Annotated in this window: 61 protein-coding genes and 1 other RNA gene (1 of these 62 running past the window's edge); 28 read left to right on the top strand and 34 right to left on the bottom strand. The window is 41.8% G+C overall.

Annotated features, from left to right (window positions below):
* The 3 genes in view from ftsL to mraZ are tightly spaced (at most 29 nt apart) and all read right to left on the bottom strand, a layout consistent with a single transcriptional unit that may run on beyond the window.
* Positions 1-190 carry the 5' portion of a cell division protein FtsL gene (gene ftsL, locus ACMVDV_RS16355; protein WP_304178699.1) on the bottom strand. 137 nt of this gene lie to the left of the window's left edge, so 190 of the gene's 327 nt are visible here — the first part of the coding sequence; its start codon is at positions 188-190; its stop codon lies beyond the left edge, outside the window.
* Positions 187-1,125 (bottom strand): 16S rRNA (cytosine(1402)-N(4))-methyltransferase RsmH, encoded by a 939-nt coding sequence (rsmH, locus tag ACMVDV_RS16350; protein ID WP_416158818.1) that lies wholly within the window; start codon positions 1,123-1,125, stop codon positions 187-189. The genes ftsL and rsmH overlap by 4 nt, the downstream gene beginning before the upstream one ends.
* A gap of 29 nt (positions 1,126-1,154) precedes the next feature.
* On the bottom strand, positions 1,155-1,613 hold the full coding sequence (gene mraZ / locus ACMVDV_RS16345; RefSeq protein WP_304178695.1) for a division/cell wall cluster transcriptional repressor MraZ: 459 nt from the start codon (positions 1,611-1,613) through the stop codon (positions 1,155-1,157).
* A gap of 506 nt (positions 1,614-2,119) precedes the next feature.
* On the opposite strand from mraZ, the gene ACMVDV_RS16340 reads away from it, so the two are divergent.
* The 6 genes from ACMVDV_RS16340 (at position 2,120) to ACMVDV_RS16315 (ending at position 8,211) form a co-directional block, all read left to right on the top strand.
* Entirely contained in the window at positions 2,120-2,464 is a 345-nt protein-coding gene (locus ACMVDV_RS16340) for a DUF883 domain-containing protein (RefSeq protein ID WP_304178693.1), read from the top strand.
* Between the two features lie 6 nt (positions 2,465-2,470).
* On the top strand, positions 2,471-2,926 hold the full coding sequence (locus ACMVDV_RS16335) for a hypothetical protein (RefSeq protein ID WP_416158817.1): 456 nt from the start codon (positions 2,471-2,473) through the stop codon (positions 2,924-2,926).
* Complete coding sequence (locus tag ACMVDV_RS16330) at positions 2,923-3,183, top strand: hypothetical protein (RefSeq protein ID WP_416158816.1); 261 nt, start codon at positions 2,923-2,925, stop codon at positions 3,181-3,183. Before ACMVDV_RS16335 ends, ACMVDV_RS16330 begins: the two co-directional genes overlap by 4 nt.
* Before the next feature lie 138 nt (positions 3,184-3,321).
* Complete coding sequence (locus tag ACMVDV_RS16325; protein WP_416158815.1) at positions 3,322-6,420, top strand: EAL domain-containing protein; 3,099 nt, start codon at positions 3,322-3,324, stop codon at positions 6,418-6,420.
* A 106-nt stretch (positions 6,421-6,526) separates the two neighbouring features.
* Complete coding sequence (locus ACMVDV_RS16320; RefSeq protein ID WP_416158814.1) at positions 6,527-7,195, top strand: YoaK family protein; 669 nt, start codon at positions 6,527-6,529, stop codon at positions 7,193-7,195.
* Between the two features lie 173 nt (positions 7,196-7,368).
* Positions 7,369-8,211 (top strand): hypothetical protein, encoded by an 843-nt coding sequence (locus ACMVDV_RS16315; protein WP_416158813.1) that lies wholly within the window; start codon positions 7,369-7,371, stop codon positions 8,209-8,211.
* A gap of 133 nt (positions 8,212-8,344) precedes the next feature.
* Here the strand turns inward: ACMVDV_RS16315 and ACMVDV_RS16310 are convergent, their stop codons facing one another.
* The 3 genes from ACMVDV_RS16310 to rsmI all read right to left on the bottom strand — a co-directional run bounded on the left by ACMVDV_RS16310 (position 8,345) and on the right by rsmI (position 10,515).
* Positions 8,345-8,707, bottom strand: coding sequence for a hypothetical protein (locus tag ACMVDV_RS16310; protein WP_182719623.1), 363 nt, complete (start codon positions 8,705-8,707; stop codon positions 8,345-8,347).
* Positions 8,708-9,251: 544 nt separating this feature from the next.
* An RNA gene (gene rnpB / locus ACMVDV_RS16305) (RNase P RNA component class A) lies at positions 9,252-9,614 on the bottom strand.
* A 43-nt stretch (positions 9,615-9,657) separates the two neighbouring features.
* Positions 9,658-10,515 (bottom strand): 16S rRNA (cytidine(1402)-2'-O)-methyltransferase, encoded by an 858-nt coding sequence (gene rsmI / locus ACMVDV_RS16300; protein ID WP_304178684.1) that lies wholly within the window; start codon positions 10,513-10,515, stop codon positions 9,658-9,660.
* A 61-nt stretch (positions 10,516-10,576) separates the two neighbouring features.
* Between rsmI and ACMVDV_RS16295 the strand changes: the two genes are divergently transcribed.
* From ACMVDV_RS16295 to dolP, 4 genes are read left to right on the top strand one after another with little or no spacing between them, the layout of a single operon-like run.
* Complete coding sequence (locus ACMVDV_RS16295) at positions 10,577-12,454, top strand: penicillin-binding protein activator (RefSeq protein ID WP_416158812.1); 1,878 nt, start codon at positions 10,577-10,579, stop codon at positions 12,452-12,454.
* Between the two features lie 33 nt (positions 12,455-12,487).
* Positions 12,488-12,859, top strand: a complete 372-nt coding sequence (locus ACMVDV_RS16290; protein WP_304178680.1) for a YraN family protein — start codon at positions 12,488-12,490, stop codon at positions 12,857-12,859.
* A 1-nt stretch (position 12,860) separates the two neighbouring features.
* Positions 12,861-13,448 (top strand): SIS domain-containing protein, encoded by a 588-nt coding sequence (locus ACMVDV_RS16285; protein WP_304178678.1) that lies wholly within the window; start codon positions 12,861-12,863, stop codon positions 13,446-13,448.
* A complete protein-coding gene (gene dolP, locus ACMVDV_RS16280) occupies positions 13,448-14,014 on the top strand; it encodes a division/outer membrane stress-associated lipid-binding lipoprotein (protein ID WP_416158811.1) in 567 nt (188 codons plus the stop codon). The genes ACMVDV_RS16285 and dolP overlap by 1 nt, the downstream gene beginning before the upstream one ends.
* Positions 14,015-14,416: 402 nt before the next feature.
* Here dolP and ACMVDV_RS16275 read toward each other — a convergent pair whose 3' ends face one another.
* The 5 genes from ACMVDV_RS16275 to petA form a co-directional block, all read right to left on the bottom strand.
* Positions 14,417-14,857 (bottom strand): ClpXP protease specificity-enhancing factor, encoded by a 441-nt coding sequence (locus ACMVDV_RS16275; RefSeq protein WP_064667841.1) that lies wholly within the window; start codon positions 14,855-14,857, stop codon positions 14,417-14,419.
* Entirely contained in the window at positions 14,857-15,483 is a 627-nt protein-coding gene (gene sspA, locus ACMVDV_RS16270; RefSeq protein ID WP_064667929.1) for a stringent starvation protein SspA, read from the bottom strand. Before sspA ends, ACMVDV_RS16275 begins: the two co-directional genes overlap by 1 nt.
* A 79-nt stretch (positions 15,484-15,562) precedes the next feature.
* Entirely contained in the window at positions 15,563-16,306 is a 744-nt protein-coding gene (locus tag ACMVDV_RS16265; protein WP_304178670.1) for a cytochrome c1, read from the bottom strand.
* Positions 16,303-17,568 (bottom strand): cytochrome b, encoded by a 1,266-nt coding sequence (locus tag ACMVDV_RS16260; protein WP_416158810.1) that lies wholly within the window; start codon positions 17,566-17,568, stop codon positions 16,303-16,305. Before ACMVDV_RS16260 ends, ACMVDV_RS16265 begins: the two co-directional genes overlap by 4 nt.
* On the bottom strand, positions 17,568-18,158 hold the full coding sequence (gene petA, locus ACMVDV_RS16255) for a ubiquinol-cytochrome c reductase iron-sulfur subunit (protein WP_416158809.1): 591 nt from the start codon (positions 18,156-18,158) through the stop codon (positions 17,568-17,570). Before petA ends, ACMVDV_RS16260 begins: the two co-directional genes overlap by 1 nt.
* A 609-nt stretch (positions 18,159-18,767) precedes the next feature.
* Here petA and ACMVDV_RS16250 point away from each other — a divergent pair.
* A complete protein-coding gene (locus ACMVDV_RS16250; RefSeq protein WP_416159108.1) occupies positions 18,768-18,944 on the top strand; it encodes a pentapeptide repeat-containing protein in 177 nt (58 codons plus the stop codon).
* Positions 18,945-19,003: 59 nt separating this feature from the next.
* Here ACMVDV_RS16250 and rpsI read toward each other — a convergent pair whose 3' ends face one another.
* The 3 genes from rpsI to zapE form a co-directional block, all read right to left on the bottom strand.
* Positions 19,004-19,393, bottom strand: coding sequence for a 30S ribosomal protein S9 (gene rpsI, locus ACMVDV_RS16245; protein WP_016710054.1), 390 nt, complete (start codon positions 19,391-19,393; stop codon positions 19,004-19,006).
* 11 nt (positions 19,394-19,404) lie between these two features.
* Complete coding sequence (gene rplM / locus ACMVDV_RS16240) at positions 19,405-19,833, bottom strand: 50S ribosomal protein L13 (RefSeq protein WP_002957960.1); 429 nt, start codon at positions 19,831-19,833, stop codon at positions 19,405-19,407.
* Positions 19,834-20,223: 390 nt separating this feature from the next.
* The gene (gene zapE / locus ACMVDV_RS16235; RefSeq protein WP_304184376.1) at positions 20,224-21,312 is read right to left on the bottom strand and encodes a cell division protein ZapE; all 1,089 of its coding nucleotides are present in this window, start codon (positions 21,310-21,312) and stop codon (positions 20,224-20,226) included.
* 153 nt (positions 21,313-21,465) lie between these two features.
* Here zapE and ACMVDV_RS16230 point away from each other — a divergent pair, with 153 nt between their 5' ends.
* The 3 genes from ACMVDV_RS16230 (at position 21,466) to ACMVDV_RS16220 (ending at position 24,623) form a co-directional block, all read left to right on the top strand.
* The gene (locus ACMVDV_RS16230; RefSeq protein WP_192542404.1) at positions 21,466-21,909 is read left to right on the top strand and encodes a YhcB family protein; all 444 of its coding nucleotides are present in this window, start codon (positions 21,466-21,468) and stop codon (positions 21,907-21,909) included.
* A gap of 178 nt (positions 21,910-22,087) precedes the next feature.
* Positions 22,088-23,440 carry a Do family serine endopeptidase gene (locus ACMVDV_RS16225; protein WP_416158808.1) on the top strand — a complete coding sequence of 451 codons (1,353 nt, stop codon included), beginning with the start codon at positions 22,088-22,090 and terminating at the stop codon, positions 23,438-23,440.
* 100 nt (positions 23,441-23,540) lie between these two features.
* On the top strand, positions 23,541-24,623 hold the full coding sequence (locus ACMVDV_RS16220; RefSeq protein WP_416158807.1) for a trypsin-like peptidase domain-containing protein: 1,083 nt from the start codon (positions 23,541-23,543) through the stop codon (positions 24,621-24,623).
* 39 nt (positions 24,624-24,662) lie between these two features.
* Here ACMVDV_RS16220 and murA read toward each other — a convergent pair whose 3' ends face one another.
* Genes murA through mlaF form a run of 7 tightly spaced genes read right to left on the bottom strand, consistent with a single transcriptional unit; the run spans position 24,663 to position 29,322 of the window.
* Positions 24,663-25,922 carry a UDP-N-acetylglucosamine 1-carboxyvinyltransferase gene (gene murA / locus ACMVDV_RS16215; protein ID WP_416158806.1) on the bottom strand — a complete coding sequence of 420 codons (1,260 nt, stop codon included), beginning with the start codon at positions 25,920-25,922 and terminating at the stop codon, positions 24,663-24,665.
* Between the two features lie 12 nt (positions 25,923-25,934).
* Positions 25,935-26,192 carry a BolA family protein gene (locus ACMVDV_RS16210; protein ID WP_064667830.1) on the bottom strand — a complete coding sequence of 86 codons (258 nt, stop codon included), beginning with the start codon at positions 26,190-26,192 and terminating at the stop codon, positions 25,935-25,937.
* 5 nt (positions 26,193-26,197) lie between these two features.
* The gene (locus tag ACMVDV_RS16205; protein WP_416158805.1) at positions 26,198-26,491 is read right to left on the bottom strand and encodes an STAS domain-containing protein; all 294 of its coding nucleotides are present in this window, start codon (positions 26,489-26,491) and stop codon (positions 26,198-26,200) included.
* Entirely contained in the window at positions 26,484-27,158 is a 675-nt protein-coding gene (locus ACMVDV_RS16200) for an MlaC/ttg2D family ABC transporter substrate-binding protein (RefSeq protein ID WP_304181737.1), read from the bottom strand. Before ACMVDV_RS16200 ends, ACMVDV_RS16205 begins: the two co-directional genes overlap by 8 nt.
* Positions 27,159-27,164: 6 nt before the next feature.
* Complete coding sequence (gene mlaD, locus ACMVDV_RS16195) at positions 27,165-27,713, bottom strand: outer membrane lipid asymmetry maintenance protein MlaD (RefSeq protein ID WP_304181735.1); 549 nt, start codon at positions 27,711-27,713, stop codon at positions 27,165-27,167.
* Between the two features lie 14 nt (positions 27,714-27,727).
* Complete coding sequence (gene mlaE / locus ACMVDV_RS16190; protein ID WP_416158804.1) at positions 27,728-28,507, bottom strand: lipid asymmetry maintenance ABC transporter permease subunit MlaE; 780 nt, start codon at positions 28,505-28,507, stop codon at positions 27,728-27,730.
* Complete coding sequence (mlaF, locus tag ACMVDV_RS16185; protein ID WP_416159107.1) at positions 28,507-29,322, bottom strand: phospholipid ABC transporter ATP-binding protein MlaF; 816 nt, start codon at positions 29,320-29,322, stop codon at positions 28,507-28,509. Before mlaF ends, mlaE begins: the two co-directional genes overlap by 1 nt.
* Positions 29,323-29,577: 255 nt before the next feature.
* Here mlaF and ACMVDV_RS16180 point away from each other — a divergent pair, with 255 nt between their 5' ends.
* The 12 genes from ACMVDV_RS16180 (at position 29,578) to mgtE (ending at position 39,036) form a co-directional block, all read left to right on the top strand.
* Complete coding sequence (locus ACMVDV_RS16180; protein ID WP_304181730.1) at positions 29,578-30,549, top strand: calcium/sodium antiporter; 972 nt, start codon at positions 29,578-29,580, stop codon at positions 30,547-30,549.
* A 25-nt stretch (positions 30,550-30,574) separates the two neighbouring features.
* Positions 30,575-31,546, top strand: coding sequence for a KpsF/GutQ family sugar-phosphate isomerase (locus tag ACMVDV_RS16175; RefSeq protein ID WP_304181726.1), 972 nt, complete (start codon positions 30,575-30,577; stop codon positions 31,544-31,546).
* The gene (kdsC, locus tag ACMVDV_RS16170; protein ID WP_304181723.1) at positions 31,546-32,097 is read left to right on the top strand and encodes a 3-deoxy-manno-octulosonate-8-phosphatase KdsC; all 552 of its coding nucleotides are present in this window, start codon (positions 31,546-31,548) and stop codon (positions 32,095-32,097) included. The genes ACMVDV_RS16175 and kdsC overlap by 1 nt, the downstream gene beginning before the upstream one ends.
* Positions 32,094-32,648, top strand: a complete 555-nt coding sequence (gene lptC, locus ACMVDV_RS16165; protein WP_304181722.1) for an LPS export ABC transporter periplasmic protein LptC — start codon at positions 32,094-32,096, stop codon at positions 32,646-32,648. Before kdsC ends, lptC begins: the two co-directional genes overlap by 4 nt.
* Positions 32,638-33,171, top strand: a complete 534-nt coding sequence (gene lptA, locus ACMVDV_RS16160; protein ID WP_304181720.1) for a lipopolysaccharide transport periplasmic protein LptA — start codon at positions 32,638-32,640, stop codon at positions 33,169-33,171. Before lptC ends, lptA begins: the two co-directional genes overlap by 11 nt.
* On the top strand, positions 33,168-33,893 hold the full coding sequence (gene lptB, locus ACMVDV_RS16155) for an LPS export ABC transporter ATP-binding protein (RefSeq protein WP_416158803.1): 726 nt from the start codon (positions 33,168-33,170) through the stop codon (positions 33,891-33,893). Before lptA ends, lptB begins: the two co-directional genes overlap by 4 nt.
* 66 nt (positions 33,894-33,959) lie before the next feature.
* Positions 33,960-35,456: an RNA polymerase factor sigma-54 gene (locus tag ACMVDV_RS16150; RefSeq protein ID WP_416158802.1), complete on the top strand. Its 1,497-nt coding sequence runs from the start codon at positions 33,960-33,962 to the stop codon at positions 35,454-35,456.
* Between the two features lie 28 nt (positions 35,457-35,484).
* Entirely contained in the window at positions 35,485-35,772 is a 288-nt protein-coding gene (gene hpf / locus ACMVDV_RS16145) for a ribosome hibernation promoting factor (protein WP_016710074.1), read from the top strand.
* A gap of 4 nt (positions 35,773-35,776) precedes the next feature.
* Entirely contained in the window at positions 35,777-36,229 is a 453-nt protein-coding gene (gene ptsN, locus ACMVDV_RS16140) for a PTS IIA-like nitrogen regulatory protein PtsN (protein ID WP_416158801.1), read from the top strand.
* Positions 36,230-36,412: 183 nt separating this feature from the next.
* Positions 36,413-37,255 (top strand): RNase adapter RapZ, encoded by an 843-nt coding sequence (gene rapZ, locus ACMVDV_RS16135; protein WP_304182741.1) that lies wholly within the window; start codon positions 36,413-36,415, stop codon positions 37,253-37,255.
* 28 nt (positions 37,256-37,283) lie between these two features.
* The gene (locus tag ACMVDV_RS16130) at positions 37,284-37,556 is read left to right on the top strand and encodes an HPr family phosphocarrier protein (RefSeq protein WP_304182742.1); all 273 of its coding nucleotides are present in this window, start codon (positions 37,284-37,286) and stop codon (positions 37,554-37,556) included.
* 121 nt (positions 37,557-37,677) lie between these two features.
* Entirely contained in the window at positions 37,678-39,036 is a 1,359-nt protein-coding gene (mgtE, locus tag ACMVDV_RS16125; protein WP_416158800.1) for a magnesium transporter, read from the top strand.
* A 366-nt stretch (positions 39,037-39,402) separates the two neighbouring features.
* On the opposite strand, the gene ACMVDV_RS16120 is transcribed toward mgtE, so the two are convergent.
* The 3 genes from ACMVDV_RS16120 to ACMVDV_RS16110 form a co-directional block, all read right to left on the bottom strand.
* Positions 39,403-39,537: a hypothetical protein gene (locus ACMVDV_RS16120; RefSeq protein WP_304182745.1), complete on the bottom strand. Its 135-nt coding sequence runs from the start codon at positions 39,535-39,537 to the stop codon at positions 39,403-39,405.
* Between the two features lie 58 nt (positions 39,538-39,595).
* Positions 39,596-39,754 (bottom strand): YqaE/Pmp3 family membrane protein, encoded by a 159-nt coding sequence (locus tag ACMVDV_RS16115; RefSeq protein WP_416158799.1) that lies wholly within the window; start codon positions 39,752-39,754, stop codon positions 39,596-39,598.
* Positions 39,755-39,818: 64 nt separating this feature from the next.
* Positions 39,819-40,382, bottom strand: coding sequence for a BON domain-containing protein (locus ACMVDV_RS16110; protein ID WP_416158798.1), 564 nt, complete (start codon positions 40,380-40,382; stop codon positions 39,819-39,821).
* A 342-nt stretch (positions 40,383-40,724) separates the two neighbouring features.
* On the opposite strand from ACMVDV_RS16110, the gene ACMVDV_RS16105 reads away from it, so the two are divergent.
* Positions 40,725-41,381 (top strand): LiaF domain-containing protein, encoded by a 657-nt coding sequence (locus tag ACMVDV_RS16105; protein ID WP_416158797.1) that lies wholly within the window; start codon positions 40,725-40,727, stop codon positions 41,379-41,381.
* Positions 41,382-41,444: 63 nt separating this feature from the next.
* Here ACMVDV_RS16105 and ACMVDV_RS16100 read toward each other — a convergent pair whose 3' ends face one another.
* Positions 41,445-41,861, bottom strand: coding sequence for a VOC family protein (locus ACMVDV_RS16100; RefSeq protein WP_416158796.1), 417 nt, complete (start codon positions 41,859-41,861; stop codon positions 41,445-41,447).
* Between the two features lie 397 nt (positions 41,862-42,258).
* The gene (gene pmbA, locus ACMVDV_RS16095; protein WP_416158795.1) at positions 42,259-43,608 is read right to left on the bottom strand and encodes a metalloprotease PmbA; all 1,350 of its coding nucleotides are present in this window, start codon (positions 43,606-43,608) and stop codon (positions 42,259-42,261) included.
* Positions 43,609-43,753: 145 nt separating this feature from the next.
* Here pmbA and yjgA point away from each other — a divergent pair, with 145 nt between their 5' ends.
* Positions 43,754-44,281, top strand: a complete 528-nt coding sequence (yjgA, locus tag ACMVDV_RS16090) for a ribosome biogenesis factor YjgA (protein ID WP_304182753.1) — start codon at positions 43,754-43,756, stop codon at positions 44,279-44,281.
* Positions 44,282-44,650: 369 nt separating this feature from the next.
* Here yjgA and ACMVDV_RS16085 read toward each other — a convergent pair whose 3' ends face one another.
* From ACMVDV_RS16085 to ACMVDV_RS16050, 8 genes are all read right to left on the bottom strand, one after another.
* The gene (locus tag ACMVDV_RS16085) at positions 44,651-46,027 is read right to left on the bottom strand and encodes a Gfo/Idh/MocA family protein (protein ID WP_416158794.1); all 1,377 of its coding nucleotides are present in this window, start codon (positions 46,025-46,027) and stop codon (positions 44,651-44,653) included.
* Between the two features lie 345 nt (positions 46,028-46,372).
* Entirely contained in the window at positions 46,373-47,446 is a 1,074-nt protein-coding gene (locus ACMVDV_RS16080) for a phosphotransferase enzyme family protein (RefSeq protein WP_416158793.1), read from the bottom strand.
* 49 nt (positions 47,447-47,495) lie between these two features.
* Complete coding sequence (locus tag ACMVDV_RS16075; RefSeq protein WP_416158792.1) at positions 47,496-48,377, bottom strand: NTP transferase domain-containing protein; 882 nt, start codon at positions 48,375-48,377, stop codon at positions 47,496-47,498.
* Between the two features lie 362 nt (positions 48,378-48,739).
* Complete coding sequence (locus tag ACMVDV_RS16070) at positions 48,740-50,809, bottom strand: M13 family metallopeptidase (protein ID WP_416158791.1); 2,070 nt, start codon at positions 50,807-50,809, stop codon at positions 48,740-48,742.
* A gap of 174 nt (positions 50,810-50,983) precedes the next feature.
* A complete protein-coding gene (locus ACMVDV_RS16065) occupies positions 50,984-52,528 on the bottom strand; it encodes a methyl-accepting chemotaxis protein (protein ID WP_416158790.1) in 1,545 nt (514 codons plus the stop codon).
* 631 nt (positions 52,529-53,159) lie between these two features.
* Positions 53,160-53,555 (bottom strand): 8-oxo-dGTP diphosphatase MutT, encoded by a 396-nt coding sequence (gene mutT / locus ACMVDV_RS16060; RefSeq protein WP_416159106.1) that lies wholly within the window; start codon positions 53,553-53,555, stop codon positions 53,160-53,162.
* Positions 53,556-53,793: 238 nt separating this feature from the next.
* Positions 53,794-56,502, bottom strand: a complete 2,709-nt coding sequence (gene secA, locus ACMVDV_RS16055; RefSeq protein WP_416158789.1) for a preprotein translocase subunit SecA — start codon at positions 56,500-56,502, stop codon at positions 53,794-53,796.
* Between the two features lie 472 nt (positions 56,503-56,974).
* Entirely contained in the window at positions 56,975-57,454 is a 480-nt protein-coding gene (locus ACMVDV_RS16050; protein WP_304182761.1) for a DUF721 domain-containing protein, read from the bottom strand.
* Positions 57,455-57,671: the final 217 nt, after the last annotated feature.

Genomic DNA, 57,671 nt, shown 5'->3' with positions numbered 1-57,671 from the left:
GCTCATCTCGCTGTTGGAGCAACTGATCTTGCTCAATCAGCTCTTGACGAGCAAAGTGGGTAACCTGCACCACACTTAAACTTGACGCAAATATCACAACCAACAAGGCCGAGGTTAGCTTATTTGCTCCTAGGCCTTTGAGTATTTCTACAAATAAATTGGGTTGTCGATGATTCGCTTTTGGCTTCATCCCAATCTCTGCGCCACCCTAAGTACTGAGCTACGTGAACGTGGATTACGCTCAATTTCAGCTTGACTTGGCTTAGTAGCTTTACCCACTGCTTTTAACGTCAGATTTTGATTTATTTGTGCATCAGTTAAAGGCAGACCTCTGGGTAATGCCGCTCCCTTACTCTGTTTTTTAATAAACTGTTTAACAATACGATCTTCAAGTGAGTGAAACGAAATCACCACTAAACGGCCACCGGGCTTTAAAACCGCCAATGCAGCGTGTAATGCGGTTTGGATTTCTTCCAATTCACTGTTGATATAAATACGGATAGCTTGGAAAGTACGCGTCGCAGGATGCTTAAACTTATCCTTTACAGGCACAGCTTCATCAACTAAATCAGCAAGTTGCTTAGTTGTTGTGATCGGAGTGTGGGCGCGAACTTCTAATACCTTATGAGCAATACGACGACCAAATTTTTCTTCACCGTAAGTTTTGATCACGTGAACAATGTCTTCAAGCTCGGCTTCAGCTAACCACTGTGCAGCGCTACGACCACTGGTTGGATCCATGCGCATATCAAGTGGGCCGTCTTTCATAAAACTAAAACCACGTTCAGCATCATCTAATTGCGGGGATGACACACCGATATCTAATAAAATACCATCTACTTTTCCTAACAGATCGTTTTGCTCTGCCACTTCGTATAGATTGGAAAAGCGCGTATGAGCAATGGCAAAACGACTATCATCGGCAAACTTTTCGGCAGACTTGATCGCTTGTGGATCTTGATCAATCGCTTGTAATCGACCATGTTCACCAAGGCGCGCCAAAATTTGCCCAGAATGTCCGCCACGGCCAAATGTACCATCCATGTAAATGCCGTCAGGCTTAATTGCTAGCGCATCGATGGTTTCGTCCATTAGTACGGAAATGTGTTCAAATTGCGCTGTCATTAGCTATTATTTGCCTTTTTATTGTGTGATCAGAGTGAAAAATTATCTAAGTCTGGGGTCGATTCAAACTCACCGAGTCGTTCTATTTCGGTGTCTTGACGCATTTGCTCATGCCAACGCTCTTCATCCCAGATCTCAAATTTATTCATCAAACCAACCAACATGATTTTTTTGCCTAAATCTGCATGAGCCCGTAGCGACGGTGCCAGCAAAATTCGGCCATTTTTATCTAATTGGTACTCAGTTGCGTTACCCAACAACATTCTTTGCATGCGTCGAGCGCGTGGATTCATATTGGAAATTCTAGCGAGACGATCTTCTATGTCTTGCCATTGCGCGAGTGGATACAACCACAAACAAGGCTCGTTCAGTGCAACGGTACAGATCACCGTGCCCTGATCTTCAGACAACAAGGAATCTCGGTACTTAGTCGGTACCGCAAAGCGTCCTTTGTCATCCAAACTGAGCGAACTCGCACCACGGAACATAAAAAGCCTATTCTAAAAGTTGATAATTAATCCGTTTGGATTAATTTGATCCAATTTGATCCACTAAAAACCACTTTTTACCACAGTCCTCCAGTTTAGGGCTTGACAAGCGCTTTTGTCAAGTCGCTAAGATCCTATAATTAACTGTGAAAGCCAGAAAAAATAAGGCCTAGCGCAAAGCTACTGAATTACGTGGGAAAAAGTGGATAACTACAAAAAAAATATTTTATTCTGAGATAAAACAAAATAAACAGACTTAAATGATTAATGAATAATCAATGAACAGTTACAAAATATTAGTAGCGAATTGCTACTGAATAGATCATGTAAAATTTACGCGATCTTTTTGCAATAGTTACTTAAAACGCTGTTATTTCAAACAACAGCATTTAGAAAGCAAAAGTAAGACATTGATTTATAAGGAAGTAAATAGAGCCATAGAAGTGGTACGAAGGCTGCAGCAAGTATTACACAATTTTAGTTTTAATATTTAAGGAACGATTACTATGACTACTTCAACATCGAGTTCTAATTCAGCTGCAAAAACCAGTAAAAAAGTTGATGACATCGCTGCTCACACTGAATCGCCATTAACTGATAAAGCAACTTCAGCGGCGCACTTGGCCGTTGACGCGCTCTCTTCGAAAGCGGCAACAGCAGAGCAAGGCATTCGCCATGGTGCTACCAGCTCAGCGGAAACACTCTCTGAAAAGCAAAAAATAGCGCGTGAGAAATTAACTGAATACAGTGGTAGAACACGCCAGTTAGCATCAGAAAACCCGCTTGCAACAGCAGGTATAGCATTTGCTGCTGGTATGCTGGTTACTGCGTTGCTACGTCGTAGCAAGTAGCTAGCTATGCAACAAAATACTGATCTTAAAGATAAACAACACCAGCATCAGGCCGCTGATCCTGCACCGCAAAGTGCAGATCAGTGGCAAGATCACCTCGCTAAACTAGCTCAATATGGTGAACAGCTTTATCAAGACTATCGTCAACAAGCCGGTATTTGCAAAGAATTAGCCAGTGCTGAATGGCGACTATCAACCCGCTCGTTAGCACTGACAATAATTTTGTTAGTAAGCTTTGCTGGCGGCTTGGTACTTTTATGGGCAGGCTTGCTTGCCACGCTTGGCTTTGCGATTTTTGCTTTTAGTCAATCAATATGGTTCAGTGCCTTATGTTTAATTAGCTTGCAGTTGATCTGTTTATTCTGGCTGTGGAAAAACATTGGTTATATCAGTAGTAAAATTGGCTTTGATAAAACCGCGCACAGCATTAAACAATTACTCAATATTAATAGGAGTGAATGATGCTAATTGATTATTTTATTCAGAAACCAAACCGTAAAGTAAGCCACTTAAGTCAAAAAATCAATAGCATCAATGCCTTAAAACACCAACACCATCAGGCTTTTAATTACCGACTAAAACGCTTTGCAGTATCGAAGGTAGGAATTGCCAGTGCCTTTACGGCAGGCGCAGGCTATCAAGCGCTAAATGGTAATAAGCAAAACTCATCCAGTAAAATAAAGTTAAGTCAATTTAGCTGGTTATTACGTTTGCTATAAAGCTATATAGGTTTGCTCAGCACAAGCGTCCTTTGCTGGGCAATTATTTCGTTCTTTATTAGATAAAATAAATTAACCTTATATTATATATGGTTAATTTTAAATTTATTGGCTACAATTTTATGCCACAAGCCCAGTATGAAGAGTATTGCTATTTTTTCCTCATCGTTACAACACCGACTTTACCGTTTATTTATATTGCTGAGCTTACCTGGCATCTTGGTGATCTTATTTAGCTTGTGGCATGCCAAACAAATGGCGCGCCAAGAAAGTCGGCAGCAGGCTTTTGCGGTTGCCGAACAGCTTGTTGAGCAACAAACTGAGCTACTCAAAAAAATTAAAACATTTACCACTCAACTTGCTGACTTAAAAGATTTTGCCGCACCATTACAAACCGGCTGCCCTTATTACTTAGCTAAAATACAAAAACTTCAACCTGAAATTGCGAATATTGGTATCGTCAATATGCAAGGCGACCCGGTGTGTTTATTAAAAGGACGCAAAGAAAATATTAATATTGCCGATCGTGAATACTTTCAAAATGCTGTGGCGACTAAAAGCTTTGCCATTGGCTATTTTCAAAAAGATCGTAGTATCAACACCCTAAGTTTCAATTTCGCATACCCACTTATCGATCAGCAGCAACAAGTATATGGTGCGGTAGTAACCGCTGTGAGATTAGATTGGTGGAGCCAAATACTTGCCAGCTTCCATTTACCCGAAGATGCTCTTGCCGTTATAACCGACAATAACGGCCGTATTATCGCAAATTACCCTAACAATGCATCGCTGCTTGGCGAAAATATTAATGCCTATGATTTTAGCTCCGAGCTACCTATGCCCAATAGCACAATTGAATTGCAAGGTATTAATCACGTTTTACACAGCAAAACCATGTATACCGATGAAACCCAAAATAGCCTAAACGTTTATGTTGTAATACCATTTAATAGCGCAATACAAGCTGCCAACCAATTGTTTTTATATACATTAGCTGTATTTACACTGATGATTATTGGCCTGTCTGTGTTTGCCCATAACCAATTAAAGCGCAATGTATTAACGCCCATAGCACAGCTTACACTGACGATTAAAGATCTTACCCAAGGATTATTACCAAAACAGTTTTCTTTAAATAGCCCAGAGCTAAATACCCTCTATCAACATTTTAAAGCGATGGCACAAACACGCCTTGCGGCAGAAGCGAATGTCAAACGCCAGCATGACGAATTAAGTAGCTTATTAAACGCTTTGCCTGATACCTATATTCGGATCAATGTTCACGGTGATGTACTGAACTTAGGCGGGCAAATTTCACAGCTATATTTACCAGAGCCCATTAGCTCAAAATTACATCTTCGCGAACTGCTTGGAGAAGAAAAAAGTAAACAGTTGCTTAAGCATTTACCCTGTAAAAATAAAACAAGCCAATTTGAACTAACAATAAAGAAGCCTGCAATCGAGCAAATATTTGAAGTGCGGATCAGCGCCAAACTCAATAGCAATGAATACACCATTGTATTACAAGATATTAGCCATCGAAAACACGCTGAAAAAGCCTCTCATCTGGCCTCAATGGTCTACGCAAATAGCAGTGAAGGAATGGCCATTACCGATCCAAATGGCGTTATCTTAGATGTTAATCCAGCTTTTTGTGAAGTCACCCAATACAGTAAAGATGAAATTCTGGGCAATACCACTGCTATCTTAGCTTCAGGCAAGCACAGTAAAGCGTTTTATCATGGAATGTGGCTGCAATTACAAGAAACAGGTCGTTGGCAAGGTGAAATAATTAACCGTCGTAAAGATGGCGAGTTATTCACTGAGTGGCTTACTATCGATACCGTATACAATGAACACTCTGAAGCGCAGCGCAGAGTCGCGATTTTTACCGATATTACCGCTAAAAAAGCAGCCGAAGATCTGATCTGGCATCAAACTCACTTTGATCATTTAACCAATCTACCTAATCGAATTGAGCTTAAAAAACGCTTAAATCAGCACCTCAACAACACCTTAAACCCTAATGAACCATTAGTGATCATGCTTCTTGATATTGATCATTTTAAAGACATCAATGATACCTTAGGTCATTTTTATGGTGACGAATTACTCAAGTTGATCTCGGTGCGTTTGCAACAAGAAATTGTTGATATTGAGTTTATCGCCCGTATTGGTGGCGACGAATTTGTTATTGTGCATGCCAAGCTGGTCACTGAAGAACACATCAAAAAAGTAGCCAACGATATCCTCAATGCCATGACAAAAGCATTTATACTCGAAGGTGAAGAACTGCATATTGCAACCAGCATCGGCATCGCTATTGCACCAATCGATGGTGATAGTTCAGAGCTGTTATTAAAAGCCGCCGATCAAGCCATGTATAAAGCCAAGCAAAGTGGCCGCAACTGTTTTAAGTTTTTTAATCACAACTTACGTGAGCAAGCACAAGCACGTATGGATTTACTTAAAAACATGCGCAGTGGCATTGAACAGCAACAATTTGCTCTTTATTACCAAGCAATCGTTGATCTTGATTCTGGGCATATTCATAAAGCAGAAGCCCTGCTCCGCTGGCAGCACCCTACACGTGGCGTAATTAGTCCCGCAGAGTTTATACCTTTAGCCGAAGAGTCTAGGTATATCAACCCATTGGGGCAATTTGTATTTACTCGCGCATTACAAACGCTCAGTACGCTACGAACACAGCTTGATGCCAATTTTCAACTCAGTATCAATGTCTCGCCGGTGCAATTTAGTTGCCTTGATAGCGGTATTGATCAATGGCCAACCTTGCTAAAAGCCGCCAACTTACCACCGAGCGCGATTGTTGCCGAGATCACCGAAGGATTAATGATCGCACCTGAGCAACTCACTCAACAACGCCTGAAAGCGCTGGTCAAATCGGGGATGGAACTCGCTTTAGATGACTTTGGCACCGGCTATTCATCGCTTGCCTACTTGCAACAAATGGATGCAGATTATTTAAAAATTGATAAATGCTTTGTTGATAACATTCAAGCGGGCAACCAAGATCTGGCGTTGTGTAAAGCAATTATCACTATGGCACATCAGTTTGGTTTAAAAGTGATTGCCGAAGGCATTGAAACACCAGAGCAGCAGCAATTATTACTTGGCATAGGCTGTGATTATGGCCAAGGCTATTTGTTTGCAAAGCCATTACCCGAACAGGAATTTTTAGCACTGGTAAGCAATCAATCCACAACAACGAGCTAAATACAGATCCAGCACAAACTATGCACTGAAAACTTAGCTAGCTATTGTTTAATAAATAACGAACTGATAGGTTACCAAACAGATTTTATTAAATTAACTGTTAGCCGTGATTTCAAAATTGCCTCGTTGGGTAGAATATGGATCGTTTTTACTTGCGCTTGTCGCTGGGCTTGTTAATTCGATAGGGTTACTAGGTTTTAAACATCAATCAATTTCACATCTATCAGGCACTGCAACACTCCTTGGCACAAACCTTGTTACTTCACCTGTTACTGATGCATTCCACTTAGCGCTTATCCTACTGAGTTTTTTAGCCGGTGCGGCGATCTCCGGCGCCTTTTTACAAAGCGGCGCACTCAAACTCGGCCATAACTACAGCAGCTTACTGCTGTTTGAAGCCATACTGTTAACAAGCTCAGTGTATTTTTTATCAAACGACTCTGTAAACGGCCACTATTTAGCATCCGCAGCCTGCGGCTTACAAAACGCATTAGCCACCACTTACAGCGGCGCAGTTATTCGCACCACTCACGTTACCGGTATTTTTACCGATCTAGGCCTCATGCTCGGCGCTAAATTAAGAGGCGAACCCTTTGATAAACGCAAAGCACTGTTATTTTTACTGATCATCTCAGGATTCATTTTCGGTGGCACGTTAGGTGCTTATGCATTCCAGTTTTATAACTTTAATGCCCTCTTTATCCCCGCAACCATCTGCCTAGTATTAGCCGTTAGCTACTCAGTGTTTAAAGCTATCAATAGTAAAAAGACGTAAGTCATACGCAAAAAAATCAACCAAAGTTAATATGTATCAACACTACTAGATAGGAAGTAGCTTAAACAACTAAACTGATTATTTACTCGTAGTACCTTAAAATGTAAATTGATCTACAACAATAAATATTGTTCTCTATTTCAACAAGTAGAGATGGGTATCAAGGATGATGAATGCTGCACTGTAAATTTAATGAAGACGATTCAATTTGTTCTACAATCGACTACGAAGAAAATCCAGATAAATATAGAGGTTTAATTTACTGTATAGATTGTGGCGAAAAAGCTTGGTTTACAAAAGGCTATGAAACTCAAAAGATAAGTCGTATGGCTTGTTTTGGTGCAAAGCACAAAGAAAGTTGTAACGCTTCTACTGTTGAGTTTGTCTCTGATGATCCTGACAATGATGAAGATGAAAAAAATCAAAACTCAGGCATACGTGTTGATTTAGATAAAGTAACCTCTCAATCTATTTATGTTTCAAATGACAATAATAAACATGGTGATGAAGAATCTGATTGGAAAGGAAAATCTAAAAGAAAAATTATTGGTAACTCTGATGGTTTCCCTTTAAGTAAATCTTTACGTCAATTATTAACTAACTTATGTAGAAATAGTGATTATGGTGATGAAAATCAAACAATAACTATTGTCGCTAACTCGGGACGTGTAGTTGTTGAGGGAGATTTAAGAAGTAATTTAGTTAGAATAGAAGATGTGTCTAGAGAGCACATTGGTAAGGACTATATTTTTTGGGGGAAGATAAACAACTTAAATATAGATAAAAAAGGTACTCTATGGCTTAATTACGGCGATAACCTTTTAGAGCCCAGTATTGCTTTAAATTCCAAGCTTAAAGAACAGGTATTGGTTAACTTTAAGTTGAAAGAGGTATCCGAGTTAGATGGCTCAGATGTAATAATTGTAGGGCACGTAGGCTTTTCACCTCAAGGGAAAGCCATTATAAGCACGGGTTTCACGAAATATATGTCTTTTAGAAGAGTAACAGTGAAATAGCCTCAAAGCGATTGGCCACTACTAATTAGTTAGTTGTACTAGCTCAGGCTTGTTCTGATAGCTGCATATTCATTGTGACTTTCAGTGAAGGTTTGAGCTAAGCATCTTTCGTACTAAAAAATAAACTCATTACTTAAATTGCATCAATTAATAGCTTTTCTAGCTTTATCATAAAAGCATTCAACTTATGGGGTTTGTGCTCTAACAAAAATGTCGGATACTCAGGTTTATCTATAGATCCATTTGTAGTTTTAGTTGATGATAGATCTGTAAAGGGGAATTCACTCAATATCAGTTTTTCAATTTTTTCGTTTAAACCCAATGATTGGCCTACTTTTGTTGAACCTATCGTAACTTGAATTTCGTTAGAACCACGAACATACTTCCCCAAACGATTAGACGGGTAACCGAGTTTAGTTAACTCTGCCAATGATTCAATTGCGTCCCATCCTTTATTTTCTTTGATGTGAAAATTTTGAAGTTCTATTTTATACATTTACTCACCCTCTGTTTTACTTAAAATCTAAATAAAATAGTTACAACTATCAGTATAGAATAAAACCCTAAATTATTTTTAACTTAAAACTAGACATAATTAAAACCTAAAAGCATTAACCACCTCTTTTAACCTTCCAAACTAGCGCTACAATGTGTATTTATCAGTTATCCCACCTTTTGATAATTCATGGCCTACTATTTTCTGAATTAGGGAAAGAGCAAACGCATGATTATTGCGTATGCTACTAATAAATGTATGTCTAAAGCTGTAGATAGCTACGCAGTTCATCTAACTCATTCACACTCGGTATTTCAAGCTCTACAACCAAACGACCGAACCAATTAGTAATACTCTCAGCAGATGTTATGTTTAGCTTTATCAAGGGCAGATCTAATTTCTGATATCTAATTTCTGATATCTAATTTCTGACATCTGATTCCTGATTTCTATATCTCAACACGCTGCTCGAAACTCGACGCCCGTAGCCCAAAAACAGACACAAAAAAGCCCGCAGCGTTAACTGCGGGCTTTTTTGTTGAATGAGTGAGTCAGCCGTATAAGCCGGGTTCTGTCCTTTCCGAAGAAAGTGATAATCATTCGTCTAGGCCATAAATCGCTCTATGGCTCAAGCAACCTACCCGGTTCCGATGTGGGCCACACCTTAAGGAACCCTATTTGGTCTTGCTCCGGGTGGAGTTTACCTTGCAACCAACTGTTACCAGTGGCCCGGTGCGCTCTTACCGCACCCTTTCACCCTTACCAACCGAAGTTGGCGGTCTCCTCTCTGCTGCACTTGTCGTAGGCTCACGCCCCCCAGCCGTTAGCTGGCACCCTGCCCTATGGAGCCCGGACTTTCCTCCCCCTGCGCATTTTCGTTGCAGGCAGCGATCATCTTGGCTGACTCGGCGCGCAGTATACCTGAGCTGGATTGTATGTGCAGTAAAGATTTAGCCTTTTTCGTCAATAATTGTTTTATAAAGGGCATTTTTCTTCATACCAAAGTACTCGGCTACAATGCCACAGGCTTTTTTCATTGGCATTTCATTCTCAAGTAGCGCCAACATTTTACGTGCTTCTGGGGGAATATCATCAACCTGCTTTGGATCACCTGGCAACATTAGTACAATTTCACCGCGCTGCTTGGTTGGGTCGTCGGTTAAAAACTGTTTGAGTTCACTCACTGTGCCATTAAAAAATGTTTCAAAGGTTTTGGTTAGCTCTTTGGCAAATACTACCTGTTGCTCACTACCAAGGGCAATCTCCAAGTCATCAAGGCTTGCCATAATGCGATGGGTACTTTCGTACATAATACTGGTGATGTTGGAATTAACCGCTTCGATAAAAAAGTCTTGCCGAGCTTTGCTTTTTGCTGGGGTAAAACCAATAAACTGAAAGCGATCAGTTGGCAAACCAGAACAACATACCGCGGTAATTGCCGCGCATGCACCAGGGATAGGTGTAACATGGGCGCCTTGCTCTCGGCATAAGTTTACAACCGCATAACCTGGATCACTAATAAGCGGTGTGCCGGCATCGGAAACCAGTGCTATATTTAAACCTTGATTAAGTTGATCAATAATTTGTTGCGCTTTTTGCTTTTCATTATGGTCGTGCAAAGCAAAGGTTTTTGCCTTAATACCAAAGTGACTGAGCAACTTACCTGTGTGGCGGGTGTCTTCAGCAGCGATTAAGTCAACTTGCGATAATGTCGCGATTGCACGCTGACTTAAATCGTCAAAATTGCCGATTGGGGTGGCTACAATGTAAAGAGTGCCGATTTTCTGTGAATTCTCCTCATTTAACATTGAGGTCTCCTGCGTCAGTCAGTAATATAAGCAAATCGCGTTAACGTATTGGGAAATCATTGTGCGACTTAAACTTGTTAGTCTATTTATCATATTGTCAGGGTTATCGGCCTGTAGTACAACCGAAAAACCGACTAAAACCACTGAAAATCTCAGTTCCGCTAATAGCACGTCACAAATTCAAGCAACTGATGCACAATCACTGTACCAACTAGCTTTAAATCGCCAAGGTGTGGACAAAATTCAACTCCTGTATAGCGCACGTGATGCGGCAATTACTGAGCAACAATGGCCGCTACTAGAGCAAGTATGTACTGAATTAGAGCGAACCCCAAGCGTAGACCAAGTGCAAAATAAGTTGTATATCGCTTTTGCGCAAAAACAACAAAATAAGAATTCCGCCGCACTTGAGATTTTAGCCAGTTTAGATAACCAGCTAACGCAGCCTGAACATTTTGCTTGGCACCAATATTTAACCGCCAGTGTGTATGCATCACAAAACTTACCTAAAGAGGCCATGACCTATTTCTTTCGTGCCTCTGAAACCGCCAGTAAAAATAACTTAACGATCCCACAGCTCAACAAAGACCTGTGGCAAAACCTACAACAATTATCATCGTATGCTTTGGAGCGCTTTAACCGTGGCTCCGTGGTACAACAAGGCTGGGTAAACTTAGCGCTGTATCACCAAGTATATTTAGGTGCCCCTGTAGAGCTTGATCAAGCGATTAATAATTGGCAACGTCGATACCCAGGTCATCCTGCAATTGATGTTCTACCAAAAAAAGCTGCTGAGTTAATTGCCATTGAACCGCTCAATATTGAGCGCTTAGTGGTGTTATTGCCGCAATCTGGCGCCAATGAACGTTTAGGTGATGCCTTAAAAGCAGGGGTATTAGCTGGGTTAGATAACGCATCGATTGGTGAAACCATTTTTATTGACGAAATGCTTAGCTCTGCTGAGCTTTCTGCAAAATTATTCGAAATTCAACCAAATTTTATAATTGGGCCGTTACTCAAAGCGAACATTGATAAGCTAGTTGCAAGCAAAGCATTACAAGATTACCCAGTTTTGCACTTAAATACTTTTGATGGTGAGCGCCAATCTCCACAGCATTATTTCTTTGCGCTTAATCCTGAGCACGAAGTACAGCAAGCACTTGAGCATTTTTTAACGGTTGGCTACCAAAAACCTATGCTGCTGGCGCCGAATAACAGTTCAGGCCAGCGCTTAGTTGATTTCTTCAACCTACAATGGCAACGCTACAGCGAAACCACACCAGAAGTTGGGCTTTATAATGATAAAAAAGATATGCCAACCACCATTGTTAACCTGCTCGAAGTTGATAAATCAAAAGAACGCATTGCGTCCGTTAAGTCATTATTTAAACAAGAAGTAGAGAGTGAAACCCGCTCTCGTCGTGATATTGATGTTATTTATATTCTCGGCGATGCTATCGAAACTCGCTTGATTAAACCTTATTTAGATGTAAATGTGAGTACCTTTGCGGATCGTATTCCTCTTTACGCCAGCTCAAAAAGTCATAGTAAACAAATTGATAGCACAGATAAAGGTGACCTTGATGGGCTATATTTTACTGAGCTTCCATGGATGCTAAACGGGCAAATAACAGAGCATGCTTTGCGCCAACAATATAATTCGCTGTGGCCTGAGCAAGCCGATATAAGCCAACGTTTATTTGCCATGGCCTATGACTCGGTTGCTATGTTAAGTAATATTACACAATTGAGTATGATCCCAGGTAAGCGATTTAATGGTTTAACCGGTCAATTAAGTATTACCAGTGATGGGCAAATTAATCGTCACCTTAATTGGGCGCAGTACAAAGACAGACAAATCAAAGCTGTGCAGTTGGAAACAACAGCACCGTTACCGCTATTTATGCAATCAGCTACCAGCCTATCAGACAGTGAGTAGCTGTTAGCAAGTTTATAAAACAAGGACGTAGCCATGTCGTGGTTTAAACAGCTGTGGCAGAATAGCCGAGAGAAAGGTCAGTATTACGAGCTAGAAGCGCAAAAATACTTAGTTACACAAGGGTTGCTCCCAATCGAACGTAACTATAACTGCCCTTACGGGGAGCTAGATGTAATAATGCGTGATGGCAACACGTTAGTGTTTGTGGAAGTGAAATTTCGCAGTAGCCATGTTAAAGGCGGAGCGCTCCATGCTTTAGGAAAACAAAAGCAAGCGCGCTTAAAACGCTCTATTTACCATTATTTAGCAACTAAAAAACTGAGTGATCAAGCAATAAGAATCGACTTTGTCGCAATAACAGGCGAAGCATCGCAACAACTTAATTGGATAAAAAACGTATTTTAATATGCAAGATACCATTAAAGAAATTTTCACAGAAAGCATTCAAGTGCAAATTGCCGCAGGTGAAGTACTCCCTAGCGCCTTAGAAGCAGCTGCATTTACCATAGCGCAAAGCCTGATCAATGGTAATAAATTGATTTGTTGCGGCACTGCAAGCTGCCATATGCTTGCTCAACATATGGCTGGCGTATTGATCAACTATTACGAAACCGAACGCCCTTGTTTGCCTGCGATTGCGCTTTCCCAAGAACATATCAATCTTGGCCAAAGCAATCAAAGTGACGACCAAGAAACTTTCGCTCGTCAAGTTCGTGCATTTGCACATCAAGGCGACTTACTATTAGTGTTAGCAATCAATGGTAATGAAAAAAATATCATTAGCGCAGTTGAAGCTGCACTCACCAAAGATATGAAAGTCATTGTGCTAGTTGGTGATGATGGTGGTGAGTTAGTCGGTTTATTGGGCGCCAATGATGTCGAAATACGGGTGCCATCAAAACGTCCGAGTCGCATTATAGAGTCTCATTTGGTTAATCTGCATTGTTTAAGCGAACTCGTCGACTTAACCCTATTCCCACAGGAAGAAAATTAATGTTGAAACAATCTCTTATCGTTATCAGTACGGTTTTATTATTACAAGGTTGCGCCGCTGCGGTGGTTGCAGGTACCGCAGGAGCAGTTACTGCGGCGAATGATCGCCGTACGCTTGGTTCACAAATAGATGATAGTAATATCGAAATCAAAGCCGGAGTGGCAATCAATGATGTGCCTCGCCTTGCTGATCATGCAAATATCAGCGTTGTTAGCGTTAACGGTATCGTACTGCTAGTAGGCCAAGTTGCTAATCAAGAAATGAAAGACGAAGCTCAGCGTACGATTGAGGGCTTACCTGCGATACGAAAAATACATAACCAGCTGCGCATTGGCTCTAACATTAGCATGAGCACCCAGACCCATGATTCTTGGTTAACCTCTAAAGTAAAAACGCAATTACTTACCACTGATAATATCAGCAGCAATAATATCAAAGTGGTCACTGAGAATGGCGAAGTGTTTTTAATGGGCTTAGTGTCAGATGCCGAGTCAAACACAGCGGTAGATGTTGCCCGTAATGTATCTGGCGTAGAGCGTGTTATTAAGGTGTTTGAGTATTTATAAAGGTATCAGGTTCTAGGTTCTAGGTTCTAGGTTCTAGGTTCTAGGTTCTAGGTTCTAGGTTCTAGGAATTAAAAGCCTTGCAGTTGATATCGCAAGGTTTTTTTATACCTGTAGGCGGGAGTTTACCTCGCGCAGCTCTTAGTATTTAAGCCAATCTTCCCCCCCGACGTAGGAAATGGCTTTAGCCATGAATGGTATAAATTTGCGCGGCATAAAGCCGCGCCTACAATAAATCCAACCACCCATGCCAACCCCGTAGCCCTTAGTTTACCTAGCGCCTTTAACCTTTAACCTTTAACCTTTAACCTTTAACCTTTAACCTTTAACCTTTAACCTTCAGTCTGCTTTTATACAGACATAAAAAAACCGCTTGATCAGCGGTTTTTATCAAACAATTACATATTATTTAATAACACGTAAGTGTGAGCCTTTTTTCTTTTCTGGCTTAGTTGGTGCTGGTTCGTCAGGTAATAATTCATCTGCGATATCAACACTTTCTAACTCAGCTGCAAACTCGTCTTCGTCCTCTAAAAACTCATCTGCGGTAAACACAGTGCCTTCACCGTTTTCGCGGGCATAAATAGCAAGCACGGCACCAATTGGTACGTATACTTGCATTGGCTGACCACCAAAACGAGCACTAAAGCTTAGTTGCTGATTATCCATTGAGAATTGTGTGACAGCTGACGGGCTAATATTCAATACGATTTGTCCATCTTGAACAAACTGCGTTGGTATTTGCACAGCAGGGAAATCAGCGTTCACCACTAAATGCGGCGTACACTGATTATCAACAATCCAATCAAAGAAAGCACGAAGTAAATAAGGACGATTAGGCGTCATTACAAACGGATCTCGCGCTCAGTTTCAGTAAGAGAAGCTTGGAATGATTCACGCTCAAATAAACGGATCATATATTCTTTCATCTCTTTAGAACCTGCACCTGTCAGCTCAATACCAAGCTCTGGTAAACGCCATAACAGTGGTGCTAAGTAACAATCAACTAAACTGAATTCTTCGCTCATAAAGTATGGCGCTTCAGTGAAGATTGCTGAAACCGCTAGTAAAGCTTCTGTTAGTTCTTTACGCGCTTGGGCAGATTCTGCACCATTTGCGTAAATTTTAGCAGCTAGGCTGTACCAATCCGTATCGATACGATGCATCATTAAACGGCTGCGGCCACGCATTACCGGATAAACAGGCATTAGTGGAGGATGAGGAAAACGTTCATCAAGGTATTCCATGATGATGTTTGCCTGATATAAACCAAGCTCACGGTCGATCAGTGTTGGCACTGTTCCGTAAGGGTTAATTTCATGAAGTGCTTCTGGCAGGTTGTCCTTTTCAGCCAGATGAATATCTACACTTACGCCTTTTTCAGCAAGTACAATGCGTACTTGGTGGCTATACATACAGTTAGCACCAGAAAAAAGGGTCATTACAGGGCGCTTATTGGCAGCTACGGCCATGCCTACCTCCATTAAATAACAAAAACAGCAAAAGGGGCTTAAGCCCCTATTGCAAAATTACCTTTAAATATGTTCAAACTTAATGAACATCTCTCCAGTATTCTTTCTTCAGCATAAATGCCAAGATAAACAGAATGATTAAAAATCCGATTACCTTAAGACCCAGCGCTTCCGATTCAAGACGCGTAGGTTCACCTACGTACTCTAGGAAATTCGTTAAATCACGAACTGCTTGGTCATATTCATCTACACTTAATTCACCGGTGCCATCTGTTTTAGTGCCAACAACTTTGGTCACTGTTTGACCATGTTCTTCCACTTCTTCAGTAATAGGCATAGGTAAACCTTGCAGCTCTTGCAGAACATGCGGCATACCTACCGATGGAAATATTGTATTATTTACACCGAACGGACGAGATTCATCTTTGTAAAACGATTTTAAATAGGTGTAAATCCAATCACTGCCACGCACACGCGCAACATTTGTTAGATCTGGCACAGCCGCACCAAACCATTTTGCAGCATCATCTTTTTCAATCGCATTGGTGATGTGACTACCGACTTTTGAACCGTCAAAAATTAACTGTTCAAGACCTACTTCTGTAGGAATACCGATATCACGGAAAGTACGCTCATAACGTTGATACTGCATTTGGTGACAACCAAGGCAGTAGTTCATGAACAACTTTGCACCACGTTGCAATGATGGCTGGTCAGTTAGGTCATTGCCCGCTTCCAGTAATGGCACCGAAGGACCCGCAGCCATTGCCGGCAATACGTTTATTGATAAAGCAAATAAACCGATAATTAGCTTTTTCATCATTTCGTTAACCTCTCTGGCAATGGCTTAGTTTTTTCATTCTTACTGTAAACAAATAACAGTACGAAGAACATAAAGTAAGTCACAGTACAGACTTGCGAGATAATCGTCTTCAAATCAGTTTGTGGTGTCGCACCCACCCAACCAAGTAGCACGAAAGTAACCACAAAACCTGCAATGTTCCATTTATGGAAGCCACAACGGTAACGAACCGATTTCACTGTACCACGGTCAATCCAAGGTAATAGCGCAAGTACCACAATCGATGCTCCCATTGCTGCAACACCGATTAACTTATCAGGGATTGCACGTAAGATTGCATAGAATGGCGTAAAGTACCAAACTGGGAAAATATGCTCAGGAGTCTTAAGCGGATTTGCTGGCTCAAAGTTTGGCGCTTCTAAAAAGAACCCACCCATCGCTGGCATAAAGAACACCACCCAACAAAATAAGATTAAGAAACCAACCACACCCACAATATCTTTCACTGTGTAGTAAGGGTGGAACGGTATCGCATCGACAATGTCTTTTTTGTCAGTGTAATACTCGTGGAATTTAAATTTAGGCTTATCTTCTTCAGCTACAGAGCCTTTCTTACGCTTGATTTCAACACCATCAGGGTTATTTGAACCCACTTCGTGCAGTGCAACAATGTGTAAGAATACTAAGATCACAATAACCAATGGTAAGGCAATAACGTGTAATGCAAAGAAGCGGTTAAGCGTTGCACCTGAAATTACATAGTCACCACGGATCCACAGTGTTAAGTCATCACCAATTACCGGAATCGCTCCGAATAATGAAATGATTACCTGTGCGCCCCAGAATGACATTTGACCCCATGGTAATAAGTACCCCATGAACGCTTCAGCCATCAGTGCTAGGAAGATAAACATACCAAATAACCATAGTAATTCACGTGGTTTTTGGTAAGAACCGTAGATCATACCACGGAACATATGCAGATAGACAACGATGAAGAACGCTGATGCACCGGTTGAGTGCAAATAACGTAACAACCAGCCGTATTCAACATCACGCATGATGTATTCTACTGAAGCGAATGCACCTTCTGCTGATGGCACAAAGTTCATCGTTAGCCAAATACCAGTTAGGATTTGGTTTACTAGCACTAACATGGCTAAAGAGCCAAAAAAGTACCAGAAGTTAAAGTTTTTTGGTGCTGGATACTGTGCAATATGCATGTTCCAAACACGTGTCATTGGGATACGGTCGTCGATCCAACCAATAATCTTACCAAACATTAGGCAACCCCTTCTTCTTCGCCCACTAAAATAGTGGTTTCATCGATAAAGGTGTAAGGCGGTACTTCTAAGTTTAATGGCGCCGGAACTGCTTGGAATACGCGACCAGCCATATCAAATTTAGAACCGTGACATGGGCAGTAGAAACCATCGTCGGTCCCTTCTACTTTTTCACTAAAGTTGCCTTCAAAGAAGCCAGGTGAACAACCTAAGTGGGTACAAATACCAACAGCAACGAAAATTTCCGGACGTTTTGAACGGTATTCGTTTACAGCTGATTCAGGTTGTTGAGGCTCTTCAGATGCAGGATCACGAAGTTGACCTTCATGAGCTTTCATCTGCTCAAGCATTTTTGGGGTACGTGATACAACCCATACAGGTTTACCACGCCACTCGACACGTATTAATTGCCCTGGCTCAAGCTTGCTGATATCTACTTCTACAGGCGCACCCGCAGATTTAGCTCGCTCACTTGGATTCCAAGACGCAATAAAAGGAACAGCAGCCCCAGCCGCACCAACACCACCTACAACAGAGGTAGCTATGGTTAAAAAGCGACGTCGGCCATTGTCTACAGGCGCATTGCTCATCCACTTATCTCCACTATGATTCCCAACACTTGCTATATTGAGAACATCAGTTACAGCAGGTTAATTTTTAGAAATTTTAAAATAGACGCGATCATAATTAAAACCCTTGATTAAAACAAGGTTATTCACAGTTCCATGCTCGAATAAACCCGATTTAATTAAATTATTAATAGGGTCAGCTCGAGTATGAAGCCGTTTGCTATGATATCGTATTTAAAAAACAATATACTGACTAAGATCAACCTCACTAAGAGGAAGCAGATAAACTGCACATGGTGCTGTTGAACTCACTCACATTACTTGCCTGACAATTGTAGCAAAAAAATTCACCAATTAACTGACGGATTTACACTTATTACGATAATTATTGAACTTTTTTTAAGGTTATACGCAACAAAGACTATGGCAGGTTAATTATTAGGCGCATATTTGATACGAGTTTGCTGGTTACTTATTAAAAGTGCGAGTTTGCTTATGTCTGATAAAAAGTGCGAGTTTGCTTATGTCTGATAAAAAGCGCGAGTTTGCTTATGTCTGATAAAAAGCGCGAGTTTGCTTATGTCTGATAAAAAGTGCGAGTTTGCGAGTTTGCGAGTTTTATAAGAATGAATTTTTAAACGCGGTAGTCAAGTACTTCGTCTCTTCACTCTCGCTAGCTTTACTCTCGCTAACTTTACCCTCGCTAGCTTTACCCTCGCTAACTTTACCCTCGCTAACTTTACCCTCGCTAACTTTACTCTCGCTAACTTTACCCTCGCTAACTTTACCCTCGCTAACTTTATATAGCTCCAAAAACAAAAAACCCAGCAGAAGCTGGGTTTTTGAAATTCTTGATAACGTAAATATTAACGTTTTGAGAACTGTGGACGCTTACGCGCTTTCTTAAGACCCACTTTCTTACGCTCAACTTTACGTGCATCACGAGTAACGAAACCTGCTTTACGAAGTTGTGGACGTAGTGACTCGTCAAACTCCATAAGTGCACGAGTAATACCGTGACGGATTGCACCAGCTTGACCAGTAGTACCACCACCAGCAACGGTGATGTAAAGATCAAACTTTTCAGTCATATCTACAAGCCCAAGAGCTTGACGAACAACCATGCGTGCTGTTTCGCGACCAAAATACTCTTCTAAAGAGCGATTGTTGATTACGATGTTACCAGTGCCTGGGCGTAAGAATACGCGAGCACTTGAACTTTTACGACGACCTGTACCGTAGTATTGATTTGCCATGTTAGTGCTCCTTAAATGTCTAGAACCTGAGGCTGTTGTGCAGCATGGTTGTGCTCAGTACCCGCGTAAACTTTAAGTTTACGGTACATTGCGCGGCCTAAAGGACCACGTGGCAACATGCCCTTAACAGCTTTCTCGATGATCATTTCAGGCTTTGCAGCTTGAAGTTTATCAAAAGTAGTAGACTTAAGACCACCTGGGAAACCAGAGTGAGCATAGTACACTTTATCTTTGAACTTGTTACCAGTTACAGTAACTTTCTCCGCGTTGATAACGATGATGTAATCACCAGTATCTACGTGTGGAGTGTACTCAGCTTTGTGCTTACCGCGTAGGCGATGAGCGATTTCAGTAGCGATGCGACCTAAAGTTTTACCTTCAGCGTCAACTACGTACCAGTCACGTTTTACTGTTTCTGGTTTAGCAACAAACGTTTTCATTTATAAAAATCCAATGTTTTTCAATTAAAACCACAGGTAATTATTATTAATTACCGCTCTAAATGTTTGCTCCAACCCCTTCGAGTTTAAGACTTTTGCGCCATTCAAAAGAGGCTAATCTGATGAAGGCAATAGAACGCAACGTGGCAGACGCGGGAGTATACCAGCACTTTTATCACATTGCTACTCGACGGTTGTTTTTTCCACAAGAAAATTTGTTCTATCAGCTATCAGCTATCAGCTATCAGCTATCAGCTATCAGCTATCAGCTATCAGCTATCAGCTATCAGCTATCAGCTATCAAAACTTTGTCCCTATCAACTTCAGAGTCAAGAAATCTTATCTTTACCTGACGGCTGACGGCTGACGGCTGACGGCTGACGGCTCAAGTTACGCTAAATGCTCTCTTGCTAAATACTCTAGCGACTGCATTTCCTGCAAGCGGCTGATACAACGTTTGAACTCAAAGTTAAGGTTGCCTTGAGTATAGAGTTCAGTGATCGGTTGTTCAGCCGAGATAATTAATGTCACGTGGCGTTCGTAAAATTCATCTACTAAGGCAATAAAGCGGCGTGCGGCATCATCATTATTTTGCCCTAGTTGTTTTACGTTCGATAAAATCACCGTGTTATATAAGCGACTTATTTCCATGTAGTCCACTTGGCTACGAGCGGTTTCACACAATTCAGGGAAATCAAACATCACGATACAGTCTGATACTTTACGCGTTTTGATCATCCGCCCTTCAATCTCAATAGCTTGATCGAGTACGCCCGGCTCTGGCGATAATTTATCAAAGTACTCAAATAAGTTTTTATCGGCTTGTGCGTCTAAGGGGCTGTGAAATATTTCAGCTTGCTCCAAAGTACGCAGCCGGTAATCAATGCCGGAATCAACATTGACGATTTCAGTATTAGCGTTGACAAGGGCTATTGCTGGTAAAAAACGCGCGCGCTGTAAGCCATTGCGATATAACTCATCAGGCACTATGTTAGAGGTTGCCACTAACACAATACCACGGGCAAATAAGGCTTCCATTAAACCACCGAGTAACATGGCATCGGTAATGTCTTGAACAAAAAACTCATCAAAACAGATAATGTCAGTTTCAGCTTTAAAAATATCCGCCACAACCTCTAATGGGTTGGCGGTATTATTTAATTTTTTTAATTCATCATGAACACGGTGCATAAAACGATGAAAATGCACGCGCATCTTTCGCTTGCCTGGCAAAGCTTCATAAAAGGTATCAACCAAATACGTTTTACCGCGTCCTACGCCACCCCAAAAATACAACCCTTTTATAGGTGGCGTGCTATCTTTATTAAAGAGCCTAGAAAACCAACCTTTAGCGGCAGGCTTTTGAGCCGTTAAGTCATCAAATAACCTTTGCAGGTGACGCACTGCGTTTTCTTGCGCAGCATCGTACACAAAGTCGTCGCGCTGTAAATCTTGTTGATATTTTTGCCAAGGAGTCATAGATAGTTACAATAAAACACGGTTTAATTTACGCAATATGTTAACACGCATCGTAACTCGGGGTATATTAACAACAACAGGATTTATTCTTGAATACGCAATCAAGGCGTTATTTTTATTTTTTACGTATTAATTCCCAAAGGGGTAGAATTTATGGGCACAGTTACTTGGATCGGCATTATTGTTATTGTGGCAGTGGCTGCATTTTTCCTTGGCGCATTTGTAACCAAAAAACAATTTAAACAAGATGAATTAGAGCAACAAGCTGAACAAGCTAAGAATGCCTTAGAGCAATATCGCCAAGACGTGGCGGATCACTTAGCAAGTACCAGTAAATTAGTTAGCAAAATGAAAGACAATTACGATCAACTATTAAACCATGTTGATGAAACCAATAAGTTATTGTTAACTGATAAAAAGCAGCACCCTGCAGAACCATTCTTCTCAAAAGAAACAACCGAGCAATTACAACGCTCATTAAAAGAGCGCCAAAGTGACCGCTCCTCAGCCCATGCACAACCTGCGGATTATGTATCAGGCACCTCAGGATTATTTGCAGGCGAAGATAAAGTTTCAGAACATTCTAAAGTCTCTTGATGAACTTTTTTTTGACCCCATAGTCTCTATTAGAGCAGCTTATGTTTTATATACCGTCCTAAGCCCCTTTAAATAGATCAGCTATTTTAATGGGTTTAGAACAAGATTAATGAAGAAAGGCTGCAGTTGCAGCCTTTTTTGTTTGTGCTTTTCCTGTGATGTGGAGTAAACCCTGACTATGAAAATGAAATTATCGTTAATCAGTGCAGCAATGTTATCTACCAGCTTATTATTAGCCCCTGCGGTATCAATGGCAAAAATGCCTATCGCTGTTAATGGTCAACAATTACCAACGTTAGCGCCTATGCTAGAACAAATAACCCCGGGCGTTGTTAGTATCCAAGTCTCCGGTTCAAAGGAAATTCGTCGTCGTGCTGATCCGCTTGATTTCTTTTTTGGTAACCCGCAACCACGTAGCCAAAAGCGTGAATTTAGTGGTTTAGGCTCAGGCGTTATTATTGACGCCAAAGAAGGCTACGTGGTTACCAATAACCACGTAGTGCAAGATGCCGAAAAAATGTTAGTAACTCTGGAAGATGGTCGCGAATACGAAGCAACTAAAATCGGTAGCGATAAAGAGTCAGATATCGCGTTACTACAAATTGAGGCCGAGGATTTAGTCGCCGTTAAACTGGCAAACTCAGATCAACTGCGCGTAGGTGATTTTGCCGTTGCCATTGGTAACCCATTTGGTTTAAGTCATACCGTTACCTCGGGCATTGTTAGTGCATTGGGTCGCAGTGGTTTAAACATTGAAGGTTATGAAGACTTTATTCAAACCGATGCAGCAATAAACCAAGGCAACTCAGGCGGTGCGTTAGTTAACTTAAATGGTGAGCTAATTGGCATTAACACCGCGATTTTAGGTGCCTCAGGTGGCAATGTGGGGATTGGCTTTGCGATTCCATCAAACATGATGAAAAACCTAGTTGATCAAATTATTGAACATGGTGAAGTGCGTCGTGGCTCACTGGGTATCTCGGGGCGGCCATTAGATGCAGGTCTTGCTAAAGCGCAGAAACTTGATGTCAAGCAAGGGGCGTATGTTATGCAAGTTATGGATGATTCCGCAGCTAGCAAAGCAGGTATTAAAGCAGGCGATGTGATCACAAGTATAGATGGCAGTGAGATCAGTGGATTCCATGAGCTGCGCAGTAAAATCGCCACGCTCGGTGAAGGCCGAAAGGTTAAGCTAGGTATTTATCGCGATGGTAAAATTAAAACCGTCAAAGTTACCCTTGATGGCGCATCAGGGTTAACTGCCGCAGGTGATGAACTGCACCCTGCGTTCCAAGGTGCCACCCTTGAAAACACCCAAAAGAATGGTAATAAAGGAGTTGAGCTTACATCTATAGACCCACGCTCTCCAGCTGCACGAGTTGGCCTTGAAGAAGGTGACATTATCATGCAAGTGAATCGTCAGCGCGTTGAAACAATTAATGATATGAATAAGATCATTGAAAATACCAAAGGTAACATTGTACTTGGGGTACAACGTGGCCGCGAATCGGTATTTGTATTAATTCAGTAACAACAAAGCGATTAAATCAATAAATAATAGCAGTGGCACTTGCCGCTGCTATTTTTTTTATGCCATCATTAGAGGATTGCTCACTAAGAATAAGAAAATTGTGCTGAAATTCTTTAAGTTTGTCCTTCCTCCACTGTTTGCCGGACTCGGCATTGCATTTTTGGTGGTTTTTTTTAGCCCAAATATGCGTGCAACCTTATTACCCAATGTGCCCTTACCCAGCGCAATGAGTGTTGACCACCTGAGTTTTGCCGATGCTGTAGAACGTGCAGCGCCATCGGTGGTTACTATTATTTCTGAGAGTATTTCAAAAGAGCCGCGTTATAAACGGCAAAATACCGTGCAAGAACTTGGCTCCGGCGTGATCATGTCAAGTGATGGTTATATTCTAACCAACTATCACGTGATCAATAATGCCGATCAAATTATGGTGCTGCTCACCGATGGTCGCCGTTATTTTGATGTACAGTTGATTGGTTTTGATACCATCACCGACTTAGCATTATTAAAAATCAATGTGGAACATTTACCAGTTATTCCAATCAGTGAGCGCTTTATACCACGTGTGGGTGATGTCGTACTTGCTATTGGTAACCCACTCAACTTAGGGCAAACAATCACCCAAGGGATCATCAGTGCGACTGGTAAACAAAAAATTACCGACAGCCCCTATAACAACCTATTACAAATGGATGCAGCGATAAACGTGGGCAACTCTGGAGGTGCGCTGGTGAACTCTAACGGCGATCTTGTTGGTATCACTTCTGCACAATTTAAAACCCGCGAGAACTTAGATATTCAAGGTATCTTCTTTGCTGTGCCTTTTTCGTTAGCCAAAGAGGTGATGGATAAACTGATCCGTCATGGTCGCGTTGTACGTGGCTATTTAGGTTTCACAGGTACAGCTGTTGATAGCACAGGGAAAGAAGTCAGCGATAACTATACGCCAGTGGCAGGTCTGCGCATTACCAATCTTGATCCATTAGGTCCTGCATGGCAGGCAGGTATTAAAGAGCAAGATATTGTCGTAAAAATTGCTGGAGAAAATGTCACTAACCCACAAAAAACCTTAAATATTATAGGTAATTCTGAGCCAGGCCATGAAATTGAGTTTGAACTGTATCGCAGTGGAGAAGTATTAAAAGTAATGGTTAAAGTGGCAGAACTTGAGACTAAACTTTAAAACCTAGGGCCTAGAAGCTAGGACCTAGGTTCTAGGCTATTAACTACTTCTACGTTTGATATTTGCACCCAATGCACTGAGTTTATCTTCAATACGTTGATAACCACGGTCAACATGGTAAATACGATCAACAACCGTCTCACCTTGTGCCACAATCCCAGTTAAAATTAAGCTAGCTGAAGCACGTAAGTCTGTTGCCATCACCTGTGCACCAGTTAGGCTTTTAGTGTCACCACAGATAGCGGTATTGCCTTCTAAACGAATATTAGCACCCATACGCTGTAACTCAGGCACATGCATAAAGCGATTTTCAAAAATCGTTTCTGTGATTGTCGCACTGCCATTAGCCACCACATTTAACGCGGTAAACTGGGCTTGCATATCGGTAGGGAAACCTGGGTGTGGCATAGTTTTGATATTAACAGCTTTAAGCTCACGGCCACGCATATCAAGGTAAATACTGTCATCATGTACTTCAATCAAGGCATTACTTGCACGTAGCTTTTCAATGACTGGCTCAAGGCTGTGAAAATCAGTAAGTTTACATAGCACTTCACCGCCAGCCATCGCGGCTGCGACTAAGAAAGTACCGGTTTCAATACGATCAGGTAAAATGCGGTGCTCACAACCGTGTAGTTTTTCAACACCTTCAATTTCAATACGACTGCTACCGGCACCAGTAATTTTTGCCCCCATCGCGGTTAAACACACGGCTAAATCAATAATTTCGGGTTCACGAGCGGCATTTTCTAATACGGTTTTGCCGTCAGCCAAGGTTGCGGCCATCAATAAATTTTCGGTCGCACCTACGCTGACCATTTCCATATATATTTCAGCGCCTTTTAAACGCCCGTCAACTTTGGCATTGATATACCCATTTTCAACGCTTATAACCGCGCCCATGCGCTCTAAACCTTGAATGTGAATATCAACAGGCCGTGCGCCAATTGCACAGCCGCCAGGCAGCGATACTTGCGCTTGACCAAAACGCGCAACTAATGGCCCTAAGGCTAATACCGATGCCCGCATTTGCTTCACAAGCTCATAAGGGGCAAGTGTTTTATCCACTTTGCCACCATCAATAACGAGCTGGTCACCATGCCATTGGATTTCTGCACCTAGGGTTTTTAACAACGCTTCTGTGGTGCCAATATCACGTAGGCGAGGCACATTGCTAAAGGTACTTTTACCGTCAGCTAATAATGAAGCAAATAAAATCGGCAGTGCAGCATTTTTAGCGCCTGAAATTGTGACTTCACCGGCAAGTCCGGTTCCACCCTGAATTACAAATTGATCCATGAGGAAACCTTTTTATTGAGGTAAAATGAATTTTTGCTCGCGCTTCCACTCGGTCGGCGTAAAAGCTTTAATCGACACTGCATGGATGGTGCCGTCAGAAATAGTGTTCATCAACGGCCCATAAACTAGCTGTTGTTTTTTGACACGGCTCAAGCCATCAAAGCAATCACCAACAGCGATGACTTCATAATGGCTACCGTTGGCTTTTACATGTACTTCAGCTAATTGTAGCTCGTCGCGTAATAAGGTTTCGACCTGGCTTGTTTCCATAACTCTCACTCAAATAGGTTGGTAACCTGTCCCAATTGCATTAATTTTTGCAATTGCTCAGGAATATTTTGCAACTCAAGGTGAATACCTTGCTGCTTTAATTCTGCGAAAGAGTGAATTAACCAAGCTAAGCCCGCTGTGTCAACCCTAGACACCTCAGAAAGGTCAAAATACCAAGTTTTATGGTCACTTTGTGGTTTTTTATTCAGAAGTCGTTCAGCAGAAATTGAATTTCGAGTCAATTCACCACTGACTCGATATTGCTGTTCGTCAAGCTGAGTAACCGTTACTTTACTCATTACCGCCTTCGCCTCTAAATTGCACTGGTAACTTACTTTTCTGTTCAAGTAGGTTACTTACATGGTCAATGCCTTGTTGGCGTAAAATGCCTTGGAATTCACTTTGCTTGGCATCTAATAAACTAATACCTTCAGCAACCATGTCATAAGCACGCCATTCACCACTGCGGTCTGCGCGTACTTTAAAATCAATTTTAATTTCCGGCTTGCCCGGCTCGACGATTTTGGTTTTTACTAACACTAAATCTTGTCCGGCAAACTCTTTACTTGGCCCAAACTCTACTTGTTGGTTGGTGTATTGCGTAAACACACCGGCATAGGTTGCGATTAAGTATTCTTGAAACACATCAATAAAGCGCTTAATGTCTTCCACGGCTTGTTTTTGCTCGGCAGGATCTTTAATCGCACGTACTTTTGATACATGACTACCTAACACCCGCAGTGCAGCATATTTATAATCAATATACGGCATCAACTCTTCTTTGACGATCACTCGTAAATGCTCTTTATCTTTTTCAATTAAAGGCTGATCACGGGTAATACGCTGAAAAGTATTATCTGAAACTTGGCGGACCATTTTGTATGGGTCAGTTAAATCGACCGCATCGCTTGCTACACTGATTGCGCTGAAAGTAAGCGCCACTACCATTAAAAATTGTTTAAACATAATTAGTTACTCGCCGCCTTGATTGAATAAAAACTGCCCGATTAATTCTTCAAGCACCAATGCTGATTTAGTGTCGGTGATATAGTCGCCATCATTTAAGGCTTTGCTTTCAACACCGAATAACTCATCTAGGCCTAAATCTTTATCATCACTGGTTACTGCTACGCCAAAACAAGCTTGCTCAGCTGATTTTGGGGCGATCACAGGGTTAATACCTAGATACTGCTCACCTAAAATACCTGAGGTCAAAATTGACACTGAGCTGGTATCTGAAAAACGACATTGATATTGTGCATCAATGGTCATATCAACAACAGGCACAAATTCTTGTGGGTGAATTGAAATAGCCTCAACTCGGCCCACCACAACGCCACCCACTTTGATTGGTGCGCGTGCTTTTAACGAGCCAATGTTTTCAAACTTAGCTTTCAATAAATACGTTTCGCCATTGCCGCTGATCCCTGCGTTGGCAACTTTTAACGCCAACATTGCAAATGCCGCGATACCTAACGCAACAAAAAAACCAACTAAAATTTCTAATTTCCGTGAATTCATTTTTTATACCTTTATTAGCTGGTAAACATTACCGCTGTCAAAATAAAATCAAACCCTAAAACAGCCAAAGAAGAGTGCACTACCGTCTCTGTTGTTGCTTTACTGATCCCTTCAGAGGTCGGTATACAATCATAACCTTTATAAAGCGCTATCCATGTAACAACGATGGCAAAGACAAAACTTTTGATCATACCATTTAAAATATCTTGCTGGAATGACACCTGCGACTGCATGATTGACCAAAAGCTGCCTGTATCTACGCCCAACCAATCAACGCCAACCAAGTGAGCACCAATGATTGCAACGGCTGAAAATATCAATGCTAGCAATGGCATGCTGATAAAGCCCGCCCAAAATCGCGGTGCAATAATACGTTTAAGTGGATCAATCGCCATCATTTCAAGGCTAGATAACTGCTCAGTGGCTTTCATTAAACCAATTTCAGCAGTCAGCGCACTCCCTGCTCGTCCGGCAAATAATAACGCCGTAACAACTGGGCCTAACTCGCGCAATAAACTCAATGCCACCAATGGCCCTAAACTATCTTCAGCGCCATAACCAACTAATACGGTGTAGCCTTGCAACGCCAATACCATACCAATAAATAAGCCCGACACCATGATAATCAACAGTGACTGTGAGCCGACCATATATAATTGACGTATTAAAAGCGGCGTGCCTTTTCTGAAGTTAGGAACATTCCACAGTGCGCCAACCAGCATCTGAGTAGAGCGACCAAGCGCAGCAAAACGTCCTAACGTTTTATGACCTAGCATTTGCAAAAAGTCTAACATTAGCGGCGCCCTCCCAGTAATTCTTGCTGGTAAGGTGGTGCAGGAAAATGAAATGGCACTGGACCATCTGATAATCCTTTTAAGAATTGCTGCACCAGCGGCGATTCATGATGACGCATTTCATCCGCTGTACCGCTACCAATAACACCTTGATCGGCGATAATAATAACGTGATCGGCAATGCTCATTACTTCGCTCACATCATGGGTCACAATCAGCGACGACAAACCCAATACTTGATTAAGTGACTTAATCAATTTAACCAACACCCCCATCGAAATCGGGTCTTGGCCTGCAAACGGTTCATCATACATAATTAATTCAGGATCAAGTGCAATAGAGCGTGCCAATGCAGCACGACGCGCCATTCCGCCTGACAGCTCCGAAGGCATTAAATCCTGAGCACCACGTAGGCCAACGGCTTGTAATTTCATTAGCACCACAAGACGAATTAAATCTTCACTGAGACGAGTATGTTCACGCAGCGGAAAAGCGATATTGTCAAACACTGACATATCGGTAAATAATGCGCCGCTTTGGAATAACATACTCATTTTGGTACGCGCTGCATAAAGCTCTTTACGCGACATAGTTGGAATGTTGTTACCTTCGAATAATATAGTGCCGCTATCTGGTTTTAACTGACCACCAATTAAACGCAACATGGTGGTTTTACCAATTCCGCTTGGTCCCATAATTGCCGTGATTTTCCCTTTCGGAACGCTAAAGCTCATATTTTTATATATGCTGCGATTGCCTCGAGAAAAGCTTACATCCTTGATTTCTACTATTGGTTGCGACAAGTCGCTCTCCATTACTATTTTCACTAGTTCTCCTATTTTAAGCGTTTTTACAGCAAGATGGAAAAAACAAATCGTAAAATTTTGTAATATTCTATGTAATAACAAGCAAAACCTTACAGCAGTAGGCTTAACAGACGCTTAAATAATTTTTTCTAGGCTAACAATAACGACTTACGAACAAGTTGACCTGATTCTTTTATTTATACTTTCAGGTTGGCTTTTGTTACTATTTGCAGCCATCTCATTTTGAATAATTGGCGTAACATAATGGTGACTTCTTTTGTCATTTTAATTCTCGGGTTTGCAGCCCTCGTTTGGAGTGCGGATCGCTTTGTCTACGGCGCAGCTGCGCTAGCAAAAAATTTCGGTGTCCCTACACTTATTGTCGGTTTAACAGTTGTTGCTATGGGCTCGTCAGCCCCTGAAATGATGGTATCAGCATCAGCCGCCCTTGCTGGCAAAACCGACACAGCAGTGGGTAATGCAGTTGGCTCAAATATCACTAATATTTTACTCGTTTTAGGTATCACCGCGCTATTGCGCCCGCTAACCGTATCATCAATGACCTTAAAGCGCGAAATGCCGCTGGTGCTGTTAGTATCAGTCGCCGCTTGGTATATATTTTCTGATAACTACTTTTCATTTGCTGAAGGCGTTGCATTAATCATTGGCTTTGTGGTCTTTATTGCCGGCTTAGTTATTATTTCTATTCGCGCTAAAAACCAAGCTGATGACCCTTTTGTAAGCGAAGCCTGTGACGATGTACCAGATAACGTGCCAACCAAATCGGCTTTATTTTGGCTAGTCATCGGCATGGTGTTACTGCCTATCAGCTCTCACTTTTTAGTTGGCTCAGCCGTTGATATTGCCAAATTTTTTGGTTTAAGTGATCTGGTTATTGGCTTAACCATTATTGCTATTGGTACAAGCCTACCTGAACTTGCCGCCTGCATTGCAGGGGTATTGAAAAATGAAGATGATTTAGCACTGGGTAATATTGTTGGCTCAAATATTTTTAACATATTAGCGGTATTACCACTGGCTGGTATTATCAACCCATCAATTATTGATCCATCAGCGGCAAACCGTGATGCCTTAATAATGATTGCTGCCACCATAGCATTGATTGCTATGTCTTTGAGTTTTAGAGGCACAAGACGCATTAATCGAGTTGAAGGTGGCCTGTTATTGGTCGCGTTTTTAGTCTATCAAGGTTATATTTTCAACCAAGTTGCTTAATGCTACCCAAAAAATGGATAACACTATGACGCAGTTAAATTTTATTGAACAAGGTAAGCGGGTACTCGATATCGAGCGCCAAGCACTGACTGAGATAGCCCAATACCTCGACGAAAACTTTAATCGAGCTTGCCAGTTAATGTATCAATGTCATGGCAGGGTCATTGTAGTGGGTATGGGAAAATCCGGTCATATCGGCAATAAGATTGCTGCAACATTGGCAAGTACAGGTACTCCTGCGTTTTTTGTTCACCCTGGCGAAGCAAGTCACGGCGATTTAGGCATGATCACCCGCGATGATGTGGTCATGCTACTATCAAACTCAGGTGAAACCAGCGAAGTACTTAATATTATTCCAGTCATTAAACGCATTGGCGCAAAAATGATTGCCATGACAGGTAACCCAGCATCATCAATGGCAAAATGGGCAGACGCTCATGTGTGCATTAAAGTGAGCCAAGAAGCCTGCCCATTAGGGCTTGCACCAACGGCAAGCACCACAGCCACACTTGCGATGGGCGATGCGATGGCAGTTGCCCTGCTAGAGACTCGTGGTTTTACCGCCGATGACTTTGCACTCTCACACCCAGGTGGCAGCTTAGGTAAACGCTTACTGCTATGCTTAAAAGATATTATGCACAGTGGTACTGCAACACCTATCATTAATGACAAGCAGTGTATCAAAGACGCGTTAATTGAAATGTCTGCCAAAGGATTAGGTATGACGGCCATTGTTGATGATAACAAGCAACTTGCGGGGTTATTTACTGACGGTGATTTACGCCGTATTTTAGAGCAACGAGTTGATATTCATAGTACTTTGATAAGCACTGTAATGACTCGCACTTGTACCACAGCAACCGCAGATATGCTCGCCGCCGAGGCACTTAACATTATGGAAAATAAGCGTATCAACGGCTTAATTGTGATTGATGATGAGCAACGCCCTATTGGTGCACTGAACATGCAGGATTTGCTAAAAGCAGGAGTTTTATAATGCAGTTTGCTGATTTATACCAGCCGCTTGGTGACGATGCACGCAGCCGTGCACAGAAAATTAAACTGCTTATTTGCGACATCGATGGCGTATTCTCAGATGGCCGTATTTACCTAGGCAACCAAGGTGAAGAACTAAAAGCGTTTAATACCAAAGACGGCTTTGGTATTAAAGCGTTGATCAACAGTGGTTTTGAAGTAGCCGTGATCACCGGTCGTCATTCACAGATAGTTCAGCAACGAATGACTAGCCTGACTGTACCGCACATTTATCAAGGCCAAGAAAACAAGTTGCAAGCTTATCAACAGCTCAAGGATAAACTGCAGTTAACTGATCAGCAAATTGCCTACATTGGTGACGATGGGCCTGATCTGCCGGTCATGGAGTTAGTGGGATTTGCAGTGGCAGTAAACGATGCCCATCCACTGATCAAGCGTATTTCACACTATACAACCATGCTACCTGGTGGCTTTGGTGCCGTGCGTGAGTTAACTGATTTACTGATGCTCGAAAATGGTAAATCGTTAACCTGCGAAGGGACTAGCTCATGAATAGTGCGCGTTTAATATTATGCGTACTGTTCGTCGCTTGTATGGTGTGGCTGTGGTTCCCCTATTTTAATCAACCTGCAACCACAGTACAAAACCAAGAAGATATCATAGCAAAACCTGATTACACGGCGGTGGCATTAAAACAAACCGCATTTGATGAACAAGGTAAGATTAGCCACAAAGTAACCGCTGCAAAAATGGAGCTCTATCAACAGTTAGGCTTCACTTACTTTGAGCAACCTATTTTTACTTTATATAATCAACAACAAACGTGGCAAATTAATGCAAACGAAGCCACCTTATATGAAAATCATCAATTAATTTTAGAAGGCAATGTGGTGGCTAAAAACCTGACCAACAATGCCATGATTGAACATATAAATGCAGACAACATTCAGGTTGATATTGAGCTGCAAACCATGAGTTCTGAACAACCAGTAGAATTGATCGGACCAAATTTAAAGATCACTGGGCGCGGCCTGCATGCCGACTTAAAAGCCGAAGTGGTAGAACTAATTAACCATACGCGAACCATATATTATGACCAATAAATTTGCTCACTTGCTTGTTATACCAAGCTTATTCATGGCCTTTTCAAGCTTTGCAGAGACTGCCTCACCGCCTGCGAACCAAGTATCGATCAGTGCAGACAAACAACTTGCACAACTGAAAGATAATATCGGTATTTTTGAAAAGAACGTTGAGATCATTCATGGTAACCGTCGTATCAAAGCTGACCGCCTTGAAGTACACAAACGTGAAGACTTAGGCGATAATAAACAACTGCTTGTAGCGACTGGCAACCCAGCTTATTTTGAAGAAAAACAAGCTGATGGCACGATCATGAGCGCCAGTGCTGAAGAAGTTCGTTACGACGTTGCAAAGCGCTACTTAACCTTAATTGGTGACGCACAGGTTACTCAAGCAGGGCAAAAAATTAATGCTAAAAGTATTACCTACGACATGGATCAACAACTGATCAGTGCCGAAAAAGGCGCAAGCTCAGACGATCGCGTACACACTATACTCGTGCCAGTAGACAGTAAAAAAATCAAATCTAAAGGCCAACCATGAGTACATTAAAAGCTGAATTTTTAGCGAAAAGCTACAAAGGTCGCCAAGTTGTCAAAAGTGTTGGTTTAGAAGTAACCGCTGGCAGCATTGTTGGTTTACTTGGCCCAAATGGCGCAGGTAAAACCACCACCTTTTATATGATTGTAGGCTTAGTGCCTAGCGACAAAGGCAAAATCAGTATTGATGATAATGACATTACCCTACTGCCAATGCATAGCCGCGCCCGCTTAGGAATTGGTTACTTGCCTCAGGAGTCATCAATATTTCGTAAGTTGACTGTATATCAAAATCTTATGGCGATTTTAGAAACCCGCAAAGAGCTAAAAAAGCAAGCCAGAGAAGAAGCCCTCGACAGCTTACTTGATGAGTTTAGCATTCAACATATTCGCGACAGCCAAGGTATGGCGCTATCAGGCGGTGAACGCCGACGCGTTGAAATTGCGCGCGCTTTAGCTGCAAATCCAAAATTTATCTTGCTAGACGAGCCTTTTGCTGGCGTTGATCCAATTTCAGTGTTAGATATAAAGAAGATTATTGAACACCTTAAAAACCGTGGTATTGGCGTACTTATTACCGACCACAATGTACGAGAAACCCTTGATGTTTGCGAAAAAGCCTACATAGTTTCTCATGGCGAGTTAATTGCTTCAGGCACACCTGAGCATGTACTCGCCGACCAAACAGTTCGCGATGTTTACCTAGGTGAGCAATTTAGGCTATAAAGCCACACTTAGCTAAGCATCTGCTAAACTTAACAATGACAATAATAAAAGGATTGTTAGAGATACATGAGGCAATCACTCCAGCTGCGCATGGGCCAGCAACTTACAATGACACCGCAACTGCAGCAAGCGATTCGCTTATTGCAGCTCAGTACATTGGATCTCCAGCAAGAAATTCAAGAAGCGCTAGATAGCAATCCGTTGTTAGAACTAGAAGAACATGAATATTCAGAAGATACGGCTGGCAAAAACGAACAAAAACAAGATAACGATGACTTAACTGTCAGTGCCTCAGCGGACGACAAGCCTAGTGAATACGAACAAGAAAGCAGTGAAGCGTTAAGTAAAGAAACACTCAGTGACGAAATGGCCATGGACGTCACTTGGGATGAATACATGAGTGCAGCGCCAAACAGCTCATCAGGCCCAATGCCTGAAGATGAATCTATTTATCAAGGCGCCTCAACAGAGACCTTGCATGAGTATTTAATGTGGCAGCTACAACTGACTCCGTTTAGTCCAACCGATGAAGCAATAGCCATTGCGATTGTTGAAGCCGTTGACGACTCAGGTATTTTAACCCTCAGCTGTGAAGACCTTGTAGAGAGTTTAAATCAAGGCAACAGCGAAGAAGAAATCGAACTTGACGAAGTGCAAGCAGTGTTAAAGCGCATTCAGTTATTTGACCCAGTTGGCATTGCCGCACGCAGTTTACAAGAATGTTTATGTATTCAATTAAATCAATTTGATCCCGCAACGCCTTGGATTAGCGAGACAAAAATGATTTTAACGGATCATATCGATTTATTAGCTAGTCGCGACTATCGCACTTTGATGAAAAAGACTAAGCTTAAGGAAGAAGAACTAAAAGAAGTCATGACACTGATCCACAGTCTCAATCCAAAGCCTGCGGATACCATAGTACGGGAAGAGTCAGAATACGTTATTCCTGACGTATCAGTGAAAAAAATTAAAGGCCGCTGGGTGGTTGAGCTTAATCCAGACAGCATGCCAAAAATTAGAGTGAACAGCCAATATGCGGCCATGTCACGCTCAGTAAAATCGAGCACTGACAGCCAATTTATTCGTTCGCATCTGCAAGAAGCTAAGTGGTTTATAAAAAGCCTAGAAAGTCGCAATGATACATTACTCAAAGTAACTAACTGCATTGTTAAACAGCAGCAAGGGTTCTTTGAACATGGCCCTGAAGCCATGCGACCTATGGTGCTAAATGACGTTGCTGAAATGGTTGAAATGCATGAGTCGACAATTTCTCGGGTAACAACCCAAAAATACATGCATACTCCGCGTGGTATTTTTGAGTTAAAGTATTTTTTCTCAAGCCATGTAAGCACTGAGAATGGCGGCGAATGCTCATCTACCGCGATTCGAGCATTGATCAGAAAACTGATTAGCGCAGAAAACTCAGCGAAACCATTGAGTGATAGTAAAATTGCAGATATATTGGCAGAGCAAGGTATCAAAGTAGCTAGACGGACTATTGCAAAATACCGCGAGTCACTGGCTATTCCACCGTCAAATCAAAGAAAGAGTTTGATTTAAGGCGTAAAATCAAAAAAGGAAAATGCTTATGCAACTAAATTTAACTGGTCGTCACGTAGAAATTACTGATTCATTAAGAGACTATGTAAACAATAAGTTTGCGAAGCTTGAGAGGCATTTTGATCACATCAACAATGTCCATGTTATTCTTGACGTAGAAAAGCTAAGCCAAAAAGCAGAAGCCACAATACATGTCAGTGGCGCTGAACTATTTGCCTCAACTGAGCACCAAGACATGTACGCAGCCATTGACGGACTAATCGACAAACTTGACCGTCAAGTAATCAAACACAAAGAGAAACACGCTCGACACTAATACTATGAAATTAAGCTCACTTATTTGCCAGGACTGCAGCAAAGCTGCGGTCCTTTTTAATAGCAAAAAACGGATCATTGAATTTATCAGCCAATTGGCTCATGAACAACTTCCCCAGCTATCGCAACAAGAAATCCTCGATGCATTACTCGCTAGAGAAAAACTAGGTAGTACAGGCATTGGCCGTGGTATTGCGATTCCTCATGGTCGTATGGCGGGTATTGAAAACCCACTAGCGATAATTTTAGTGAGTGAATCACCAATTGATTTTGATGCGATTGATAATCGTCCAGTGGATCTATTTATCGCCCTCATCGTACCAGATGGTGATAGCCAACTTCATTTGAAGACGTTAGCCACAATTGCTGATAAACTTAACGACAAAGATTTTTGCAAACAATTACGTAGCGCAAAAACGGACCAAGATTTGTATCACGTTATTGTTGAGCAGTCGTAGTCATACCAATTGCATTGCATTACTGATCTATTATTGCGACAGGAAAATAGCGCTATAACAAGGCGGAAATTATGACATATAGTTGCGCTATATAAATAATTTCTGACAAAGTTAGTGAGTTATTTAACAAGCTAGAATGATCATGTTTTTAATAAAATTGGTATTAAATGAAGGAGAATTTACATGGAGTTAATCATCATCAGTGGCCGCTCTGGCTCAGGTAAATCTGTTGCCCTGCGCGTAGTCGAAGATCTTGGCTATTATTGTGTTGATAATATCCCTGTCAACTTATTACCTTCATTAGTGCGTAGTGTTTCTGATAATTACGACAAAATTGCAGTCAGCATAGATGTGCGTAATTTACCCAAGGAACAAGAAGAATTTAACGATATTCTTGAATATTTGCCAGGTTTTGCAAATCCGACATTATTTTATTTAGACAGTGACGATCAAACGCTGATCAAGCGTTTTTCTGAAACCCGTCGCTTACACCCATTATCTTTGGATTCTTTGCCGCTTGATTTAGCCATCAAACAAGAAAAAGTATTACTTGATGTATTAACGACCCGAGCCGACTTTATACTGGATACCACCGACCTCAGCGTCCACCAGCTTGCAGAGTCAATCCGTGAAAAAATTCTAGGTAAAAAAGACAAAAAACTAATTATCACCTTTGAATCATTTGGTTTTAAGCATGGCATTCCAAAAGAAGCCGATTACGTATTTGATGCGCGGTTTTTACCAAACCCACATTGGGAGCCTGAGTTAAAGCCACTTACAGGCCTTGATCAGCCAGTAAAAGATTATTTAGCCAGCCACAGTATCGTGCAAAAATTCACTTGGCAGATCCAAACCTTTGTACAAACGTGGTTACCGCACTTAGAGCGTAATAATCGTAGTTACCTCACGATTGCAATTGGCTGTACCGGTGGCCAACATCGCTCCGTTTATTTAGCCCAAACCATTGGTGAAAGCTTTTCAATGAGCCACAGCAATGTAAAGATTCGCCACCGCGAGCAAGAATAACAACTCTCGTTTACAGTAAGGAATATTGATGCGCTTAGAAGATACATTTTTGATAAAAAACAAACTTGGATTACATGCCCGCGCAGCCACTGTATTAGCACAATTAGCCGTGCAGTTTGATGCCAGTATCACGCTTTATCAAGATGATAAACAAGCCGCTGGCGATAGCGTACTGGGCCTAATGTTATTAGAAAGCAGCCAAGGCAAAGAAGTTAAAGTAGTGTGTGAAGGTCCAGACGCAGAGCCCGCTCTTGCTGCCATTGGTGCACTAATCGAACAACGCTTTAACGAACAAGAATAGCTCGTAGTCAGTACCACTAAATTGCGTTAAACTGAACAAGCTGCTGATCTAAGCTATCAGCCTAGTTAGTTATCAAAATCTACCCCACCCATTAAATTGTATTAATTATTTAAGGACGCCAATGCCAGAAGCTTTTGAACAAGATTACCCACTACAACAACTAAAACAAGTGACCAAGTCACTTAACAGTGGTCAATTTGTTCAAGTCAGGCGTATGTTGGCAAAAACGGCTCCGTGTGACACTGCGTTACTACTGGAATCATCTCCGCATAAAATTCGTACCTTACTATGGCAGCTCGTTGATCCAGATGTACAAGGTGACGTACTCGAAGAGCTTTCTGAAGATGTTCGCTTAGGGATCATCGCCCAAATGGAACCGGAGCACATTGCTGCGGCGACCGAGGACATGAGCCACGATGATTTAGGGGAAGTATTACGTAGCTTACCTGACACCGTCTACCAAGACGTTGTCAGTGCCATGGACAGTCAAGACCGCGAGCGTGCAACCCAAGCACTCTCTTATCAAGAGCGCTCTGCTGGCGCGCTGATGAATACCGATACGGTAACCATCCGCCCAGATGTTACCATTGACGTGGTGCTGCGCTACTTGCGTTTGCGTGGCGAACTACCAGAGGGTACCGATGACCTTTATGTGGTTGATAAACATAACTGCTTTTTAGGCGCAATGTCGCTCACCACCTTACTCACCAACTCGCCAGATAAAATTATTCGCGAATTAATGGATGAAGATTGTGAATCAATCCCTATTTCGATGGATGAGAGTGAAGTCGCGCAATTATTCGAACGCCATAACTGGATATCTGCCCCAGTTGTCGATGATAACGATCATCTGCTAGGTCGGATCACCATCGATGATATCGTTGACGTTATCCGTGAAGATGCAGAGCACAGCTTATTAAGCTTAGCAGGTCTTGATGATGAAGAAGATACCTTTGCACCGGTATTAAAAAGCTCCAAAAAACGCTCTGTTTGGCTTGGTGTTAACTTATTAACCGCGTTGCTCGCCGCAATTGTGGCAAGTTTCTTTGAAAATACCTTAGCGATTCTACCTATTCTTGCGGTCCTCAATGGTATTGTGCCATCAATGGGTGGTGTAGCAGGTAGCCAAACATTAACACTAGTAATACGTGGTATTGCGGTAGGTCATATAAACCAAACTAACCAACGCTTTTTACTAATAAAAGAGCTGGCGATCGGCGCTATAAATGGCATGGTATGGTCAATTTTAATTGCCGGTGTTGTTGCACTGTGGCAATGGGACTTTAAACTCGGCGGCGTACTCGCTTTTGCAATGTTTATGAATTTAGTCGCAGCAGGTGTCGCCGGCGCAAGTATCCCACTGATCTTGAAGAAAATGAAAATTGACCCCGCGTTAGCTGGCAGCGTAGTACTTACCACCATCACAGATATTGTTGGCATATTCGCCTTCCTCGGCACCGCCACCTGGTTGTTAGTGTAGATAGGAATAGAGGTTCTAGGTTCTAGGTTCTAGGTTCTAGGTTCTAGGTTCTAGGTTCTAGGTTCTAGCACGTAGAAAATGGCTTTAGCCATGAATGGTATGAATTTGCGCGGCATAAAGCCGCGCCTACGCAAACCCCAACACCAATGCAAAGCCCGTAGGCGGAATTACTTGACCACAGCACCTCGCGCAGCTCTTAGCATTTAATCTTGATTAACTATTGGTTGGAATATTCTTCGGTGGGATTGTAAGTGTATGTTATTAATGAAATAACAAAATACACTTATAATTTTGATATATAACATCCTAGCAAAATCCTTCTAGTATTTGATATTTATATACTCTGATATTTATATACTCTGATATTTAAAGCCCATTCCTTGCTGTTTTTACCTCGCTCTTTGATGCGCTATTCATTAGCTCCTTCCATTGTTGTGCCGTCCAAAGTGGCTTTGCGCTTTTTACGATCCCTTGTTGGTTTTTCCTTAATACGTTATCCATAATGTTACTCCTTGCCATCTATTGGCTGTTCATCCTTGTTATATTTAATACTGTGACTCTAACGACGTGCGATTATATAAATCGCGTGGATCAGACCAGGAAAGTAGTCTAATAGAGTTAGTAAAATATTAATCCAAAACTGAGCACCTAAACCAACTTGTAAAAATACACCAAGTGGTGGAATAAGCACTGAAAATATAATTCGTATTAAATCCATGACTATCACTCCCTGAAATTTGTATAAGAAAGCCCAGTATAACTGGGCATTCGTGGCTTATAGATTATTCAGCTACAATAGTTAAGTTATCAACTACATCGCGAACATCTTCAGCATTTTTAGCAATTTTCACCGCGAGCTGTTTTTCAGCATCAGAACCAACAGTACCACTTAGCGTTACCACACCTTTATCAGTATCTACGTCAATATCGGTACCACCAACTTCAGAGTTGAACAAGAATCGAGTCGTGATAACGGTAGTAATTTTAGCGTCAGTTAAGTCACTTTCAGTACTATCAGACTTCATCTTCTTGTTTTTTGTATCTACATTTTTAACGACAGTTAGTTCGTTATCAACACTAGTTACACCATCAAGACTTAAGATAAGCTCTTCAGCTAGCTCTTTATCTAAATCGCTATCAACTTTACCGGTAAGCACTACCTTGCCATTTTTTACATCAGTGTTAATGTCAAAGTTGTTTAGATTTGTGTTCATTAGAAGAACTGTTTCTGCCTTACCATCAATCCAAGCATCTTTACTTTCATTTTCCCAGCTACTTGCTTGAGCACCCATTGCCGTAGTAGCAAGAACTAACGCTGCAACCATAGATTTGTTAAATGTTTTCATAATCTTTCTCCTTTTGATTAAAGACAGTATAGTTAATGCGAACATCAGACCAACTTTTAAACCATTTAAAATCAAAAGGTTAAAATTAATTATATATAAAACCAGTTGTAGTCTTGGTAATTATTTACAGACTGATCGGTAATTTATGCTGGTCGTTGCAAAATTAACCATTTAATAGCATTATTCGTTAATCTGTCGTTAATATAACAAACACAGCTAACGAAAATAAAATTAATGCATTGATTATTAAGGCAATTAATAATGGCCTAAGCTTTGCTTTAACTATTGCAGTACTGAGTAATCGTAAAATACACCAACTGCATCACTTACAAGGAATACACCATGACTGTAAAACTAGAAGATCGTCCAATTGAGCAAGTCCGTGAACAAGTTATTGATCAATTAATTTATAACTACAGTCATGCAGTTATTTCAGCCGAGGCTTTTGAGCGTCGCTTAGACCAAGCGATGGAAGCGCAAGATAACCAAAGCTTAATTGATTTGGTCAGTGATCTTGAACTAACAACAGATAGTAGTTACCAGTGGGAAAAACGTGCGCAATTTAGCCCAAACTATAGTAATAAGAGCAGCGATGAAACATTACATCTACGTAGTATCTTGGGATCAAACGAGCGCAGTGGGCAATGGGTAGTGCCAAAAGAAATTCACCTTACTAACTTACTTGGTGCTATTGAACTTGATTTTACTGATGCTATATTTCAACATCAAAATATCACCCTCCATGTTAATTGCTTGCTTGGCAGTGATCAAATTTACGTACCAGAGCACGTAAATGTCGTATCAAAACTATTCAGTATTATTGGCAGTGTTGAAAACACATCAGTGTCGCTAAATAAGCAGCAAGGGCCAACAATAACCATTGAAGGCAAAGTTGTATTAGGTTCAGTAGAAATTAAAATCAAGCGTACCATTAAGGAAAAGTTTGTCTCCTTCGCCAACAGCCTAAAAACCAGCTGGCAAGAGATGAATAAACATTAATGATAAAACAAAGTCAAAGCTTAGCACCCATAGGCGTTAAGCTTGCTGACGCACAAACTAATGTCATAAATCATTATTACGCTCATTGGGAATGTCACTTAAATACTCAACAAACTCAATTTCAAACCCAGCTGGGTCAATAAAATACACATTTTTTCGAAATGGGTTTTCCGCGCCTGGCTTATCAATACTGTAGCCAGCACTTTCTAAACGCAAAATGACCGCTGCAATATTATTGGTAACATAGGCAAAATGCGCCAAACCAATTTGATGCCCAGTTAAATCACGATTGCGTTGTTCACCATTATCACTCAATGCTAAATACTGATAGTCATCGCCAAAGTGTAACCATTTTCGCGGTTTACCATGCCATGAGCCTTCACCCTGGCTTCTTATCGACCAGTGCGGGAAAGCCGCCTTATAAAAGTGCAACATAGCTTCAACATCATCAACTACCAAGTTCACGTGCTCTAAATACATAACAAAATTCCTTTATTTGAGTAATTAAAAGCACAATAAAACCTCAAGCAAAGTTGAGGTAAAGTGTTTTATAAAAAATTAACACACCGGATGCAAACCACGTAGGAAATAGCTTTAGCCATGAATTTTTAAACCGCGCGACATAAACCCGCACCTATAAACATTTTGCACAAAGAGAAAACAATGAGGGTAAATGAGAAACCAAAAAATGAACATTTTATTTTTTCAGACTAAAGCCCGACCTACAAAAGCATATCCCCTAGAGCACCTTTAACCTTTCCCGCTGATGCGCGGCATAAAGCCCCGTCTACGTAACCCCTAACACCCATGCTAACCCCGTAAGCGCGAGTTTACCTCGCGCAGCTTATGACTTACGGCTTATCGTTTAAAGCTTCAATCAGCTTCCCGCTACTTGCATTTGTTCAATCAATACCGAACCGGTTTGAATACCACCGCGGCGCTCTATGTCGCCCCCGATGCCGCTAATACCTTTAAACATATCTTGTAGTTTGCCAGCAATGGTAATTTCGCTTACAGGATATTGTATTTCACCATTCTCAACCCAAAAACCAGCAGCACCGCGGGAATAATCACCCGTTACGGTATTAACCCCTTGGCCCATTAATTCAGTAACTAATAAACCCGTGCCCATTGTTTTGAGTAAAGCAGACAAATCGGCATGAGTTTGTGCAACTAACCAGTTATGAATACCACCAGCATGGCCGGTTGGCATCATATTCATTTTACGCGCTGCGTAGCTCGCTAATAAATATGTTTGTAGCTCGCCGCCTTGAATGATTTCGCGGTCGATGGTTTTCACCCCTTCACTGTCAAATGGTGACGACGCTAAACCTTTTAAAATGTGCGGACGCTCTGCAATATTAACGCAGTCATTGAACACTTGCGTGCCAATACTATCCAGCAAAAAGCTCGATTTACGATACAGCGCACCACCACCTATTGCAGACACCAAGTGACCAAACAAGGAATTAGCTATATCAGCGCGAAAAACAACGGGCACTTTCATAGTACCTAACTTTTGGCTATTAAGCTTAGCAAGGGTTTCGCTAGCCGCTTCGAGGCCAACCGCTGCCGCGTCTTTTAAGCCGGCTTGATCACGCGCAACCGTGTAGGCTGAGTCTCGCTGCATTTGCTCGCCATCTTTACCAATCACCATAGTGCTAATACTGTGGCGCGTGCGCGGGTAGCCGGTAATTAAACCATGGCTATTGCCATACACGCGTAAACCTTGATGCGATGAAAAACTTACGCCGTCTGAATTTACAATGCGTGGATCAGCGTTAAGCGCTGCTTGCTCCGCCGCATGACACAACTCAATACCTTGTTCAGGACTAACATCCCAGGGGTGATATAAATCTAAATCAAGCGGGGCAAACTCAAGTAGGTCTTTATCGGCGACGCCATTATGTGGATCATCTGAAGTAAATTTGGCAATATCAATGGCCTTTTCAACCACTGTGCGTAATGTTTTCGGATTTAGATCAGCCGTTGATGCTGAGCCTTTATGATTACCAACATAGACGCTGATCCCTAAACCGCCATCTTGGTTAAATTCGATTGTTTCGACTTCTCCCATGCGAGTACTGACAGATAAACCTGAGGTACTCGACATAGCCGCTTCAGCACCCGTAGCGCCGAGTTTTTTAGCGTGTTCTAAAACTTCTGCAACGGCATCTTTAATTTGAGAAATTTGAGTGTAAATAGGATCTTGCTGTTGGCTTTTCATCTTTTTAGTCCTGAGCTTGGAGCGTTTTGCGGGCGCAATCATAATACTTAAATGCTAACACACTCACTGCATTGCATCAGCTAATATTAATCATTAATTAAATGGCGTATAATGACTGCAGTTAACGTTATCATATGAGTACCCCATGGCGAAGAAAAAAGGCAAGCCTGCTGAAATTGAAGAAGAAATTATCTATATATCAAAAAGTGAGCTAAAGCGCGAAGCGCAAGAGTTTCATCAGTTAGGTGCTGAAATTGCCAAAATGGGGAAAAAACAGCGTGAACGCTTACCCTTAAATGACGATTTAAAAGCGGCAATGGTTGTTGCTGACAAAATCAGTAACAAAAGTGATGCATATCGTCGTCACTTAAATTACATCGCAAAAACATTGCGAACTGTGGAAAATATCGAAGAGATCAACGCTATTATCGACATTATGCTTAATAAAAATAATCAAGCTGAAGTGATGATTAAAAAGATTGAGCAACTGCGTGATGATTTAATTGCCCAAGGTGATGATTTGGTAAACCAAACCGTAGAGCAACACCCGGCCATTGATCGTCAAAAATTACGACAATTAATTCGTAATGCTGCAAAAGAAGTGAAAATTGAAAAGCCAGCTAAAGGCTACAAAGAGCTATTTCAATACCTTAAAGAAAGCATCATGCGCTAAACTACATTTAATGTGAGCCTATATACAGTCTGGGTATCAACACCCGCTATTTATAGGCAATTACCGTTTATTGCTGAGTAACCTCTTCAACGTGTCCTCAGCATCAACCTTAAACACTTAGCCATGAATTTTATAAACCGCGCGGCATAAAGCCCCGCCTATGCAAATTCAAACACCAATGCCCCCCGTAGGTGCGAGTTTACCTCGCGCAATTTTAAATTCACCACAGAGAACACCGAGGCGCTTCGCGCTACACCGAGAAGATATTACAATCGCGCGGCATAAAGCCGCGCCTACGCAAATCCAAACACCGAGGCTAACTTTAACCTATTACCTAGCTCCTAGAACCTAGTCACTTCCCTAGCAGCTCTATTCTCTACCTATAATTGCTAACGGTTTGGCACTTTGCCATGCACCACGGGTAAAATCGGGAATATCAATTGATGCACTACGATTACTCACTGACTGTGCTGACAACGGCGATATCACAGACCAAGCGGCGCCATCGTATACATCCTGATCGAGCGCTTCACCATTGCGCAGGCAATAAATCATCCGCCAAAACATTAAGAAGTCCATACCACCGTGACCGCCGTTACGCTGTGCTTCTTCGCCCATTTTCAGCCACAGAGGATGATCATATTTTTTATACCAATCAGCCATTTCGTAATCCCACTCATGGAAGCTCTTCGAACCACCATCTTCCAGCGCAATACGATTTGGAAAACCGGCAAACACACCATTAGTGCCTTGAATTAAATTATGACGCGAGTATGGACGTGGTGTGGTGGTATCATGTTGAACCATAATACTGCGCCCTTTTACTGTTTTAATTAGAGTCGTATTCATATCACCAGCAATATAATTAAGCTGATTACGTTGATGATCGGCTGGAAATTCTTTCTTTGCATAAGCACTACGACCCAATGCCGGTGAGCTCATCGAGGTTAAAAAGTCAAAGCGGTCGCCACGGTTAATATTCATATATTGCGACACAGGGCCTAAGCCATGAGTAGGATACAAGTTACCGTTTCGTTTTGCATGCCAAGCAGTGCGCCACGATCCCGTTTTATGTTCAACCTCTTTCATTTGCCAGCGTAATTCATGAATATACGCCGCCTCGCCGTGTAACAGTTCACCAAACACGCCCTGGCGAACCATGTTCAATACCATCAGCTCATCGCGCCCATAATTGACGTTTTCCATCATCATACAGTTCTTTTGAGTACGCTCTGCGGTATCAACAATTTGCCACATTTCTTCAACCGTTAGAGCTAACGGTACTTCAACAAAAGCATGCTTACCACTGTTCATAGCATCAATCGCCATTGGCGCATGCCATCTCCATGGGGTGGAAATAATTACAATATCGATATCATCACGATTAAGCATTGCTTGGTAAGCGTTATCTGAACCCGTATACAGTGCAGGCTTTACCAGCCCTTTATCGGTAAGGTATTTTGCAGATTGTTCTAATACTTCATTATGAGTGTCGCAAATCGCTTTTATTTCAGTACCAGCAATATGACTCATACGTTTTACATGGCCAAAGCCTCGCTGGCCAACACCAATAAAACCAACCCGTACGACATCCATTTTTGGTGCAATCAGGCCAATTATCGATTGCCCTTGTTGCGCAGGAGCAATAGCACTGCCATTAGCGCCACTTGCACAGCCTGCAACCACACTAGCCGCAGCCGCTGCACTGGCGGCTTTTAAAAAATCTCGACGATTAAACTGCTTCATTGTTGTTATCCTTGGATTTACTTAACCTCAACTTACCTAAAGCAGAGGATCAGGTAAAGTAGATAAGGATAGATAACAGAGGAAAAGCAAGGGTTAGCATTAACCTTAACCGCCGACGTAGGAAATGGCTTTAGCCATGAATTTTATAAACCGCGCCTACGCAAATGCAAACACCAATGCCAACCCGTAGCCGCGAGTTTACCTCGCGCAATATTACGTTCACCACAGAGGCGCTTCGCGCTACACCGAGAAAACGAAGTTAAACCTGGCGCCTAGTCACTTCCCTAGCTCCTAGCTCCTAGCGCCTTTTACCTTTTACCTTTTACCTTTAACCTTTAACCTTTATTACACATCTCTTAAAATGGCTTTCAGTGTGCTCTTTTTGGCAAGAATATCACGATATAAAGCAAACTGATTTTGCGCACGCTCTAAGTTATGATTAGCATGCTTAATTGAAAAGTAATGATCGCCATCAATGTAATCAGTTAAAAAACGTAGGCCAATCATAAAGGTCATTACTTTAGTGCCTAACCAAAAGCTTTGTTTTTCTTGCTCAGTGATTAAATCCTTCAAAGGCTCAACATAGCCTTTAACCACGGCCGCAAAGATTTCTTCGCGAACACCTACATTGTCTAAATTGGTTGAGTCTTCTTGTTCTGGCGAGCAGAAAGTCCGTACCATATCACCAAAATCATATAACCAATAACCGGGCATACAAGTGTCTAAATCAATCACCGCTTTGGCATCATGTGACTTATTGCAGAACAACATATTATTGATTTTAGTATCATTATGGCAAGGTCTAACGGGTACGTTGCCTGCTAACAATTTAAGCTCATCAATGAGTCCAAACTGTGCAAAGCAAAAATCGACTTCAGCTTGGCAACTTGCTAAACGCTTAACCGGATCGCTTGCAACCACTGCTTTGAGTTTTTCAGCACGCATCGCCAAATTATGAAAATCAGGAATGACATGATGCAATTGCTTGGCATCAAAATCTTCCAAGGCAACAGCAAATTGGCCAAATGCATTGGCCGCAGTTTGTGCCTGTGAAGCATTTAACACAACATCTTCACTATAACTGCCGCCAATAAATTCGAGAGCACGCCAAACACCGTCATCACAATCAACTAAATAGTTATTTTCAACAGTAGGAACATGACGAATAATCGCTAAATCATAATCACCCGACTGATGTTTTTTAGTTAAATGACGCTCGATTAAACGAGCATTTTTTACCAGCATATCAGGCTCAGGAAAAACCTCAGTATTTAGCTTTTGCACTACTAATGATTTTTTTGGTGCCGTTAACAACATAGTGGTATTGATATGACCACTACCAATTGGTTTCATACTGACTTTTTCATTGCCAAGGCCAAAACTTTGGGACAAGTAAACCGCAATGGAATTTGACTTCATACTTACTTCGCTATTGTTGTGCCCGGGAAAAGGCAAGATCGGGGCTAGTTCATCCGTGACGTAATTCATATAATTTACCTGTAACATCCTGTAATTCTGACTTATAGGTCACTCCATACCACGACTCTTTTGCGGTATATATGGTGACTATTTGTTGATTAGATGTGATCGCTTGTTGAATTTGATCCGGTAAATAATACTCCATTCTGACACCGTTGTCATACTTTTGCAGAAACTCAGCAAAGCCTGTTCCTAAGCGATCAAAAAATGTTGGCGTAATGGCCCAAAAACTCATTGATCCCAACGCATCCGCGGCAATTTGCTCACGAATTCCTTGCGGATTATCACCCATTATTTGACCGTTCTCGTTCTGAATATTTAAATACTCAACAACATCAACTAATTGGTTATTTTTAACCTGGCATACGCCCCTATTCACGCCCCCTTGATCTGACAAAGTATCAATAATTGGATAACCCACCATAGCCCAACTGGTCAGGGTTTTAAAATGTTCAGCAAGTAATAAAAATGACGACGCGCCATAATAATCATCCGCTGTGATAACTATCGCAGGATTATGGACATGATCTTTAGCGCACAATAAAGCATGTCCGGTGCCCCAAGGTTTTGCTCGTTGTTGTGCAAGTAGTTGAAATTGTTCTGGCACTAAATCAATGCGTTGTTCAACCAACACAACATCTATACCCGTTGGTAAGCGCGGTAAAATCACTTGCTCAATCTCGCTGCGCACAGCCTGATTGATCACTAATACCACTTGAGTTACTCCTGCCGCAACAGCATCTGCAATACTGAGCTCCATTATGGTACAACCAAGGCCAGTAATTTCAGCGATTTGTTTATTGCCACCAAAGCGAGTACCTAAGCCCCCCGCCAGAACCACTAAACTTAAGTGATGTTTTTTAGTTTTCATTTTTAACCAACTATTACTACGACTAAATCAGAGTTTACCAGTTTCAACCGCCAGATCTAGCTATAGGAACTAGGTTTTAGGGGATAGGTTCTAGCCTAACACCTAGTCACTTCCCTAGCATTGAATCACAACAATCCAGTACCTTTTTTAACCTTTCGCGGCTAAAGCCGGCTCCTACAAGGGAATTGTACGTAGAAAATGGCTTTAGCCATGAATTTTATAAACCGCGTGGCGTAAAGCCCCACCTACTTCTAGCATCTAGATACCTAGAACCTAGCCCCTTTCTCTTTAACCTTTTACTTCCCTCAAAACAAAAACGGTGGCCTGAGCCACCGTTTAATCAGCAAACTAATAAAAATTAATTACCAAATTTTTACGCGTTCAGCTGGTTTGATATACATTTTGTCGCCTTCTTTAACGTCAAATGCTTGATAAAACTCCGGCATATTCGACAAGATACCGATCACACGGTAATGACTTGGTGAATGAGGGTCTGTCATTAGGCGGTTACGTAGTTCTTCGTCACGGTATTTACGACGCCAAATTTGCGACCAACCCATAAAGAAGCGTTGCTCCCCCGTATAACCATCAATCACTGGCGCTTTATCGCCACCTAGCGATAGCTGATAAGCAGTGAAAGCAACCGTTAGGCCACCTAAGTCACCGATGTTCTCACCTAAGGTCAATTGACCGTTAACGTTGGCATCTGCAAACGGTTGGTACTCGTTATACTGTGCAACTAACTGGCCGGTACGTGCTTCAAACTGTTTAAGGTCTGACTCGCTCCACCAATCACGTAAATTACCATCACCATCATACTTCGCACCTTGGTCATCAAAACCATGGCCTAACTCGTGACCAATTACCGCACCAATTGCACCGTAGTTAACCGCATCATCCGCTTCTAAGTTAAAAAATGGTGGTTGCAAAATGGCCGCTGGAAATACAATTTCGTTATTCACAGGATTGTAGTAAGCATTCACTGTTTGTGGTGTCATATGCCATTCTGAGCGATCAACTGGCTTACCTAGCTTGTCAATCATATCGGCATAAGCCCATTCACTATGGCGAATATAGTTACCAACTAAATCATCGGCATTAATACTTAACTGTGAATAGTCTTTCCAGTTATCTGGGTAGCCAATTTTTGGGGTAAATTTGTCGAGTTTTTCTTTCGCAGCGAGCTTGGTTTCTGGGCTCATCCACTCTAGGTTTTCAATCGCAACGCCGTAGCCTTTGATCACGTTATCAACTAACTCTTCCATGCGCGCTTTAGCTTCAGGTGGGAAGTTTTCTTTAACGTATACCTTACCTAAAATTTCACCTAACACTTCATTAGAGGCATCTACAGCTTGCTTCCAAAGTGGAGTTTGCTCTTTTACACCGCGTAATGTAGTGCTGTAAAAGTTAAAGTTTAAATCAACCAACTCTTTATCTAATACACCGGCATAATTGCTGACTAAGTGAAATTTTAAGTACTGTTGCCACGTTGCTAAATCTGTCGCTTTATAAATATCGGCAAATTTTTCAAAGTAGCTTGGCTGACTAACAATAATATCTTGTACGTTTACACCAGACGCTTTGAAGTATTCGACAAGATCAAACTCACCGGTTAGCTTACTCGCATCACTCACACTCATTTTATTATATGACTTGGTCGCATCGCGGCTTTCAACACGCGTCCACTGCGCATCTGCAATACTGGTTTCAAGTGCAATAATTGCTTTTGCGGCTGCATCGGCCTTTTCTACACCTGCGCGTTTTAAAACGTCAGCAATGTATACTTGGTATGCGGCACGAATTTTAGTGAACTTTTCGTCGTCTTTTAAATAATAATCACGATCCGGTAAGCCAAGGCCTGATTGATACGCATATAATGCATTTTCACTTGAGTTCTTAGCATCGTTATTTACATACCAACCAAATGGCACTGCACCACCTTGCATGCGAATTTTCGCCATCAGCGCCACTAAATCAGACTTGTTTTCTACGTCATCAATTGCCGCTAAAGGCGCATTCAGCGGTGTAATACCTAACTCATTACGTTTTGCTTCATTCATGTAGCTTTTGAAAAACGCACCAAGTTTATATTCATCAGTGCCAGCTTTAACCGCTGTATTCGCAGCCGCTTTTTCAAGCACTGTTTTCATCGCTGCTTGCGAATCATCATATAACTGTGAAAACGAACCGTAATTTGATTTATCGCCTGGGATTTCAGTGGTAGCCAACCATTGGCCATTTACGTGATAGTAAAAGTCATCCTGTGCACGGACCGACTTGTCTATATTAGCTAATTCAATGCCTGAACTGAGCTGCTCTACTGGTGCGCTAGTAGCAACCGTTTCCGGCGCTTTGGCTTGTTGTTGTTCACCACAACCAACTAGGCCCAGCGCAAGGGCAATACTTGCTGCAGTGAGTGATATTTTTTTCATGGGAGTCCCGTAAATCATTATTGTTGAGCATACAAACCCTTCTAGCAGCTTAATAATAAGCTGCTCGCTGATCCCATCATAAACCTCATCGCAGCAACAATAAAATTGAATATGTAACAATTCGTATCAAAACACTAAAATCGTTATCTATTATCCAGCCAGGCATAATCCCCTTTACTTAAATCTCACCACTAACTCGTGCAGTGCCTCAGATACTGTTTTTAGTAATGAAATAGCAGCTGCAGTATCTTTTGCATCCGTAAAACTGTGGTTAGCTAGCTCTGAAATACGTAGAATTTGCTGATTCACATCTTCAGCAACATGTGACTGCTGTTCAACAGCCGTTGCCATTTGGGTCGACATACCGGCAATTTCACTTACCGCTTCAGATACACCTTTAAGCATTTCGCTACTTTGCAGCACTTGAGTCAAACCATGCTCGGCATTTTTACCACCTTTTTCGGCAACATCCACCGCACGCGTTGCCCGTGTTGTTAACTCATTCACTATGTCATAAATATCTTTAGTTGAGTCTTGAGTACGTTTAGCTAAATTACGAACCTCATCGGCCACCACCGCAAAACCACGTCCCTGCTCACCAGCACGTGCCGCTTCAATGGCAGCATTCAGTGCTAATAAATTTGTTTGCTCAGCAATTTGCTCGATCATTTGTGCTGCTTCAGCAATATTTTTAGTTTGCTCAGACACACGCTGTACCGACTCGCTTATTTCAACAACTGTGTCGCGTAGCTGTTCAATAGCTTGCTGTGTGGCATTGGCAATTTGCCCGCCTTTAATAGTCAACTCGTTAGCAATATCGGCATGCGATGCAGTATCAGCAACATGTTTAGCCACATCAGCAATAGTTGTAGCCATTTGATTCATGGCCGCTGCGGCTTGCATAGTTTCGTTTTGCTGTTGCTCAATTTTATCAAGCATGGTTTTAGTTAAGCGCTCGCCAATATCAGACTGCTGCGACACATTCTTAGACTCATTTTCAATACGGGTGATCACCGCCCCTAAGTGCGCTTGCTGGCTTTTGATTGCCACTTTTAAATAGCCTAAGTCACCCGTGTCATCGGTATAGCTGCTAACCGCCAGCGAATGAGAAAACGCGCCTGATAACATTTCATTAAGTGCATGCACCAAGCGTTTTTTAGCTATTTGCCCCCATATTGCATAACTTAATGTCGCAGCAATAAATAGCAATAACGCCGCATTTTGCCAGCCCATCGCAAATAACAGCAGCGCTATAATAGCGGCAATTATTAAGGCAATATTCTCTACTGCAATAGGCAAGCTTAGCTGTTTATTATTTACTATATTTTTATATAATGCGTCAGCCCGTTTTACATCAACTCGACTAGGGCATGAGCGTACTGACTCATAACCAGTCACTTTACCGCGCTCAGTCACAGGGGTGACATAAGCATCAACCCAATAAAAATCGCCATTTTTACAACGGTTTTTAACTAAGCCCATCCAAGGTTTGCCCGCCTTTAAATGCTCCCACATCACTTTATAAGCAAGAGAAGGCATGTCTGGATGCCGCACAATATTATGTGGTTGACCAATTAATTGCTCTTTAGTAAAACCACTTATGGCAACAAACTCATCATTGCAATCAACAATTTGACCTTTTAAATCAGTCACAGATATGAGTTTAGAGCCACTAGGAAAAGTTCTTTCTGTCGTAGTGACGGGAAGATTTTCGCGCATATTTATTCCTTAAATTGTCAACGCTTAAAATATAGTATAAAAAACACAACACAGTATCATATAAATACAACGTCTTTCGCAGCTAAAGCTGGCTGCCACAAACAAATTGTACCAAACGTAGGAAATGGCTTTAGCCATGAATTTTATAAACCGTGCGGCATAACCCCGCTAGCAAGACCATTTTGCACAAAGAGAAGACAATGAGGGTAAATGAGAAAACAAAAGCCATGGGCTTCGAGCAACGCGCTCCTAGCCATTTTCCCTAGCTCCTTTATTTACCTCTTAAGCGCAGCGCCTCTTAACCTCTTTGTGAATAAATCACTAAAAACCTTTCGCGGCTAAAGCCGGCTCCTACGAGGGAGTACCCTGTAGGAAATGGCTTTAGCCATGAATTTTATAAACCGCGCGGCATAAAGCCGCGCCTACGCAAATCCAAACACCCATGCTAACCCCGTAGGCGCGAGTTTACCTCGCGCAATATTATGTTCACCACAGAGACGCTTAGCGCTACACCGAGAAATGAAAGGTTAAAGATTGGAGATTAGCTCCACCTAAAATCTAACATCTATAATCTAACGTCTAAATACAACTTGCGCGGCATAAAGCCCCGTCTACGTAAATCTAAGCACGATCAACACTGCGTTTTTATTTTTTCGATAATTTCTACATTTGCAGCGGGGAAGTTATATTCGTCTAAGTGAGCAATTGCGACCCAAGCGCTTTGCTGGCCTTCGGCGCCATGGGCTTGGCCAGTAAAATCCGTGACTAAATGCACATCGAGTTTGACGCACTTATCGCCGTAATCATGTTCAATCACCATCAACTCGCTTGAGCTATTAATTGTTAAGCCAACTTCTTCTTGGAGCTCACGTTTAAGTGCTGCGAATACGGTTTCACCAGCTTCTACTTTGCCGCCCGGAAATTCCCACAAACCACCTTGGTGTTTGTCTTCAGGGCGCTTACAGATAAATAGTGTGTTATCTGCTTTGATAACCCCCACCGCTACATGCACAATTTTTTTCGTCATCATATTACCTTTATCAAAACCGCGCGGCATAAAGCCCCGCCTACGCTTTAAAACATAGGTGCTAGGTTTTAGGTTCTAGGTTCTAGGTTTTAGGTTTTAGGTTTTAGGTTCTAGGTTCTAGATCCTAGTCTCTTCCCTAGAACCTTTATCTTCCTAGCACCTTTAACCTTTAACCTTTCACCACATTCCGAAAAGCAAAAAAGCGACGCAAGCGTCGCTTTTTCAGTATTAAAACAGCTTATTTTAACTTACCACAACACTGTTTAAACTTTTGACCTGAGCCGCATGGGCATGGTTCATTACGGCCAACTTTTGGCTCTACACGTGCAGATACAACGGCATCTTGTGGTGTTTCACCGCCTACATGCTCAACTTCTTCATGTTGGTATTCGCGCGGTGCATTTTCACTCTTACGGTGTTGCTCTTCTACTTTTTCAACATCTTCTTCAGCGCGTACTTGTACTTTACTTAAAATGCTTACTACATCAATTTTAAGGTTTTCAAGCATTTCTGAGAACAGTTCAAACGATTCACGCTTGTACTCTTGCTTCGGATTCTTTTGCGCGTAACCACGTAAATGAATACCTTGGCGTAAATGATCCATTGCCGCAAGGTGATCTTTCCAATGTTGATCTAAGCTTTGTAGCATGATCGCTTTTTCAAATTGGCGCAGTACAGAATCACCCACTTGCTGCTCTTTATCTTTATAAGCTTGCTCAACGGCTTCTTCAATACGCTCACGTAACTTTTCTTCGTAAAGTTTGTTATCGTCAGCTAGCCATTGTGTAATCGGTAGCTCAATTAAGAAGTCTTGCTTTAAACGCTCTTCAAGACCTGGGATATCCCACATTTCAGCTAAACTTTGCGGTGCGATGTATTGGTCGATCATATTACCTAATACGTCACCACGAATAACCGTGATCGTTTCTGAGATATCGCCTTCTTCAAGCAATTCATTACGTTGTGAATAAACCACACGACGCTGGTCGTTTGCCACATCATCGTATTCAAGTAATTGTTTACGCACATCAAAGTTACGTGCTTCAACTTTACGTTGCGCGTTTTCAATGGCACGGTTAACCCACGGGTGCTCAATCGCTTCACCACGTTGCATGCCCAGTTTACGCATCATATTAGTCATGCGTTCACCAGCAAAGATACGCATTAACGCGTCATCCATTGATAGGTAAAAACGGCTTGAACCGGCGTCGCCTTGACGGCCCGAACGACCACGTAGCTGGTTATCGATACGGCGTGATTCGTGACGCTCAGTACCAATGATATGTAAACCACCAGCGGCAATTACAGCATCATGACGAATTTGCCATGCTTCTTTAATCGCTTTGATTTGCTCGTCAGTTGGGTTTTCAAGTTTTTCAACTTCGCTATTCCAGTTACCGCCTAGCACGATATCAGTACCACGACCGGCCATGTTAGTTGCGATGGTTACTGTGCCTGGTAAACCAGCATCGGCAACGATATCTGCTTCTTGGGCATGGAATTTAGCATTAAGTACGTTGTGCTTGATTTTTTCTTTACGTAAAAATTGCGATAAATATTCAGAGCTTTCGATTGAAATGGTACCCACCAACACTGGTTGGCCGCGCTCTTGGCAATCTTTAATGTCGATTAGAATGGCTTCGTATTTTTCTTCTTGTGTTAAGTACACTAAATCAGCGCGATCTTCACGGATCATCGGCTTATTAGTTGGCATAACAACAGTATCTAGACCATAAATTGACTGAAACTCAAACGCTTCAGTGTCGGCAGTACCAGTCATACCGGCAAGGGTATCGTAAATACGGAAGTAGTTTTGGAATGTAATTGACGCTAACGTTTGGTTTTCGTTTTGAATTTTTACATTTTCTTTTGCTTCAACAGCTTGGTGTAAACCTTCAGACCAACGACGCCCTTCCATGGTACGGCCAGTGTGTTCATCAACAATGATTACTTCGTTCTCTTTTACAACGTAATCAATGTCTTTTTGATACAGCTTATGGGCACGTAATGCCGCATAAATATGGCTAAGTAGCGTGATACTCGCAGCAGAATAAAGCGAGTCGCCCTCTGCTATCAAACCACGTTCTGTTAATAACTCTTCAACTTTGATTTGGCCGCGTTCAGTTAAATGAACTTGCTTGGCTTTTTCATCAATGGTGAAATCGCCGTCGCCTTCAACACCTTCTTCGTCTTCTTTCTCTTGTAATTCAAGTAAAGGGACAATGGTATTAATTTCAGCATATAACTGCGAGCTATCTTCAGCAGGGCCGGAAATGATCAGTGGAGTACGGGCTTCATCAATTAAAATTGAGTCAACTTCATCGACTACCGCATAGTAAAGCGGACGTTGTACGCGCTCGTTGATGCTAAACGCCATATTGTCACGTAAATAATCAAAACCAAATTCGTTATTAGTACCGTAGGTAATATCAGCGGCATAGGCTTCTTTTTTCTGTTGTGGCATCATACCGGGTACGTTACAGCCAACAGTTAAACCTAAAAATTCAAATAATGGTCGGTTAGTTTCAGCATCACGCTTAGCAAGGTAGTCATTCACAGTAATTACGTGAACACCTTTACCCGTAATACCGCGTAAGTATGCAGGTAAACTTGCTGTAAGGGTTTTACCCTCACCAGTACGCATTTCTGCGATGCGGCCTTGGTGTAACACCATGCCACCTAGTAGCTGTACGTCAAAGTGACGCATGCCATTTACACGCTTTGATGCTTCACGTACCACGGCAAATGCCTCTGGCAGGATATCGTCAAGGCTTTGTCCGTTATCGTAACGTTCTCTAAACTCTGCTGTTTTGGCTTTTAAATCTGCGTCTGAAAGCGCTTCAAGTTGCGTTTCAAGCGCGTTGATCAGCGCGACCGTCTTTCTTAAGTTTTTAATAGTGCGGTCATTGCGACTACCAAAAATCTTGGTAAATAAATTAGATATCATGATAAAACCGTTACAATGTGTTCTTTGCTAGCCGATTATCGGCTAACCCATTTTTATAATTACTAATTAATAGATTACTCACACGAGCACATATTAATTAGCAATTTCGAGAAACGTTGTGAAATACAGCGTTCAATACGTGCGCTACTATACCAGACTCTGCGAAACATCAAACCATCGCGTAGTTAAGATATCAGTTTTCTGCAAGAAAATTTACCATAAGCCGTAAACATTACTTTAATTAAGGCTATGAAACACCATTAACTTTGAAGATATGGAGGTAAATGATAAAAAATCAAGAGGTGAAAAAAACTTAGGTTCTAGGTTCTAGGTTCTAGGTTCTAGGTTCTAGGTTCTAGGTTCTAGGTTCTAGGTTCTAGGTTCTAGGTTCTAGGTTCTTCAATATAGTTGAAAACTAAATATACATGGCAAACTTTTCCTAGTACCTTTGTCTTCCTAGCACCTAAAACCTTTATTTTTTACCATGCCTTGCGAGTCGTTCTAGTTTTTCTTTCAGTGACGGTGGTGCACTTTGTGCAATCGCATTAAGGTAATCAGCTGTTTGTTCGCTCATCGGGAGTTTTTTTGCGGGGGTAGCGTTTGCTGTTTTTGTTGCATTATTTGGGCTTAACCGTTGGCTGGCTTGTGGGTTAGCGGTAATTTTAATTTGCCCAAGCTCTGCCATACCGGCACTGCGAAAGTGTGACAGCATATCCATTTTTAAGTAATTTAACCGCAGTGCTATTGGCGCTGATACCGCCTCAATCATCAGCGTACCATCGCGATAATTACTAACGCGACATTTTCCACCTAAATTAGCGCCCAAAAATTCACTCAATAGCGTTTGTTGTTTATCCAATGCCTGGCTTTTACCAGCATACGACGACAAGCGACCACTAAGGCCAGCCATAATATCGTTTAAAGGTTTTGGCGCGAACCTATCTTTAGCCATGCAAAACACCAAAAGTTACATTGAAGAGATTGAGTTTAATTGAATGCAAAGGTTAAAGCTACCTCGAGAAATGAAAGATACTGGGTAATAGGTGCTAGGTTAAAGGTAGAGATTAGCCACACCTGAAATCTAACGCCTCAACACAACGTGCGCGGCATAAAGCCGCGTCTACGCAAATTCAAACGCCTACGCCAACCCGTAGGCGGAATTACTTGAC

The sequence above is a fragment of the Pseudoalteromonas sp. ASV78 genome (assembly GCF_047806705.1).
Lineage (GTDB): Bacteria > Pseudomonadota > Gammaproteobacteria > Enterobacterales > Alteromonadaceae > Pseudoalteromonas > Pseudoalteromonas prydzensis_A.
This window is presented reverse-complemented; position numbering and strand designations above follow the sequence as displayed.

Coding starts and splice junctions, on each gene's coding strand:
- rsmH (WP_416158818.1), bottom strand. CDS start 1,125: ATGACAGCGCAATTTGAACACATTTCCGTACTAATGGACGAAACCATC.
- mraZ (WP_304178695.1), bottom strand. CDS start 1,613: ATGTTCCGTGGTGCGAGTTCGCTCAGTTTGGATGACAAAGGACGCTTT.
- ACMVDV_RS16340 (WP_304178693.1), top strand. CDS start 2,120: ATGACTACTTCAACATCGAGTTCTAATTCAGCTGCAAAAACCAGTAAA.
- ACMVDV_RS16335 (WP_416158817.1), top strand. CDS start 2,471: ATGCAACAAAATACTGATCTTAAAGATAAACAACACCAGCATCAGGCC.
- ACMVDV_RS16330 (WP_416158816.1), top strand. CDS start 2,923: ATGATGCTAATTGATTATTTTATTCAGAAACCAAACCGTAAAGTAAGC.
- ACMVDV_RS16325 (WP_416158815.1), top strand. CDS start 3,322: ATGAAGAGTATTGCTATTTTTTCCTCATCGTTACAACACCGACTTTAC.
- ACMVDV_RS16315 (WP_416158813.1), top strand. CDS start 7,369: ATGCTGCACTGTAAATTTAATGAAGACGATTCAATTTGTTCTACAATC.
- ACMVDV_RS16310 (WP_182719623.1), bottom strand. CDS start 8,707: ATGTATAAAATAGAACTTCAAAATTTTCACATCAAAGAAAATAAAGGA.
- rsmI (WP_304178684.1), bottom strand. CDS start 10,515: ATGTTAAATGAGGAGAATTCACAGAAAATCGGCACTCTTTACATTGTA.
- ACMVDV_RS16290 (WP_304178680.1), top strand. CDS start 12,488: ATGTCGTGGTTTAAACAGCTGTGGCAGAATAGCCGAGAGAAAGGTCAG.
- ACMVDV_RS16285 (WP_304178678.1), top strand. CDS start 12,861: ATGCAAGATACCATTAAAGAAATTTTCACAGAAAGCATTCAAGTGCAA.
- dolP (WP_416158811.1), top strand. CDS start 13,448: ATGTTGAAACAATCTCTTATCGTTATCAGTACGGTTTTATTATTACAA.
- ACMVDV_RS16275 (WP_064667841.1), bottom strand. CDS start 14,857: ATGACGCCTAATCGTCCTTATTTACTTCGTGCTTTCTTTGATTGGATT.
- sspA (WP_064667929.1), bottom strand. CDS start 15,483: ATGGCCGTAGCTGCCAATAAGCGCCCTGTAATGACCCTTTTTTCTGGT.
- ACMVDV_RS16265 (WP_304178670.1), bottom strand. CDS start 16,306: ATGATGAAAAAGCTAATTATCGGTTTATTTGCTTTATCAATAAACGTA.
- ACMVDV_RS16260 (WP_416158810.1), bottom strand. CDS start 17,568: ATGTTTGGTAAGATTATTGGTTGGATCGACGACCGTATCCCAATGACA.
- petA (WP_416158809.1), bottom strand. CDS start 18,158: ATGAGCAATGCGCCTGTAGACAATGGCCGACGTCGCTTTTTAACCATA.
- rpsI (WP_016710054.1), bottom strand. CDS start 19,393: ATGGCAAATCAATACTACGGTACAGGTCGTCGTAAAAGTTCAAGTGCT.
- rplM (WP_002957960.1), bottom strand. CDS start 19,833: ATGAAAACGTTTGTTGCTAAACCAGAAACAGTAAAACGTGACTGGTAC.
- zapE (WP_304184376.1), bottom strand. CDS start 21,312: ATGACTCCTTGGCAAAAATATCAACAAGATTTACAGCGCGACGACTTT.
- ACMVDV_RS16230 (WP_192542404.1), top strand. CDS start 21,466: ATGGGCACAGTTACTTGGATCGGCATTATTGTTATTGTGGCAGTGGCT.
- ACMVDV_RS16225 (WP_416158808.1), top strand. CDS start 22,088: ATGAAAATGAAATTATCGTTAATCAGTGCAGCAATGTTATCTACCAGC.
- murA (WP_416158806.1), bottom strand. CDS start 25,922: ATGGATCAATTTGTAATTCAGGGTGGAACCGGACTTGCCGGTGAAGTC.
- ACMVDV_RS16210 (WP_064667830.1), bottom strand. CDS start 26,192: ATGGAAACAAGCCAGGTCGAAACCTTATTACGCGACGAGCTACAATTA.
- ACMVDV_RS16205 (WP_416158805.1), bottom strand. CDS start 26,491: ATGAGTAAAGTAACGGTTACTCAGCTTGACGAACAGCAATATCGAGTC.
- ACMVDV_RS16200 (WP_304181737.1), bottom strand. CDS start 27,158: ATGTTTAAACAATTTTTAATGGTAGTGGCGCTTACTTTCAGCGCAATC.
- mlaD (WP_304181735.1), bottom strand. CDS start 27,713: ATGAATTCACGGAAATTAGAAATTTTAGTTGGTTTTTTTGTTGCGTTA.
- mlaE (WP_416158804.1), bottom strand. CDS start 28,507: ATGTTAGACTTTTTGCAAATGCTAGGTCATAAAACGTTAGGACGTTTT.
- mlaF (WP_416159107.1), bottom strand. CDS start 29,322: ATGGAGAGCGACTTGTCGCAACCAATAGTAGAAATCAAGGATGTAAGC.
- ACMVDV_RS16180 (WP_304181730.1), top strand. CDS start 29,578: ATGGTGACTTCTTTTGTCATTTTAATTCTCGGGTTTGCAGCCCTCGTT.
- ACMVDV_RS16175 (WP_304181726.1), top strand. CDS start 30,575: ATGACGCAGTTAAATTTTATTGAACAAGGTAAGCGGGTACTCGATATC.
- kdsC (WP_304181723.1), top strand. CDS start 31,546: ATGCAGTTTGCTGATTTATACCAGCCGCTTGGTGACGATGCACGCAGC.
- lptC (WP_304181722.1), top strand. CDS start 32,094: ATGAATAGTGCGCGTTTAATATTATGCGTACTGTTCGTCGCTTGTATG.
- lptA (WP_304181720.1), top strand. CDS start 32,638: ATGACCAATAAATTTGCTCACTTGCTTGTTATACCAAGCTTATTCATG.
- lptB (WP_416158803.1), top strand. CDS start 33,168: ATGAGTACATTAAAAGCTGAATTTTTAGCGAAAAGCTACAAAGGTCGC.
- ACMVDV_RS16150 (WP_416158802.1), top strand. CDS start 33,960: ATGAGGCAATCACTCCAGCTGCGCATGGGCCAGCAACTTACAATGACA.
- hpf (WP_016710074.1), top strand. CDS start 35,485: ATGCAACTAAATTTAACTGGTCGTCACGTAGAAATTACTGATTCATTA.
- ptsN (WP_416158801.1), top strand. CDS start 35,777: ATGAAATTAAGCTCACTTATTTGCCAGGACTGCAGCAAAGCTGCGGTC.
- rapZ (WP_304182741.1), top strand. CDS start 36,413: ATGGAGTTAATCATCATCAGTGGCCGCTCTGGCTCAGGTAAATCTGTT.
- ACMVDV_RS16130 (WP_304182742.1), top strand. CDS start 37,284: ATGCGCTTAGAAGATACATTTTTGATAAAAAACAAACTTGGATTACAT.
- mgtE (WP_416158800.1), top strand. CDS start 37,678: ATGCCAGAAGCTTTTGAACAAGATTACCCACTACAACAACTAAAACAA.
- ACMVDV_RS16120 (WP_304182745.1), bottom strand. CDS start 39,537: ATGGATAACGTATTAAGGAAAAACCAACAAGGGATCGTAAAAAGCGCA.
- ACMVDV_RS16115 (WP_416158799.1), bottom strand. CDS start 39,754: ATGGATTTAATACGAATTATATTTTCAGTGCTTATTCCACCACTTGGT.
- ACMVDV_RS16110 (WP_416158798.1), bottom strand. CDS start 40,382: ATGAAAACATTTAACAAATCTATGGTTGCAGCGTTAGTTCTTGCTACT.
- ACMVDV_RS16105 (WP_416158797.1), top strand. CDS start 40,725: ATGACTGTAAAACTAGAAGATCGTCCAATTGAGCAAGTCCGTGAACAA.
- ACMVDV_RS16100 (WP_416158796.1), bottom strand. CDS start 41,861: ATGTATTTAGAGCACGTGAACTTGGTAGTTGATGATGTTGAAGCTATG.
- pmbA (WP_416158795.1), bottom strand. CDS start 43,608: ATGAAAAGCCAACAGCAAGATCCTATTTACACTCAAATTTCTCAAATT.
- yjgA (WP_304182753.1), top strand. CDS start 43,754: ATGGCGAAGAAAAAAGGCAAGCCTGCTGAAATTGAAGAAGAAATTATC.
- ACMVDV_RS16085 (WP_416158794.1), bottom strand. CDS start 46,027: ATGAAGCAGTTTAATCGTCGAGATTTTTTAAAAGCCGCCAGTGCAGCG.
- ACMVDV_RS16080 (WP_416158793.1), bottom strand. CDS start 47,446: ATGAAGTCAAATTCCATTGCGGTTTACTTGTCCCAAAGTTTTGGCCTT.
- ACMVDV_RS16075 (WP_416158792.1), bottom strand. CDS start 48,377: ATGAAAACTAAAAAACATCACTTAAGTTTAGTGGTTCTGGCGGGGGGC.
- ACMVDV_RS16070 (WP_416158791.1), bottom strand. CDS start 50,809: ATGAAAAAAATATCACTCACTGCAGCAAGTATTGCCCTTGCGCTGGGC.
- ACMVDV_RS16065 (WP_416158790.1), bottom strand. CDS start 52,528: ATGCGCGAAAATCTTCCCGTCACTACGACAGAAAGAACTTTTCCTAGT.
- mutT (WP_416159106.1), bottom strand. CDS start 53,555: ATGACGAAAAAAATTGTGCATGTAGCGGTGGGGGTTATCAAAGCAGAT.
- secA (WP_416158789.1), bottom strand. CDS start 56,502: ATGATATCTAATTTATTTACCAAGATTTTTGGTAGTCGCAATGACCGC.
- ACMVDV_RS16050 (WP_304182761.1), bottom strand. CDS start 57,454: ATGGCTAAAGATAGGTTCGCGCCAAAACCTTTAAACGATATTATGGCT.